Annotated in this window: 50 protein-coding genes, 1 pseudogene and 1 riboswitch (1 of these 52 running past the window's edge); of the genes and pseudogenes, 27 read left to right on the top strand and 24 right to left on the bottom strand. The window is 72.1% G+C overall.

What is annotated here, in order from left to right; genetic code table 11:
- Both ACIPK3_RS07990 and ACIPK3_RS07985 read right to left on the bottom strand, forming a co-directional pair.
- Positions 1 to 441, bottom strand: the 5' portion of a protein-coding gene (locus tag ACIPK3_RS07990; RefSeq protein WP_402567273.1) for a hypothetical protein. The gene continues 117 nt to the left of window position 1, outside the view; the window shows 441 of its 558 coding nt (coding positions 1–441); it begins with the start codon at positions 439 to 441; its stop codon lies beyond the left edge, outside the window.
- A 183-nt stretch (positions 442 to 624) separates the two neighbouring features.
- Positions 625 to 1,077 carry a flavodoxin family protein gene (locus ACIPK3_RS07985; RefSeq protein ID WP_402567849.1) on the bottom strand — a complete coding sequence of 151 codons (453 nt, stop codon included), beginning with the start codon at positions 1,075 to 1,077 and terminating at the stop codon, positions 625 to 627.
- Positions 1,078 to 1,139: 62 nt separating this feature from the next.
- On the opposite strand from ACIPK3_RS07985, the gene ACIPK3_RS07980 reads away from it, so the two are divergent.
- A complete protein-coding gene (locus ACIPK3_RS07980) occupies positions 1,140 to 1,817 on the top strand; it encodes a lipoprotein (protein ID WP_402567271.1) in 678 nt (225 codons plus the stop codon).
- Positions 1,818 to 1,825: 8 nt separating this feature from the next.
- On the opposite strand, the gene ACIPK3_RS07975 is transcribed toward ACIPK3_RS07980, so the two are convergent.
- Positions 1,826 to 3,841: a DUF1996 domain-containing protein gene (locus ACIPK3_RS07975; protein WP_402567847.1), complete on the bottom strand. Its 2,016-nt coding sequence runs from the start codon at positions 3,839 to 3,841 to the stop codon at positions 1,826 to 1,828.
- 345 nt (positions 3,842 to 4,186) lie between these two features.
- A riboswitch (cyclic di-AMP (ydaO/yuaA leader) is annotated at positions 4,187 to 4,364 on the top strand.
- Positions 4,365 to 4,372: 8 nt separating this feature from the next.
- Between ACIPK3_RS07975 and ACIPK3_RS07970 the strand changes: the two genes are divergently transcribed.
- The 5 genes from ACIPK3_RS07970 (at position 4,373) to ACIPK3_RS07950 (ending at position 11,797) form a co-directional block, all read left to right on the top strand.
- A complete protein-coding gene (locus tag ACIPK3_RS07970) occupies positions 4,373 to 5,812 on the top strand; it encodes an NlpC/P60 family protein (RefSeq protein ID WP_402567269.1) in 1,440 nt (479 codons plus the stop codon).
- Positions 5,813 to 5,968: 156 nt separating this feature from the next.
- The gene (locus ACIPK3_RS07965) at positions 5,969 to 7,348 is read left to right on the top strand and encodes an FAD-dependent oxidoreductase (RefSeq protein ID WP_402567268.1); all 1,380 of its coding nucleotides are present in this window, start codon (positions 5,969 to 5,971) and stop codon (positions 7,346 to 7,348) included.
- Between the two features lie 225 nt (positions 7,349 to 7,573).
- Positions 7,574 to 8,827 (top strand): hypothetical protein, encoded by a 1,254-nt coding sequence (locus ACIPK3_RS07960; protein ID WP_402567846.1) that lies wholly within the window; start codon positions 7,574 to 7,576, stop codon positions 8,825 to 8,827.
- Between the two features lie 84 nt (positions 8,828 to 8,911).
- Positions 8,912 to 9,232: a YkvA family protein gene (locus tag ACIPK3_RS07955; protein WP_402567266.1), complete on the top strand. Its 321-nt coding sequence runs from the start codon at positions 8,912 to 8,914 to the stop codon at positions 9,230 to 9,232.
- A gap of 51 nt (positions 9,233 to 9,283) precedes the next feature.
- Positions 9,284 to 11,797, top strand: coding sequence for a SpoIIE family protein phosphatase (locus tag ACIPK3_RS07950; RefSeq protein WP_402567845.1), 2,514 nt, complete (start codon positions 9,284 to 9,286; stop codon positions 11,795 to 11,797).
- A 20-nt stretch (positions 11,798 to 11,817) separates the two neighbouring features.
- Here the strand turns inward: ACIPK3_RS07950 and ACIPK3_RS07945 are convergent, their stop codons facing one another.
- Complete coding sequence (locus ACIPK3_RS07945) at positions 11,818 to 13,650, bottom strand: glycoside hydrolase family 15 protein (protein WP_402567265.1); 1,833 nt, start codon at positions 13,648 to 13,650, stop codon at positions 11,818 to 11,820.
- A 167-nt stretch (positions 13,651 to 13,817) separates the two neighbouring features.
- Between ACIPK3_RS07945 and ACIPK3_RS07940 the strand changes: the two genes are divergently transcribed.
- The gene (locus ACIPK3_RS07940) at positions 13,818 to 14,021 is read left to right on the top strand and encodes a hypothetical protein (protein WP_402567263.1); all 204 of its coding nucleotides are present in this window, start codon (positions 13,818 to 13,820) and stop codon (positions 14,019 to 14,021) included.
- Positions 14,022 to 14,033: 12 nt separating this feature from the next.
- Here the strand turns inward: ACIPK3_RS07940 and ACIPK3_RS07935 are convergent, their stop codons facing one another.
- The 4 genes from ACIPK3_RS07935 to ACIPK3_RS07920 form a co-directional block, all read right to left on the bottom strand.
- Complete coding sequence (locus tag ACIPK3_RS07935) at positions 14,034 to 16,355, bottom strand: SpoIIE family protein phosphatase (RefSeq protein ID WP_402567843.1); 2,322 nt, start codon at positions 16,353 to 16,355, stop codon at positions 14,034 to 14,036.
- Positions 16,356 to 16,527: 172 nt separating this feature from the next.
- On the bottom strand, positions 16,528 to 16,908 hold the full coding sequence (locus tag ACIPK3_RS07930) for a hypothetical protein (protein ID WP_402567261.1): 381 nt from the start codon (positions 16,906 to 16,908) through the stop codon (positions 16,528 to 16,530).
- Between the two features lie 311 nt (positions 16,909 to 17,219).
- Positions 17,220 to 18,164 (bottom strand): MurR/RpiR family transcriptional regulator, encoded by a 945-nt coding sequence (locus ACIPK3_RS07925; protein WP_402567259.1) that lies wholly within the window; start codon positions 18,162 to 18,164, stop codon positions 17,220 to 17,222.
- Positions 18,165 to 18,214: 50 nt separating this feature from the next.
- Positions 18,215 to 19,942: a phospholipid carrier-dependent glycosyltransferase gene (locus tag ACIPK3_RS07920; RefSeq protein ID WP_402567258.1), complete on the bottom strand. Its 1,728-nt coding sequence runs from the start codon at positions 19,940 to 19,942 to the stop codon at positions 18,215 to 18,217.
- 139 nt (positions 19,943 to 20,081) lie between these two features.
- On the opposite strand from ACIPK3_RS07920, the gene sthA reads away from it, so the two are divergent.
- The gene (gene sthA / locus ACIPK3_RS07915; RefSeq protein ID WP_402567841.1) at positions 20,082 to 21,470 is read left to right on the top strand and encodes a Si-specific NAD(P)(+) transhydrogenase; all 1,389 of its coding nucleotides are present in this window, start codon (positions 20,082 to 20,084) and stop codon (positions 21,468 to 21,470) included.
- A gap of 34 nt (positions 21,471 to 21,504) precedes the next feature.
- On the opposite strand, the gene ACIPK3_RS07910 is transcribed toward sthA, so the two are convergent.
- The 3 genes from ACIPK3_RS07910 to ACIPK3_RS07900 all read right to left on the bottom strand — a co-directional run bounded on the left by ACIPK3_RS07910 (position 21,505) and on the right by ACIPK3_RS07900 (position 25,700).
- The gene (locus tag ACIPK3_RS07910) at positions 21,505 to 22,488 is read right to left on the bottom strand and encodes a YbhN family protein (RefSeq protein ID WP_402567256.1); all 984 of its coding nucleotides are present in this window, start codon (positions 22,486 to 22,488) and stop codon (positions 21,505 to 21,507) included.
- A 138-nt stretch (positions 22,489 to 22,626) separates the two neighbouring features.
- Complete coding sequence (locus ACIPK3_RS07905) at positions 22,627 to 24,969, bottom strand: glycoside hydrolase family 65 protein (protein WP_402567254.1); 2,343 nt, start codon at positions 24,967 to 24,969, stop codon at positions 22,627 to 22,629.
- Positions 24,966 to 25,700 carry an HAD family hydrolase gene (locus ACIPK3_RS07900; protein ID WP_402567252.1) on the bottom strand — a complete coding sequence of 245 codons (735 nt, stop codon included), beginning with the start codon at positions 25,698 to 25,700 and terminating at the stop codon, positions 24,966 to 24,968. The genes ACIPK3_RS07905 and ACIPK3_RS07900 overlap by 4 nt, the downstream gene beginning before the upstream one ends.
- A gap of 92 nt (positions 25,701 to 25,792) precedes the next feature.
- Here ACIPK3_RS07900 and ACIPK3_RS07895 point away from each other — a divergent pair, with 92 nt between their 5' ends.
- Complete coding sequence (locus ACIPK3_RS07895) at positions 25,793 to 26,434, top strand: nucleoside/nucleotide kinase family protein (RefSeq protein WP_402567251.1); 642 nt, start codon at positions 25,793 to 25,795, stop codon at positions 26,432 to 26,434.
- Between the two features lie 9 nt (positions 26,435 to 26,443).
- Here ACIPK3_RS07895 and ACIPK3_RS07890 read toward each other — a convergent pair whose 3' ends face one another.
- Complete coding sequence (locus ACIPK3_RS07890; RefSeq protein WP_402567249.1) at positions 26,444 to 27,331, bottom strand: hypothetical protein; 888 nt, start codon at positions 27,329 to 27,331, stop codon at positions 26,444 to 26,446.
- Positions 27,332 to 27,430: 99 nt separating this feature from the next.
- Between ACIPK3_RS07890 and ACIPK3_RS07885 the strand changes: the two genes are divergently transcribed.
- From ACIPK3_RS07885 to ACIPK3_RS07875, 3 genes are all read left to right on the top strand, one after another.
- Complete coding sequence (locus ACIPK3_RS07885; RefSeq protein WP_402567247.1) at positions 27,431 to 28,255, top strand: TetR family transcriptional regulator; 825 nt, start codon at positions 27,431 to 27,433, stop codon at positions 28,253 to 28,255.
- A 111-nt stretch (positions 28,256 to 28,366) separates the two neighbouring features.
- A complete protein-coding gene (locus tag ACIPK3_RS07880) occupies positions 28,367 to 28,777 on the top strand; it encodes a Zn-ribbon domain-containing OB-fold protein (protein WP_402567246.1) in 411 nt (136 codons plus the stop codon).
- Positions 28,778 to 28,958: 181 nt separating this feature from the next.
- Positions 28,959 to 31,745 carry a hypothetical protein gene (locus ACIPK3_RS07875; RefSeq protein ID WP_402567244.1) on the top strand — a complete coding sequence of 929 codons (2,787 nt, stop codon included), beginning with the start codon at positions 28,959 to 28,961 and terminating at the stop codon, positions 31,743 to 31,745.
- 39 nt (positions 31,746 to 31,784) lie between these two features.
- Here ACIPK3_RS07875 and ACIPK3_RS07870 read toward each other — a convergent pair whose 3' ends face one another.
- Both ACIPK3_RS07870 and ACIPK3_RS07865 read right to left on the bottom strand, forming a co-directional pair.
- Positions 31,785 to 32,171, bottom strand: coding sequence for a PPOX class F420-dependent oxidoreductase (locus ACIPK3_RS07870; RefSeq protein WP_402567243.1), 387 nt, complete (start codon positions 32,169 to 32,171; stop codon positions 31,785 to 31,787).
- Between the two features lie 49 nt (positions 32,172 to 32,220).
- Entirely contained in the window at positions 32,221 to 33,399 is a 1,179-nt protein-coding gene (locus ACIPK3_RS07865; protein WP_402567241.1) for a MalY/PatB family protein, read from the bottom strand.
- Positions 33,400 to 33,424: 25 nt separating this feature from the next.
- Here ACIPK3_RS07865 and ACIPK3_RS07860 point away from each other — a divergent pair, with 25 nt between their 5' ends.
- The 3 genes from ACIPK3_RS07860 (at position 33,425) to ACIPK3_RS07850 (ending at position 36,863) form a co-directional block, all read left to right on the top strand.
- Positions 33,425 to 34,471, top strand: a complete 1,047-nt coding sequence (locus ACIPK3_RS07860; RefSeq protein WP_402567239.1) for a hypothetical protein — start codon at positions 33,425 to 33,427, stop codon at positions 34,469 to 34,471.
- Between the two features lie 100 nt (positions 34,472 to 34,571).
- On the top strand, positions 34,572 to 35,396 hold the full coding sequence (locus ACIPK3_RS07855; RefSeq protein WP_402567237.1) for an SAM-dependent methyltransferase: 825 nt from the start codon (positions 34,572 to 34,574) through the stop codon (positions 35,394 to 35,396).
- Between the two features lie 123 nt (positions 35,397 to 35,519).
- The gene (locus tag ACIPK3_RS07850) at positions 35,520 to 36,863 is read left to right on the top strand and encodes a S1 family peptidase (protein WP_402567236.1); all 1,344 of its coding nucleotides are present in this window, start codon (positions 35,520 to 35,522) and stop codon (positions 36,861 to 36,863) included.
- 28 nt (positions 36,864 to 36,891) lie between these two features.
- Here ACIPK3_RS07850 and ACIPK3_RS07845 read toward each other — a convergent pair whose 3' ends face one another.
- Complete coding sequence (locus ACIPK3_RS07845; protein WP_402567875.1) at positions 36,892 to 37,050, bottom strand: hypothetical protein; 159 nt, start codon at positions 37,048 to 37,050, stop codon at positions 36,892 to 36,894.
- Between the two features lie 199 nt (positions 37,051 to 37,249).
- Complete coding sequence (locus ACIPK3_RS07840) at positions 37,250 to 37,948, bottom strand: L,D-transpeptidase family protein (protein WP_402567234.1); 699 nt, start codon at positions 37,946 to 37,948, stop codon at positions 37,250 to 37,252.
- Positions 37,949 to 38,097: 149 nt separating this feature from the next.
- On the opposite strand from ACIPK3_RS07840, the gene ACIPK3_RS07835 reads away from it, so the two are divergent.
- On the top strand, positions 38,098 to 38,625 hold the full coding sequence (locus ACIPK3_RS07835) for a hypothetical protein (protein ID WP_402567233.1): 528 nt from the start codon (positions 38,098 to 38,100) through the stop codon (positions 38,623 to 38,625).
- Between the two features lie 29 nt (positions 38,626 to 38,654).
- On the opposite strand, the gene ACIPK3_RS07830 is transcribed toward ACIPK3_RS07835, so the two are convergent.
- Genes ACIPK3_RS07830 through ACIPK3_RS07820 form a run of 3 tightly spaced genes read right to left on the bottom strand, consistent with a single transcriptional unit; the run spans position 38,655 to position 40,724 of the window.
- Positions 38,655 to 39,284: an MBL fold metallo-hydrolase gene (locus ACIPK3_RS07830; protein ID WP_402567232.1), complete on the bottom strand. Its 630-nt coding sequence runs from the start codon at positions 39,282 to 39,284 to the stop codon at positions 38,655 to 38,657.
- Complete coding sequence (locus tag ACIPK3_RS07825) at positions 39,284 to 40,369, bottom strand: S-(hydroxymethyl)mycothiol dehydrogenase (protein WP_402567230.1); 1,086 nt, start codon at positions 40,367 to 40,369, stop codon at positions 39,284 to 39,286. Before ACIPK3_RS07825 ends, ACIPK3_RS07830 begins: the two co-directional genes overlap by 1 nt.
- Before the next feature lie 52 nt (positions 40,370 to 40,421).
- On the bottom strand, positions 40,422 to 40,724 hold the full coding sequence (locus ACIPK3_RS07820; RefSeq protein ID WP_402567229.1) for a hypothetical protein: 303 nt from the start codon (positions 40,722 to 40,724) through the stop codon (positions 40,422 to 40,424).
- A 186-nt stretch (positions 40,725 to 40,910) separates the two neighbouring features.
- Here ACIPK3_RS07820 and ACIPK3_RS07815 point away from each other — a divergent pair, with 186 nt between their 5' ends.
- Together ACIPK3_RS07815 and ACIPK3_RS07810 are read left to right on the top strand one after the other, a co-directional pair.
- Positions 40,911 to 41,273, top strand: coding sequence for a nuclear transport factor 2 family protein (locus ACIPK3_RS07815; protein WP_402567228.1), 363 nt, complete (start codon positions 40,911 to 40,913; stop codon positions 41,271 to 41,273).
- Entirely contained in the window at positions 41,261 to 41,506 is a 246-nt protein-coding gene (locus ACIPK3_RS07810; protein WP_402567226.1) for a hypothetical protein, read from the top strand. The genes ACIPK3_RS07815 and ACIPK3_RS07810 overlap by 13 nt, the downstream gene beginning before the upstream one ends.
- Before the next feature lie 16 nt (positions 41,507 to 41,522).
- Here ACIPK3_RS07810 and ACIPK3_RS07805 read toward each other — a convergent pair whose 3' ends face one another.
- Both ACIPK3_RS07805 and ACIPK3_RS07800 read right to left on the bottom strand, forming a co-directional pair.
- On the bottom strand, positions 41,523 to 42,527 hold the full coding sequence (locus ACIPK3_RS07805) for a CU044_5270 family protein (protein WP_402567225.1): 1,005 nt from the start codon (positions 42,525 to 42,527) through the stop codon (positions 41,523 to 41,525).
- Positions 42,520 to 43,083 (bottom strand): RNA polymerase sigma factor, encoded by a 564-nt coding sequence (locus ACIPK3_RS07800; RefSeq protein WP_402567224.1) that lies wholly within the window; start codon positions 43,081 to 43,083, stop codon positions 42,520 to 42,522. Before ACIPK3_RS07800 ends, ACIPK3_RS07805 begins: the two co-directional genes overlap by 8 nt.
- Positions 43,084 to 43,190: 107 nt before the next feature.
- Between ACIPK3_RS07800 and ctaD the strand changes: the two genes are divergently transcribed.
- From ctaD to ACIPK3_RS07775, 5 genes and pseudogenes are all read left to right on the top strand, one after another.
- Complete coding sequence (ctaD, locus tag ACIPK3_RS07795; RefSeq protein ID WP_402567222.1) at positions 43,191 to 44,828, top strand: cytochrome c oxidase subunit I; 1,638 nt, start codon at positions 43,191 to 43,193, stop codon at positions 44,826 to 44,828.
- 5 nt (positions 44,829 to 44,833) lie between these two features.
- Positions 44,834 to 45,175: a hypothetical protein gene (locus tag ACIPK3_RS07790; RefSeq protein WP_402567839.1), complete on the top strand. Its 342-nt coding sequence runs from the start codon at positions 44,834 to 44,836 to the stop codon at positions 45,173 to 45,175.
- A 71-nt stretch (positions 45,176 to 45,246) separates the two neighbouring features.
- On the top strand, positions 45,247 to 46,365 hold the full coding sequence (locus ACIPK3_RS07785) for an XdhC family protein (RefSeq protein ID WP_402567221.1): 1,119 nt from the start codon (positions 45,247 to 45,249) through the stop codon (positions 46,363 to 46,365).
- Between the two features lie 46 nt (positions 46,366 to 46,411).
- Positions 46,412 to 46,858 (top strand): MarR family winged helix-turn-helix transcriptional regulator, encoded by a 447-nt coding sequence (locus ACIPK3_RS07780; RefSeq protein ID WP_402567219.1) that lies wholly within the window; start codon positions 46,412 to 46,414, stop codon positions 46,856 to 46,858.
- A 29-nt stretch (positions 46,859 to 46,887) separates the two neighbouring features.
- A pseudogene (locus ACIPK3_RS07775) lies at positions 46,888 to 47,477 on the top strand (isochorismatase family protein).
- 88 nt (positions 47,478 to 47,565) lie between these two features.
- Here ACIPK3_RS07775 and rfbD read toward each other — a convergent pair.
- Both rfbD and ACIPK3_RS07765 read right to left on the bottom strand, forming a co-directional pair.
- Positions 47,566 to 48,465 (bottom strand): dTDP-4-dehydrorhamnose reductase, encoded by a 900-nt coding sequence (gene rfbD, locus ACIPK3_RS07770; protein WP_402567837.1) that lies wholly within the window; start codon positions 48,463 to 48,465, stop codon positions 47,566 to 47,568.
- Positions 48,466 to 48,595: 130 nt separating this feature from the next.
- Complete coding sequence (locus tag ACIPK3_RS07765) at positions 48,596 to 48,877, bottom strand: hypothetical protein (RefSeq protein WP_402567217.1); 282 nt, start codon at positions 48,875 to 48,877, stop codon at positions 48,596 to 48,598.
- 263 nt (positions 48,878 to 49,140) lie between these two features.
- Here ACIPK3_RS07765 and lanKC point away from each other — a divergent pair, with 263 nt between their 5' ends.
- The 4 genes from lanKC (at position 49,141) to ACIPK3_RS07745 (ending at position 55,617) form a co-directional block, all read left to right on the top strand.
- Complete coding sequence (gene lanKC, locus ACIPK3_RS07760; protein WP_402567216.1) at positions 49,141 to 51,753, top strand: class III lanthionine synthetase LanKC; 2,613 nt, start codon at positions 49,141 to 49,143, stop codon at positions 51,751 to 51,753.
- Positions 51,754 to 51,819: 66 nt separating this feature from the next.
- Positions 51,820 to 51,936 carry a SapB/AmfS family lanthipeptide gene (locus ACIPK3_RS07755; protein ID WP_402567214.1) on the top strand — a complete coding sequence of 39 codons (117 nt, stop codon included), beginning with the start codon at positions 51,820 to 51,822 and terminating at the stop codon, positions 51,934 to 51,936.
- Between the two features lie 97 nt (positions 51,937 to 52,033).
- Positions 52,034 to 53,782 (top strand): ABC transporter transmembrane domain-containing protein, encoded by a 1,749-nt coding sequence (locus ACIPK3_RS07750; protein WP_402567212.1) that lies wholly within the window; start codon positions 52,034 to 52,036, stop codon positions 53,780 to 53,782.
- An 8-nt stretch (positions 53,783 to 53,790) separates the two neighbouring features.
- On the top strand, positions 53,791 to 55,617 hold the full coding sequence (locus ACIPK3_RS07745) for an ATP-binding cassette domain-containing protein (RefSeq protein WP_402567835.1): 1,827 nt from the start codon (positions 53,791 to 53,793) through the stop codon (positions 55,615 to 55,617).
- Here the strand turns inward: ACIPK3_RS07745 and ACIPK3_RS07740 are convergent.
- The gene (locus ACIPK3_RS07740) at positions 55,594 to 56,202 is read right to left on the bottom strand and encodes a response regulator transcription factor (protein ID WP_402567210.1); all 609 of its coding nucleotides are present in this window, start codon (positions 56,200 to 56,202) and stop codon (positions 55,594 to 55,596) included. The genes ACIPK3_RS07745 and ACIPK3_RS07740 overlap by 24 nt on opposite strands.
- Positions 56,203 to 56,229 lie beyond the last annotated feature (27 nt).

The raw sequence follows: 56,229 nt of genomic DNA, 5'->3' as shown, positions 1-56,229 counted from the left end.
ACCCGTGTGCATGCCGCCGTTGGGCTTGTCGGAGTCGTCGTCCCACGAGCTGTTGCCCTTGCCCGAGGAGGAGTCGTTCTTGTAGGTCTCGGGGTCGTACTTGCTGTTGTTGTTGCTGTTGTTGTTACTGCTGTTGTTGGAGTTGTTATTGCTGTTGCTGTTATTGCTGTTGTTGTCCGTGCTCCAGTCGTCGCTCACCGTCAGAGCGGCAAGCGCACCGCCACCCGTGTGCATGCCGCCACGCGGCTCGTCGCGGCCGCCTCCGGAATCGCTGTCGTTCTTGCTGTGCGAATCACCGTTCGCCTTGTTCTCCTTGTTCTCCTTGCTGTACGAGGAGTCGTCGCGGCTGTCTTCGCTTCCCGAGGCATGAGCGCCGGGCGTGGCGATCACGAACGCGGCGGCCGCGGCCACCGAGGCGAGGATCAAGCGGGCAGAACGCATCTGGAAGTCCTTCCGCCGTGGCCGGGCGGCCGATACTCCATCAGCGGGGATCACCCGGCCTCGACATGAACCACCGTCAGTCAGGCCTCCCGCGCGCACCATCCGGACCGCCCAGCCGGGTTACCAACACACCCCGGGCGGCCCCTTCCGCACCCGGTTCCACGGCTCGAATGGCGTAAGGCCTCAGCCCATCAGGCCCGCGGCGACCGTCGCGCCCAGTTCCCAGCACTTCTCGATGTCGGGCTTGCCGGGCTCGCCGGTCACCGTCACCGGATCGGCGGCGCGGCGCCAGCCGAGGCCGGTGGTGACCGACTCGATCCCGCGCACCGCGCCCGTGACGTCGTTCCCACCGTGCACGTAGTAGCCGAACGGCCTGCCCCGGGTCTCGTCCAGGCACGGGTAGTAGACCCGGTCGAAGAAGTGTTTGAGGGCTCCGGACATGTAGCCGAGGTTCGCGGGGGTGCCGAGCAGATAGCCGTCGGCGGCGAGCACGTCGGAGGCGGTCGCGGCCAGCGCCGCCCGGCGTACGACCCGGACGCCCTCGATGTCCGGTGTCGTCGCCCCGGACAGCACCGCCTCCAGCATCGCCTGGCAGTTCGGCGAGGGCGTGTGATGGACGATCAGCAGGGTGGCCACGACCAGCAGCCTAGCCACCCTCGGATACATTGTCCGACCTGGATCGATGAGGGGGGACCGAGGTGCGGATCACCAAGGGCACCGCGCGGGCCGGACTGGCACCGGTGCTGCTGCTCGCGGGAGCGCTGAGCGGATGCGCGGAGCCGGCGGACGGAGACGCCAAGCCGTCGGCGACGGCTTCGGCGACGGCCGGGGGGTCGAGGGGTACGGACACCGAGGCGACCGAGGTCGCGAAGAGCGGCGGCACGATCGGCGCCGCGCATTCGGCCTGTGAGCTGCCGGTCGCCTTCGGCACCGCGGAGGGCTGGAAGGCGAAGGCCGTCCGAGCGGGCAAGGCCGGCTCGGACGGCGACCTCGCCGACGCGCTGCTGCGTCAGGGCCCGGTCACCCTGGCGTGTGAGATCGACGCCAAGCCCGCCGGGAACATCGGGTTCCTGCGCGCGTGGACGGGGTCACCGGGCGGCGCGGACGCCCGCGGGGTGCTGCGGGCGTTCGTGGCCGCCGAGAAGAACACGAAGGAGGCGAGGTACCGCCCGTTCACGGCGGGCGGCCTCTCGGGGGTCGAGGTGGACTACCTCTACACGACCAAGCTCCTGGACGAGACGAAGAAGGAGAGCGCCTTCGCCGTCGTCACCCCGGACGGGCCGGTCGTGGTGCATCTCGGCGGCATGGACACGGAGGAGCACGAGGCCATGCTCCCGGCCTACGAACTGGCCAAGCGCACGTTGCGCTTGGCCTGATCCGTACGTCAGGCGGAGCCGCGTCCCATACGACGCAGCACCACGAAGCCGGCGATCACCAGGAGCCCGCCGAGCGCCGCGGGCCACAGGTTCGCGCCCGTCTCCGCAAGTCCGCCCCCGGTCGCCTGGGGTTCGGTCTGCACGGCGGCGGCCGAAGGAGCGTTCGCCGCCGTGGACGGGATCCGGGCGGGCTCGCCGATCTCGGCGGGCTGGGTCCGGGTCTTCGTCTCGGGCTTGGTCTCGGGCTTGGCCTGCTCGGCGTAGACCTGGGGCTGCTCCGTGGCGGGGGCGTTCACCGAACCGCCCTTCGCCGGCTCGTTGACCGGCGCGTCCGGCGTGTCGGCCGGGGGCTGCTCGGTCGCGGTGTCGCCGCCATTGCCGTCACCGGCGCCGTTGTTGTCGCCGCCGGCGTTACCGCCATTACCGGCGTTGTCGTTGCCGCCATTACCGGCGTTGTCGTTACCGGCGTTGTCGTTGCCGCCGTTGCCGGCGTTGTCGTTGCCGCCGTTGCCGGCGTTGTCGTTGCCGCCGTTACCGGCGTTCCCGTTGTCGCCTGACCCCGCTCCGGCACCGCAGGTGCGGCCGGAGTTGATGCAGTCGACCATCTGGTTCATGAGGTTTTCGTCGAAGACGTTGATGAAGTCGCCGTGGTCGGTGACCGGCTTGTGCAGCTGCTCGGGGAAGGAGTCCACGGCGAACAGCGGAACCGTCTTGCCGCCGTCCTGGAGGCTCGGCGCCTTGACGTCGTAGACGATGCGCTGCACGAGCTGCGGGATGGGCTGGAAGCCGCCCGGGCAGTTGCCCTCGCCGTCGGCGAACGCGACATGGGTGCGGTGGTTGGCGCTGTCGATGTTCCGGCCGTCCCAGCAACTCTGGAACTTGAACGAGCGCACGACGTCACTGCCGTCCGGGCAGATCGGGTACTTGTCCTTCAGCTGCCGGTCCTCGAAGCCGGTGCAGCTCCAGGACGCGTTGGCGTTGGCCGGGCCGTTCACGAACGACTTGGCGTCACCGGTGATGATGCGCAGCAGCCGGGGCATGGCGGTGACCTTGCCACGCGGGTTGCCCTCGAAGGTCAGCGTGACCTGCTTGGGCGTGACGATCTCGCCGGCGTTGCCCTCGGTGCCGCCGCCGGGGGCGCCGGCGTCGCGCTCCTGCTTGCCGTTCTGCAGGCGCAGCACGGGCCAGTAGTACGTCGACTTGTCACCCTGGTCGGCACAGGTGGTCTTGCCGTTGGCCAGGTCGTCGTCGCTGGCGAACGCGTTGTTGGCCTGGTTGCCGACGTAGTCGTGGAAGTGGTGGGCGCCGTTGGAGACGCCGGGGGCCACGATCACGTTGTCGGAGTTGAACAGGCCGTTCGCGTTGACGCCACAGCTGCTGCTGAAGCTGCCCTGGGAGGCGCCGGCCTGCGGGGCGGGGGCCTGTGCGTTGGGCTGGACGGAGTTGATGTCCGCGTAGTCCGCGGCCACCGGGCCGTTACCGGCCTGCCCGCCGTTGTTCTGGCCTTGACCGCCCTGGTCCTGGCCACCCTGGTTCTGCCCCTGGTCCTGGCCGCCCTGGTTCTGGCCCTGGTCCTGAGCGCCGCCGCCCTGGTTCTGGTCGCCGTTCTGCTGGTTCTGGTTGCCGGACGGCTGGAGCGTGCACGCCGCCTGGTCGTCCAGCCCCTCGGGGCGGTCGCCCGCCTGGTCGATGGCGTCCCCGATGCGGTCGATCGTCTCGGACCGCTTCTCCTTCAGCGGGTTCATGACACTGTCGTCGGCGGACCACGACTCCTGCCGCTGCTCCTGCGCGGACTGCTGGAGTTGCTGGTATGCCGCGGCGATCTGCTGGTCGAGCTGGGCGAGTTGCCGGTCCACCTCCGTCCTGGCCCCTTCCGGTACCTGGGTCAGCCGGTTCCCCACGTCCGGGCAGTTGATCGTCCAGGCTCCCCCGGAGAGGACCCGGTTGCCGTTCGACTGGTCCGAGCCGCTCTCACTGGCGGAGGCGTAGATGTTGGCCGCGATCAGCCCTCCTCCGCCCAGCATCAGCGCGACCGCTGCGAATGTCGCGCGTCGTGCGCCTGTCGGCCGCCTGCGCGTGTTGCGTCCCACGAAGTACCCCTGCGTCTCATCGGATCCGGGTGGCATGGAAATCCTCAGAAATCCTTAACCGCCTCATACGGATCCCCGGGCACAGGTGTTCAGCCGTCGCACGGATTCACCTCGACCGAACGGAAATCCGCTCCTGTGCGTCACCTCGACACCGAACCTCCGGGCGAACATCACAAATACGTATCGGACATATCGCGCTTCAACCTTCACACGAGGTCCACAAGTTGGCTAGGTTGACGCCCAGGCCTCACGGCATCCCCCGGCGAACCCCGCCGAACCGCGTGGCCTCCGCCGAGTCCGGTGCCCCATCCAGGCGACCGGAGCCGGGGACCCAACCGACATTGGGGTGAATCGGCTCGACCGCCCGCCCGGGCGAGGGCCGTAGGGCACGCCTTCCGAAACGAAACGACCGCCCGAACCCGACAGCTAACTCGGTAGGCGGAGCACGGAAGGAGTACGTCTCCCATGGCGCCGGACAGCCGCGACGAGGTTCGCCAGCGGATCAACACCCTTTACGACCGGGCCGAGAACGCCACGGGGAACTTCAACGCCACCCGTGCCATGTCGGCCGGGTCGCGGACCCGAGGGGTACCGCTGCGCAAGCCGGCGGGAGCGGGGGCCGATCCCGGTGTCGACGCCATGACCCGCCAGTGGTTCGACACCGCGCGCGGGAAACGGGGCCCGTCCGTCCCCGCCGCGCTCCCCGCGGACCGGATGCCTCGGCAACGCACGTCCGGGAGCCGTTCCACGGCAGCGTCGGGCGGCGCCCTCCCGGGAGCCGAACCGGAACTCACCGACCGCGCCCTCCGGGACCTCGGGCTTGCGCCGGAACTGCCGGAACTGACCGCGGGAGCACCCGGGCGCGCCGTGGCCGAGTTGCCCGGGGGTCGGGCGACAGCCGAGTTGCCGAGCGGCCGAGCGATCGCCGAGTTGCCCGGCAGTCCTGCCGCCGCGCTGCCCGCCGTGCCCGAACCCCGGCGGGAGCCGACCCGCGTCCGCCCCTCCCCGGCGGCGGCCAAGGCAGAGAACCAGCGGAAACTCGCGGCCGCCAGTGACGTGCTGTCGCGTCACGCCCTGCGGCACCCCGCTCCGATCGCCGCGATCGAGGCTCCGCCGGTGCGGGAGTCCTGGTTCCCGGCACAGCAGTCGAGCACGCCGGACACGTTCGCCTCCGGCGGTGTCCCGGCCATCGCTCCGCCGAGCCCCGCGAACGTCCCCGACCCGCTCACGGACCCCCTGACCGACACCGGCCCCCTCACCTTCGCCACCAACCCGAGCCCCTTCACCGACACCGGCGCCCTGCCCGTCGTCCCCCTCACCGACACCGGAACGTACGCCCCTGTCACGGGCCCGGTCCCAAGTCTCTACCCCGACACCGCCGTCTACACCCCCGTCGCGACCCCCGACCCCCTCACGGACCCCCTGACCGACACCGGCCCCCTCACCTTCGCCACCAACCCGAGCCCCTTCACCGACACCGGCGCCCTGCCCGTCGTCCCCGTCACCGGGACGTACGCCCCCGCGGCCGTGCCGCAGTCGACATTCGCCGGGAAGGCCACGAAGGCGCTCGAGTTCGCCCGGGCGCAGATCGGAAAGCCCTGTCTCTGGGGTGCGACCGGGCCGGACTCGTACGACTGCTCCAGCCTGACCCAGGCCGCCTGGAAGGTCGCCGGTGTCGCGCTGCCGCGTTCGGCGGCGGACCAGGCCGGTGCGGGCACACCCGTCTCGACGGCCGAGATCCAGGCCGGTGACCTCATCGTGTTCTTCGACAACGCGACCCACGTCGGCATCTCCACCGGCAACGGCATGATGGTCCACGCGCCGGGCCCGGGAGCGTTCATCCGGGAGGAGTCGATCTACGGCGCCGGGGAGTCGGCGATCCGCGCGGTGGTGCGGCCCGCATGACCCCGTGACTCCCGGGACACGTGAGCCCTTCGGGGCGCGGACCCTCATAAGGTGGGCTTATGAGGTCATAGAGTGGACCCGCATACAAAGTTAGGTCTGCCTTAGTTTAGGCTTCCACTTCGAGACGCTTGTTGATCTCTCGAAGGGAACCTGATCATGCCGCGCCCCCTGCGGGTAGCCATCGTCGGAGCCGGCCCCGCCGGGATCTACGCCGCCGACGCCCTGCTCAAGTCCGAGGTGGCCGCCGCACCCGGTGTGTCCATCGACCTCTTCGAGCGGATGCCCGCCCCCTTCGGCCTGATCCGCTACGGCGTGGCCCCCGACCACCCGCGCATCAAGGGCATCATCACGGCGCTCCATCAGGTGCTCGACAAGCCGCAGATCCGTCTCTTCGGCAATGTCGACTACCCCACCGACATCAACCTGGACGATCTGCGTGCGTTCTACGACGCGGTGATCTTCTCGACCGGCGCGACGGCGGACCGCGACCTGTCCATACCCGGCGTGGACCTCGACGGCTCGTACGGCGCCGCCGACTTCGTCTCCTGGTACGACGGCCACCCGGACGTGCCCCGCACCTGGCCCCTGGAGGCGGAGAAGGTGGCGGTGCTCGGCGTCGGCAACGTCGCCCTCGACGTGGCGCGCGTTCTCGCCAAGACCGCGGACGAGCTGCTGCCCACCGAGATCCCGCCGAACGTCTACGACGGTCTCAAGGCGAACAAGGCGCTGGAGATCCACGTCTTCGGCCGCCGCGGGCCCGCGCAGGCGAAGTTCAGCCCGCTGGAGCTCCGGGAGCTGGACCACTCCCCCACCATCGAGGTCATCGTCGACCCCGAGGACATCGACTACGACGCGGGCTCGATCGAGACCCGGCGCGGCAACAAGCAGGCCGACATGGTCGCCAAGACCCTGGAGAACTGGGCGATCCGCGACACCGGCGACCGGCCGCACAAGCTGTTCCTGCACTTCTTCGAGTCACCGGCCGAGATCCTCGGCGAGGACGGCAAGGTCGTCGGCCTGCGCACCGAGCGCACCGCCCTCGACGGCACCGGCAACGTCAAGGGCACCGGCGAGTTCAAGGACTGGGACGTCACTGCGGTGTACCGCGCCGTCGGATACCTGTCCGAGAAGCTCCCCAAGCTGCCGTGGGACCTCGGCTCGGGCACGGTCCCGGACGAGGGCGGCCGTGTCATCGAGGAGGGCGGCGCGCACCTTCAGTCGACGTATGTCACCGGCTGGATCCGGCGCGGCCCGGTCGGTCTGATCGGCCACACCAAGGGCGACGCCAACGAGACGGTGTCCAACCTGCTGGACGACTTCGCGAACAGCCGTCTGCACACCCCCGGCTCGCCCGAGCCGGAGGCCGTGGACACCTTCCTCGCCGAGCGGAACGTGCGTTACACCACGTGGGAGGGCTGGTACCGGCTCGACGCCGCGGAGCGGGCACTCGGCGAGCCGCAGGGCCGCGAGCGCGTGAAGCTCGTCGAGCGCGAGGACATGCTGCGGGAGAGCGGGGCACAGCTCAGCGGTGACTGAGAACGGGGCCCTCCCCGGAGCGGATGGTGGGCGGGCCCCGCTCACCGGATGATTGTCGCGGTCCGGGCAGGGCAGCGGTACGAGTGCGCGGCGTACGACTTGCGTGCGCCGCGCGCGCCCCGTGTGCGCCGTTTGCCTCACAGGCCGACAGCCCCGGCCGACATGCCTCGATCGCCGACGGCGATACTGGAGGCCGCGCTCACCGACCTCGTCCCAGATTGGCTCATGTCGAACTCCGCCACCGACAGTCCCCTGGCCCCCAGCACGGTGTGGGCCGCCCGCGGCCGCCGCACCGGCCCCGCACCCGAGGAGGTGCTCCGGCAGAACCTGCGCCGGCTCAAGGACAGCGAGACCCTCGACGACTTCGCCGAACTCCCGGTGTCCGAGCAGACACCGGAACGGGTCTTCGAGGCCCGCTGGCGGGTCGCCGTATCCGGCGACGTCACGGTACGGGCGCGGCTGACACTCCTACCCGTGCGGGACCGTGCGCGGGAGTGGGAATGGACGCTCGTGGCCGAGGCCGAGAGCCCCTGGGACGAGAACTGGCCCTCCCCCGTCACGATGTTCTGGCCCGAGGAGCCCCGTGAGGGCAGAACCGACGGCGAGCCCGGCGAACCCGACGAGGCGGGTCCCCACTGGGACCTTCACCACGGCGCGCCCGGACTTCGGCTGCGCGCGGTCAACGCTCTTCCGTCCGAGGACAAGGCGATGCGCCGGGTCATCCGGAACGCGGCACGTGAGGCCTGGGAGATCAACCTCGTCGTGCACGAGGCCATGACCCCGGACGAGGCCGGCCGGCAGCCGCTGGCCCGGCTGCTGCCGCCGGGCCTGCGGGACCGGGTGGTGGAGCACCGGGCCGCTCCGGAACAGCTGCGGGCGGTGAACTGGGCCCTGCGCGAACTGGGGGTGTGGGTGCCCCGCGGCGGAGCCGTGATCGTGCCCCCTGACCCCGCCCCGGCGGGCTACGACGGCCCGGAGTACTCGGTGCGCAGCATCTTCCTGGACGGCTCCGAGCCCACGGAGCTCATCGACGTACTGCGGCGTTGTGCGGCGCTGCCGAAGCCGATGCCGCGGAGCCTCGACCAGGCCGTGACCGCGCTGCGCGAGCGGTGGACCCTGCTGACCCTCCAGGAGCAGCTGGCCCGCGAACGCGAGCTGGTGGCCGAGTACTCGGCGGCGCTGGAGGCGATGACCAAGTCCCGGGACCTGTACCGGGAAGCCGCCGAGCAGGCACACGCGGCCCTGGCCGCCTACCGCGACACCCCGGCCACATCCACCGCCGTCCCCGGCGCCCCGGCGGCCTCCCCCTTCCAGCAGCTGACCCGGGCCTTCGGGCGGTTCAAGGGCGGGGCCAAGGGAGCGCGCCCGGCCGCGCCGGCCCCGAACGACCCGGCGTACGACGGGCACGAGGAGCACGTGGGCCACGAGGGCCACGAGGGAGAGGACACCGCCGAAGAGGCCGCCGACCGGACGTCGTAGCCACCAAAAGGCGATACGGCGGCCCGGTCCGGGGAAGACGAGACGGCAGGACGGGTCGGCTCCGCCCCGAGGTCTGGAGGCCGCATGGATTCCCTGCACGCTCCGACGGTGCTCGTGGCAGCCGGTGTGGCCGCGGCGGCCCTGCTCGCCGTGGCCGTCGTCCTGCTGGTACGGCTGACGCGCGCCAGGCGTACGCTGCGGCGGGCCGGGCTGCCCACGGGACCTCGCTGGGTCTTCTGGGGCGCCGTCCTCTATCTGGTACTGCCCACGGACCTGCTGCCCGACCCGGTGTACCTGGACGACATCGGCGTCCTGCTCCTGGCCCTGCGGTCGCTGCGCACGGCTCGCACGCTGCCCGCGGACGGCTCCCGGGCCCATCCGGGGTGCGATCCGCCGCTGTCGTGACGCATTCTTGCTGTGTCACCCACCAGGGCGATGCGGGACGAGGTAGAGCGGATGGACGGGAGCGGGAAACAGGCAGGCCAGGGGCGCGGAACGTCGAGCAGGGCACTGTCCGCGCTGCTGGTCGACGCCTCCACCCGGGCGCTCAGCGCGGCGGACGGCCGCGTCGGAGGCGTGTACCTGCGCTCCGCCACCCCCGGCATGCTGCGGCTCGCGGTGCTCGCGGGACTGCCCGGCCCACTGTTCCGGCCCTGGTGGCGGCTGCATGTGAACCGCCCGTTCCCCGTCGCTGACGCCTACCGGCAGGGTGTCCCGGTGGTCCTGTCCAACGCGGCCGAGATGATGCGCCGCTATCCCCAGTTCGCGGCCGGTCTGCCGTTCCAGTTCGGCTCGGTCTATGTGCCGGTGCCGGGTGAGCGGGCGCCGTACGGCGTGCTCACGGTGCTGCGTCCGGCGGCGCCCGACGCGGTGGACGAGGTGCCCGGCCGTGATCTGCTGACCCGGGTCGCGGAGGAGCTGGGCGACCGGATGCGCGCCCTGGCCGAGGGGGACGAGGGCGCTGTGGTGTGGGACGCCGACCCGGTGTGCGTACGACCGCCCGCGTGTCACCCGGCCGTGCGGCGCATGGGCCGGTTCACCTGGGACCCGGCCAGCTCTGCGGTGATCGCGGACGACCGACTGCACGACCTGCTGGGAGTGCGGCCCGGAGACCTCGCCGGTACCGCGCAGGGGCTCGCGGACGCCGTCGCGCCCGCCGACGCCCACCGGCTGCTCGGCGCGCTGCACGACGCGGCCGCGGGGAGAGCGCCGTCAGCTCCCCTGCATGTGCGGGCCGGGGACGGCACCCCGTGCCTGCTGGAGCTGTGGCCGCCCGTGGACAGCACCTGCCGGGTGAGCGGCATCATCCTGGACATGGGTCCGGCACGCGCCGACGGTGCGGCCGACCTGCTCCCGCAGGGCGTGTTCTGCCTGGACCGCACGGGCGTGATCGTGTACGCCAACGCGGCCGCGGCACGGCTGCTGGACCCGGAGCACACCGGGCTGCTGGGCCGCCCGCTCTCGGAGGCGGTGCCGTGGCTGAACCAGCCCTCGTACGAGGACCACCTCCGCGGGGCGCTGCTGTCGCCGGAGCCGGTGCAGTTCCACGCGCGACCCGCCGCGGACAAGGCGACCGAGTGGCTCGCGCTGTCCCTGCATCCCGGCCCGGACACCGTCGCCTGCACCGTCGTACCGGTGAGCCGGGTGGACAGGCCGGTCGGCCCGGCGCCCGCCGCGCCGGACACCGCCGCGGAACCCACGGCCGGGGGCCGGATACCCGTCGGTCCCTCCATAGCGCCGCTGTACCGGCCGATCGCCCTGGCCATCGCTCTGACCGACGCGGTCACCGCGCGCCAGGTGTCGGCGGTGGTCACCCAGGAGCTGCTCCCCGCCTTCGACGGCCGCCGCCTCGCCATCTATCTACTCCAGGACCGGCACTTCTACCTCGCCTGGGAGACCGGCTTCCCGCAGGGTTTCCTCGCGCCCTTCGACGGCGTCGGCCTGGACGCCCACCTGCCGGGCGTGGAGACGCTCACCACAGGCCGTGCGCTGTTCTTCGAGTCCATGCAGCAGATGTCCGCGGCCTATCCGGGGATGCCGGTGGACGCCATCGAGGGCGCCCGCGTCTTCCTGCCGCTGATCGCCTCGGGGCGGCCGGTCGGCTCGTGCATTCTCGGCTTCGACCACTCCCGCGGCTTCGGCACCGACGAACGGGCCCTGCTCACCGCGCTCGGCGGCCTGATCGCGCACGCGATGGAGAAGGCGCAGCGCTACGACAGCGAGGCCGCCCTCGCCCGCGGCCTCCAGCAGGCGCTGCTGCCCCGGCGGCTGTCCAGCCATCCGCTGGTGGAGACCGCCGGCCGCTATCTGCCCGGCACCCAGGGCATGGACGTGGGCGGTGACTGGTACGACGTCGTCGAGGCCGGAGACGGTCTGGCGCTGGTCATCGGCGACGTCCAGGGGCACGGCGTCCAGGCGGCGGCCACCATGGGTCAGCTGCGCAGCGCCGTACGGGCGTTCGCGCTCGGTGACCGTACCCCGGACGAGGTGATGAGCGGGACGAACCGCCTGCTGATCGACCTCGATCCGGGACAGTTCGCCAGCTGCTGCTATGTGCGGCTGGACCCGGTGACCGGACTGGCCCGGGTCGCGCGCGCCGGTCACCTGCCGCCGCTGTTGCGGTCCCCGGACGGCCACACCCGGGTCGTGCAGATTCCCGGCGGTGTGGTCCTCGGGGTGGACCCGCACGCGGAGTATCCGGTGGCGCGGCTGCGGCTGGAGCCCGGTGCGGTCCTCGCCCTGTACACGGACGGGCTCGTGGAGCGGCCGGGCACGGACATCGACGACGGCATCGCCGCGCTGAGCGTGGCCCTGGAGCAGGCCGGGCCGGTGGCCGCCGGGCCCGGCGGGCGTTCGCTGGCGGGGGTCGCGGACCGGCTCACCGCCATGGCCCGGCACACCGCCGAGCGGCCCGACGACATGGCGCTGCTGCTGGCCGCCCGGCGCGAGGCGGCCGAGCGGCGCTACTGACCTGGCACGCCGCCGGCCCGTCAGCCGAGCGCGCGGTCCAGGTTGAACGCCGCGCTGATGAGCGAGAGATGGGTGAACGCCTGCGGGAAGTTGCCCTGTTGTTCGCCGGTGCGGCCGATCTCCTCGGCGAACAGGCCGAGATGGTTGGCGTAGGTGAGCATCTTCTCGAAGGCCAGCCGTGCCTCGTCCACCCGTCCGGCGCGCACGAGTGCCTCGACGTACCAGAACGAGCAGATCGAGAACGTGCCCTCGTCGCCGCGCAGCCCGTCGGGGCTGGCCTGCGGGTCGTAGCGGTAGACGAGCGAGTCGGACACCAGGTCCTCGGTGAGGGCGTCCAGGGTGGACAGCCACTTGGGGTCGGTGGGTGCGATGAACTTCGCGAGCGGCATCATCAGCACGGACGCGTCGAGCACGTCGCCGTCCTCGTGCTGGACGAAGGCGTTGCGGGTGGGAGACCAGCCGTGGTCCATGATCCGCCGGTAGATGGTGTCGCGGCACTGCCGCCAGCGGCGGTGGTCGGCGGGCAGGCCGCGCCGGTTGGCGAGGCGGATGGCGCGTTCGATCGCCACCCAGCACATCAGGCGCGAGTACAGGAAGTTCTTGCGGCCGCCGCGGGTCTCCCAGACGCCCTCGTCGGGCTGGTCCCAGTTGGCGCAGACCCACTCGACCAGGCGGCAGACGTCGTCCCACTGCCCGCTGGAGATCGGCTCGGCCCACTTGTCGTAGAGGTAGACGGAGTCGATGAGGGCGCCGTAGATGTCGAGCTGGAGCTGGTCGGCGGCGGCGTTGCCGACCCGTACCGGCGCGGAGCCCTGGTGGCCCTCCAGATGGTCCAGCTCGCGTTCGGGCAGGTCGGAGCGGCCGTCGATGCCGTACATGATCTGGAGCGGGCCGATGGCCGCGCCGTCGCCGTGGCTGATGTTGGTGGACAGGAAGTTCATGAACTCGCGGGCCTCGTCGCTGAAGCCCAGCCGCAGCAGGGCGTAGACGCAGAACGCGGCGTCCCGGATCCACAGGTAGCGGTAGTCCCAGTTGCGTTCGCCGCCTAGCTGCTCGGGGAGGCTGGTGGTGGGCGCGGCGACGATGGCGCCGGTCGGCGCGTAGGTGAGGAGTTTCAGGGTGAGGGCGGAGCGGTGCACCATCTCCCGCCAGCGCCCGCGGTAGCGGGACTGGTGCAGCCAGCGCCGCCAGTAGGCGACCGTGTCCTGGAACTGGCTCTCCGCCTCGGTTCGGGCGCAGCCGCGCGGTGGCACCGTGTCGCCGACCCGGTCGAGGGCGAACACCTCGGCCTCGCCCTCGGAGAGCTTGAAGTCGGCGTGCGCGTCGAGCCCGTCGCTCTCCAGGGCCACCGTGGAGGTGAGGGAGAGGGCCATGTCCGGGGAGGCGAAGACGGCGGTGTCGCCGAGCATGCTCAGAGTGTGCGGGGCGAGGCCGTAGTCGAAACGCGGGGCCACGAGGACACGGAAGGGGACGGTGCCCCGCACGCACACCACCCGTCGGATCAGCCGGTGCCGGTCGGCCTCCACGGACTCTCCGGGTACGGGCATGAAGTCCTGGACCTCGCCGACGCCCTCCTCGGTGAAGAACCGGGTGATCAGCACGTTGGTGTCGGGGAAGTAGAACTGCTTGGTGCGGGCCGGTACGTCGGCGGCGAGCTCGAAGCGGCCGCCGCGCTCGGCGTCCAGGATCGCCGCGAAGACGCTCGGGGAGTCGAAGCGCGGGCAGCAGTACCAGTCGATGGTGCCGTTGCTGCCCACCAGTGCCACGGTGCGCAGGTCGCCGATCAGTCCGTGCTCGGCGATCGGCAGATAGCGGGCGCTCCCGGCCATGTCCTCGTACGACGTCTCGGTCATCGCGGCAGCCTCCCGGGTCCGGGCGTGCGGGCTGCTAACAGCTTAGAAGCCGAAGGCGCGGTCGGCTCTTCCGGATGCAGGGCGGGCGTGGGCGGTGAATGGTGAGAGTGGGCCCGGTCCCGTGGCACCGGCACCGGTGCGGCGGCCGGACCGGAGGAGGAGGCATCATGTCGACGTCAGAACCCGAAGCGTCCCGGTCGGCCGAGGACCGCGTGACCCCGGACGCCCTGCTCCACACCTGTCCCGGCAGCGGTGTGGCGCCGGAGGACCTGGTGCTCGCCACCGGCCGCGACATCACTCCCGCAAGTCTCGAATGGGCACGGCGCAAGCTGGAGGAGGGTCCGTCCGCCATCGAGAAGCTGCTGCCCTGAAGGACGCCGCGCTCACTCTCCGTCACCCTCGGAGTCCGGCACCCGGATGTCGAGGACGCAGACGTCGTCGCGCCGCTCTCCCTCGAGCAGCGTGGCGAGCAGCGCCTCCAGGGAGTCCGGTCCCCTGGGGGCGAGCGCGGCGGCCGCGAGCCGGGCGAGGCCCGTGTCCAGTCCCTCGCCGGGCCGCTCGACCAGACCGTCGGTGAACATCAGCAGCCGGTCCCCCGGCTCCAGCAGGCACTCCGCGGACTCGAAGACCGGGGTGCCGCCCGCCCCGAGCAGGACGCCGTCCGGGCGGTCGAGGTACCGTGCCTGGCCTCCACGCAGCAGCAGCAGCGGCAGATGTCCTGCCTGGGCCCACTCCAGCCGACGTCCCCGGGGCTCGTACCGGCCGACGAGCATGGTGGCGGTGGCGTTGCTGTCCCGGGACTGGAGCAGCAGGGTGTTGAGCCGCGCGAGCACCCCGGTCAGCGAGGAGCCGGTGCTGACCATCCCCTTGGTGGTGAATCGGAGCTGGGCCATGGTGGCGACGGCGTCGATGCCGTGGCCCGCCACGTCCCCGATCACGAACAGGGCTTCCTCGTCGGGGAGTTCGACGGCGCTGAACCAGTCGCCGCCGACGTGGATCTCCGACTGGGCGGGCAGGTAGGCGACTTCGATCCGCAGGCCGGCCAGCCGCACGGGGTTCTTCGGCAGGGGCAGCAGGGCGTGCTGGAGCCGGATGGTCATCGCCCGCTCGGCCTGGAGGACGCCCCGCTGGAGCAGCATGGTCCGCTCGCTCTCGGCCAGGGCCAGCTCCGCGGTGCGCAGCGCGGTGAGGTCCTGCACGAAGCCGTGCACCTCCGCGGGTGTGCCCTCCGGATCCGTCACGGCCTCGGCGACGGCCCGCAGATGCCGGACGTCGGATCCGCACCTGATCCGGAACGGCACGTCGAACGGCTGTCCCGTACCGAGCAGTTCGGTGACCGCGTGGGACAACGCGGGCGCGTCCTCGGGCAGTACGAGGTCCGGCAGCTGCCGCAGCCGCACCGGGCCCCGGGCGGGGTCCCGGTTCAGCAGGGGGTAGACCTGGGGCGACCAGGTCACCTCGTGGGTGACGAGGTTCCAGTTCGCCCAGCCGAGGTTGCCGAGCCGTTGCACGTCCGCCAGCCGCTGCTCCTGGCGGACCGAGGGATTGTGCCGGATCCAGCTGACCAGCAGTCGTTCGCCCAGCGGGGTCGCCCGTACCGAGTAGGTCGCCGTCTCCGGCACCCCGTCCACGATCTCGTGGTAGGCGAACGGCTCGCCCTGGTAGGGCTCGCCGTCGTTGAGCGCCGCCAGGTAGCCCTGCCACAGGGGCTCGCCCGCGACCGACGGATAGCACTCGAGTATGCGCATGCCGACCATTTCGCGGCCGGTGCGGCCGAGGATGTCGACCGCGTCCGGGGTCGCGGCGTCGATCCGGTAGTCCTCGACCTCTCCCGACGTGGCACGCAGCGGGGTGAGCAGCACCGCCGCGCCGGACAGCACGTCGAACACCGCCCGGACGGCGTCGGGGACACCGCCGAGGGCGTTGTCCGGTGCCGCGTCGAGGGCGCGCAGCCGGCCCGCGCACAACCGGGCGACGGCCCGCAGGAGTCTGCGCTGGCGGGCGGTGAACCGGTCGGGATGCCGGCGCAGTACGCCGAGCGCCACGCTCGCCCCCGGCACCGGCAGCCAGGCGCGGGTGAGCCACCGCTCGGTGGCGTCCCCGATCAGCACATAGCGGTCGCGGTCGGCGGCGAAGTCCTCCAGCCAGCGCGGTTCGCCGACGCGCAGCACGTCCAGCGCGACGACTCCGCTGAGCGGCGGTACCCGGCTCCACTGGGCCGCGAGGGTCTCGCCCACGCCGGCGTGCCCGATGAGTTCGAGGCCGCCGTCGGGCCGCAGTCCGTAGAGCATCACGGCGTCGGCGCCCACGTCGGCGGCGAGGTGTTCCAGCAGCCGTTCGGCGAGTTCCTGGCGTGTGCCGACCCGGACCAGTGCCGTGCCGAGCCGGGCGAGCACCTCGGGGTCGTCGTCGACGCCGGTCACCGGGTCCCAGGAGGCGGCCTCGAGGGTCCGCGGGGGCACGGACCGCACGGCAGGGGTGTGGAGGGTGTCGGCGGCGGGGGTGTCGGCGGCCCGGTCCGGGGGCGGTGCGAGGGCGCCGAGGGTGAGCCAGCATTCCTCGATGAGCGTACGGTTCCCGGCCTTGGCGCGTTCGGCGAGTTCCTGGTGCGCGGCGTCCGGGGCGCATCCCGTGACGGCCATGAGTGCGCCCTTGGCCCGCTCCAGCACGGCCGAGGTCGCCGCGAGGTCGCGCAGCCGGTCCATCTCCGCGCGCTGTCTGGCCACGACCTTGGACAGCGCCGCCAGGTCGGGGACGGTGCCGCGCTGAGCGGGTGATGCGGGCTCGCTCGTCACGCGATGAGCATCGCACAGACGCGCGCGTGGGATCACACCCGTGCGGGCACCGGATTCTCCGGCCCGCGCCGGTCCGGCCGGATCAGCGTCCGGAGCCGCGGCCGGCCAGCGCCTCGCTGACCGCCCGGACGCTGCGGGCGATGTGCTGGAGCTGGAGGACCTCGGCCGCGTAGAGCTTGATGGTGTGCTCGATGACCGACTCGGGCAGCCCCAGCATCGGCAGCTCGGCCCGTGCGGTCTGGAGTGCCGTGCGGGCCACCCGGACCTCGTGCTGCACCTGTATCTGGGCGTGCCGGGCGAGCAGGACGGGGTGGCGGATCAGCGCCGGATAGCTGGCGTAGCGGGCCGGTACCAGTTCACGGAGCCATTTGGCCGCCGAACGCTCCCAGTCGTAGCTGCCGGGCGTCTTCACCTGGCAGGGCCAGTCCTGGCTGATGCGCGTGGTCGTCAGGGTCATGATCATCGCTTCCGGGTGTGCGGTGTGCGGCGTCGTGAGGGGTGGTCCGACGGTTGGGGGGCGGCCCCGGCCTAGGGGATGGCCGGGGCCGCCGCCACGGGCGCGCCGTGCGGGCGACGCCCGATCGGACGTCTCACGCACCGACGTGGGTAGGCGACGGCGACGGGAACACGTCCGAGCTGTGCGATCCGTGAGCAGTATTTATATATGCCGTCTGCTTGGCAAGACGCATGAAAACATTCATGCGTAGAAAGCTGTGAATGGTCCCGGTGATCCCGGTGGTCCGTTTACGCGGCTCCGTGTCCGGAAGGTACGGCTCAGTCCTTGAGGAAGAACTGGTGCTGCTCGGCGACCTGCTCGTACTCCTCCAGCCGGGCCTGGGTCCGCTCCGGGTCGGCGTCGGTCATGGCCTGGAGCAGCGCGGCGGACATCACCCCGGGCGCCGCGTAGGAGTCGAAGACCAGGCGGGCGCCCGGCCCGGTGGCGAAGGTGACGTCGGCTTCGTCGGCCAGCGGGCCGAGCGCCAGGTCGGTGATCAGGGCGACCTTGAGTCCCGCGCCGCGCGCGACCCGGATCGCGGTCAGCGTCTCCTGGGCGTGCCGGGGCATGCCGAACGCCAGCACCCAGGTGCCGCCGGCCTCGCGGGACTGGAGCAGCGCGTCGTAGGCGACACTGCCGCCGCGGGTCACCGGGCGCACGTCGGGGTGGATGCGGCGGGCGGCGTAGGCGAAGTACTCGGCGAGCGAGGCGGAGATGCGCAGTCCGAGCACGGTCAGCGGGGTCGAGCCCGACAGTTCACGGCCGAGCCAGATCACGCGGTCAGGGTCGGCGAGGTCGCGCCGGAGGTTCTCCAGGTTCTGGATCTCGGCGTCCACTGCGGCCTGGAGTTCGTTGCTGCGGTCCTCGGTGGCCGCGCTCGGGCCGCCGGCGAGGGCCCGCAGCGCGATCGCCTGGAGCTTCTCCCGCAGCGCGGGGTACCCGCTGAAGCCGACCGCGGCGGCGAACCGGGTCACCGACGGCTGGCTGACCCCGACCCGCTCGGCGAGATCGGTGATCGAGAGGAACGCCGCCTCGGTGATGTTCTCGATCAGGTACTGGGCGATCCGGCGCTGTCCGGGCGACAGCCGCGGCCCGTCGAACAGCTCCCTGAGCTGAGAGGTCGGCGCGGCCGCCTCCGGCACGGATTTGCCCGAGGTGATCGCGGACGCCTGTGCGCGTGCCTGCTGCGGCGATGGCGCCGCGGCGCCTCCTTTGTCTCCCACGAACACTCAACATAGCTCACTGACCACGCTCATCAGGGGGTTCGCGGTGATCACCGTCGATAGATCGTGATCGAATGACCGACGTCGTCGATCGGCCGGCTGGTCCTGATCAGCTCGGCGAGACTCCCCCGCGCCTTGGCGGCCGACGAGTCCGACACGACCAGCAGTCCGCGCACCTCGCCCGGCGGGACCCCACGGGGGTCGGAGCCGTGGACGCCGTAGTAGGAGGGAACGCCGCTGCCCTTGTACACGAGCCAGACCCGCTCGCCCGGGTACCGCCGCTTCAGCCGGTCGGCGAGCCTGCCGAGGTCCTGGCCCCAGTCGACATTGGAGTCGTGCAACCTGAGACGGGTCTGCTCCGGTCCGCCGAACGCCTCGTTGGAGTACGGCAGGTAATACGGGTACGTCCGCAGCGAACTGACGGCGACGAACATCACCAGCGCCCCGGTCACCCACGGCGCCCAGCGCCGCCGTACCGCGAGCACACCGCCCGCGGCCACCGCCAGGAACACCGGCATGAACAGTGCGTACCGGGTACCGAAGTCCCGTGACCCGGTCATCGCCGCCGCCAGCAGCACGGCGGGCGGGAGCAGCACGTACGGCGCGGCCGGCCGCAGCCGCCGTACCGCGACGAGTACCACCGCGCCCCCGGCCCACAGCGCGAGCGTGCCGAGCGGGGTCTTCACCAGCAGCGCGACCGGCAGGTAGTACCAGAGGGAGCCGGTGTACACGCGGCCGAACAGATACCCCTGCCACGGGTAGTCCTCGAAGGCGAACTGGACCCGCATCCCGGCCCGGAACGCATCCGGAAACGGCAGCAGTTCGACCAGCAGGCCGTGTATCCCTCCGACGTCGGGCACGGCCTCGGCCGGGGTGAACCGCAGCCGCGGGTCGACCGCGAGGTACGCCGCCCATACGACGGCGACCGCCACCAGCACCACCGCCACCGCCGCACCCGCCGCTTCACGGCGCGCCGCCGACCGGCCGCGGGACCTCCGGGCGTGCCACACGGACCAGGCGGCCAGCAGCATAAGCACCGGGACCGCGGGCAGCGCGCTCATCCTGGTCGCCACCGCCGCCCCCAGCGCCGCCCCGGCGAGTGGCACGTACAGCGCCGGCCTTCGCCTGGCCCGCCACACCAGCCAGACCGACGTGAGGACGAACCCCGTCGCCGGCATGTCCAGCGTGGCCAGCGAACCGTGGGCGATGACGTCCGGTGAGAATGCGTACAGGGCCAGCGCCGCCACCCCGGCCGCCGTACCGGCCAGCTCGCGGGCGAAGGCGAGGACGACCAGCCCGAACAGCAGCGTCAGCGCGATCACCGGCAGCCGGGCCCACAGCATCAGCCGCCACGGGTCGTTCCCGGACTCGTACAGCAGATGGCGTCCGATCCGGCCCTGGTCGCCGGTGAACGCGGCGTCGTAGTGGGGGTCGGCGACCGCCACACCGGCCATGACGACCAGTTTGCCGAGCGGCGGGTGTTCGGGGTTGTAGCGCAGTCGGTGCTCGCGCAGGTAGTCGGTGGCCGTGGCGACGTACACCGGCTCGTCGATCGTGGGCGTCTGGCGCGCCGCCGAGTTCACCATCGCCACGGCCATCTGACCGAGCAGCAGCAGCACGAGGAGCGGCACGAGCAGGCGCCGGTACCGCAGCGGTCCGGCAGGTGCGGCGGACCCGGGAGGCGCCGATGCCGCGGGTGCGGGTGCGACAGGTACGGCAGGTGCGGCAGGTGCGGCAGGTGCGGCACTCAGGACTGATCGCTGTTCCCGCGCCGTCATCCGTCTCAGCACCTCACGAGTCGTACCGGCAGACCGTCCGCCGTGCCCTGCGGTACGGGCGGAAGGCGGCGCCGGTTCACCCTTTCGGAGAGTGCCCGTGGGCTGACACACTCCGGGGGTGCCCGACTTCGACTTCGACATGCTCGTCATCGGATCCGGACCCGGGGGGCAGAAGGCGGCCATCGCCGCCGCCAAACTCGGTCGCCGGGCCGCCGTCATCGACCGCCCCGACATGGTCGGCGGCGTCTCCATCCACACCGGCACCATCCCCTCCAAGACACTGCGCGAGGCGGTGCTGTACCTCTCGGGTCTCACCCAGCGCGACCTGTACGGGCAGAGCTACCGGTTGAAGGAGGACATCACCGTCTCGGACCTGACCTCGCGCACCCAGCACGTGGTCGGCCGGGAGGTCGACGTCATCCGCAGTCAGCTGTCGCGCAACCACGTGTCCCTCTTCACCGGAACCGGCCGCTTCACCGACCCGCACACCGTCGTGCTGCGCGACGCGAGCGGCCACGAAAGGCTGTTGACCGCGGCGAACATCGTCATAGCCACCGGCACCCGGCCCGCCCGACCCGAGACGGTCGAGTTCGACGGGCGGACGATCATGGACTCGGACAACGTGCTCGCGCTGGAACGGGTGCCGCTGTCCATGGTCATCGTCGGCGCCGGGGTCATCGGCATGGAGTACGCCTCCATGTTCGCCGCGCTGGGCAGCAAGGTGACTGTCGTGGAACGGCGTCCGGCGATGCTGGACATGTGCGACGTCGAGGTCGTCGAGTCGCTCAAGTACCACCTGCGGGACCTCGCGGTCACCTTCCGGTTCGGGGAGACGGTCGCCGCCGTCGAGCGTCATGCGCGTGGCACCCTGACCGTCCTGGAGAGCGGGAAGAAGATCCCCGCCGACGCGGTGATGTACTCCGCGGGCCGCCAGGGCCTCACCGACGAACTCGACCTGGCCGAGGCCGGTCTGTCCGCGGACGCGCGCGGCCGGATCACGGTGGACGAGCACTACCGCACGGAGGTGCCGCACATCTACGCGGTCGGTGACGTCATCGGCTTCCCCGCGCTCGCCGCGACCTCGATGGAGCAGGGCCGGGCGGCCGCTTACCACGCCTGCGGGGAACCGGTCGCGCGCATGCACAACCTCCAGCCGATCGGTATCTACACCATTCCGGAGATCAGCTTCGTCGGCCGGACCGAGGACCAGCTCACCGAGGAGTGCGTGCCGTTCGAGGTGGGCATCGCACGCTACCGGGAACTGGCCCGGGGCCAGATCATCGGCGACTCCCACGGCATGCTGAAACTGCTGGTCTCTCCCGAGGACCGCACCCTGCTGGGTGTGCACTGCTTCGGTACGGGAGCGACCGAACTCATCCACATCGGTCAGTCGGTGATGGGCTGCGGCGGCACGGTCGACTATCTGGTCGACGCGGTGTTCAACTACCCGACGCTGGCGGAGTCGTACAAGGTCGCCGCCCTGGACGCCACCAACAAGCTGCGGCAGATCGACCGGCTGGAGGACTGAGGGTCATGTGCCCCGCGGCGAGGCCCCTGGCGGTTCACAGTGCCTTGCGGCGGATCAGCACCCCGAGCACCAGCAGACCCGGGAGCAGGGGCAGCCACACCGCCAGCAGCCGGTAGCCGAGCACCACCGATGCCGCCGTGGCGGACGGCGCTCCGGAGGCGGTGAGGGCGAAGGCCAGTGCCGCGTCCAGGGAGCCCAGGCCGCCGGGGGTGGGCAGCAGGGCGGCGGCACTGCTCGCCGCGAGGTACAGCAGCGCCACCCGCACCGGCGGCAGGGGCAGCCCCACGGCGCGGGTGACCGCGATCAGGGCCAGGGAGTGCAGTGCGGCGAAGGCCAGCGAGCCGCCCCACAGAGCCGCCGCCCGGCGTGGGTCGGCGTGCACGGCGCGGATGTCGGCGCGCACGGCCGTGAGGGCGCACCGGCACCGGGGCCACAGCGGGCTGCGCAGCAGGACGGCCACGAGCACGGCCACCGCCGGTACGGCGAGGAGCGCGGCCGCCGGAATGTGCGGCATCCGCAGCAGGCCGGGGCAGACCGGGGCGAGCGCCGCTATCAGCACGCCGCGCACCACCACGCCCGCGGTGGCCTTCACCGCGAGGGCGCTGGCCGCCCGGGACGCCGGCAGCCCGCAGCGCATCAGGAAGCGCAGGTTCACCGCGCCCGCCCCGAGCCCCGCGGGCAGCACATGGTTGGCGGCGGACGCGGCGAACTGCGCGGCGAGCAGGCGCCCGCCGGGCAGCCGGGCGGCCACCGCACCCTGCTGGGCGAGGGCCGAGGCCGCCCAGGTCGCGACCACCGCCACCGCGGCGACCAGCAGCCAGCCCGGGTCCGCGACCGCCAGCCGTACGGCACCGGTGTGCACCGTCGGCCAGTGCCGTACGGCCAGACAGACCGCGCACACCAGGACGGCGAGGCAGCACACGGCCTGCCAGTGCGCCCGGCGACGGACGGCGGCCCGGACGGTGTCAACGGTGTCCAAGGGGACCGCGGTGTCCGCGGTGTTCACGCTGTCGGCCATCGTCCGCCCCTCCACGCCGCCACCCCTCCAACCTTCTGCCCGCCGCCCCCGCATCGAGAACACGGCAAAACTAGCCCGTATCGGAGGTGTCCACCGCATAGGTACGGCCATGCGAAGGACGCTACTCACACCGTGAGGTCAACCGCCGTTGGGCGCGCGGTGCGGTGGCTGCTCGGGGGACGGGCGGGGAACCTGCGCGGGCACCGACCGTACCGCCGGCCCGTCGGCGGACAGGGTGAGTGACTCGCCGTGGTGACGGATCGTCAACGGTGTGCCGTCCAGCAGCGTGTACACGGCCTTGTCGGCCTCGATCTCCACCCGCAGCCGACGGCCCCGGTACTCCAGCCGGAAGGCCAGTCGCCGCAGCCGCTCCGGCAGCCGTGGGGCGAACCGCAGGGTGTCCGGGGAACGGCGCATCCCGCCGAAGCCGGCGACCAGCACCATCCAGGTGCCCGCCAGCGAGGCGATGTGCAGGCCGTCCCGGGTGTTGTGCTCCAGGTCGGCGAGGTCCATCAGGGCGGCCTCGGCCGCGTAGTCGTAGGCGAGCCGCAGATGGCCCGCGCGAGCCGCCACCACCCCCTGGCAGCACGCGGACAGGGACGAGTCCCGTACGGTCAGCGGCTCGTAGTAGGCGAAGTTGCGGGCGATGTGGTCCTCGTCGAAGTACCCGTCGCAGGTGTACATGGCCAGCACCAGGTCCGCCTGCTTGACCACCTGCTTGCGATAGAGGTCGAAGTAGGGGAAGTGCAGCAGGAGCGGGTACTGGTCGGGGCGGGTGCCCGCGAAGTCCCAGCGCTGGTAGCGGGTGAACCCGGCGTGCTGCTCGTGGACACCGAGTTCGTGGTTGTAGGGGACGTGCACGGCCCCGGCGGCGTCGCGCCAGGCGGCGCTCTCCTCCTCGTCCACGCCGAGCCGGTCCGCCTCGCCCGGGTACCGTGCGACGACGTCGGCCGCCGCGAGCAGGTTCGCCCGTGCCATCAGGTTGGTGTACGTGTTGTCGTCGGCGACCGCGCTGTACTCGTCGGGGCCGGTGACGCCGTCGATGTGGAAGACGCCGTGGTGGTCGTGGTGGCCGAGCGACCGCCACAGACGGGCCGTCTCGACCAGCAGTTCCACACCGGCCTCCCGCTCGAAGGCCGTGTCGCCCGTCGCCTCGACGTAACGGACGACGGCGTCGGCTATGCCGGCGTTCACGTGGAAGGCGGCGGTGCCGGCCGGCCAGTACGCCGACCCCTCCGAACCCTCGATGGTGCGCCAGGGGAACGCGGCCCCCTCCAGGCCGAGTTGGGCCGCGCGTTCCCGGGCCACGGGCAGGGTGCGGTGGCGCCAGCGCAGGGCCTGCGCGACCGTCGCCGGAGCGGTGTGGGTGAGGACGGGCAGCACGAACATCTCGGCGTCCCAGAAGGTGTGCCCGTCGTATCCGGAGCCGGTCAGTCCCTTCGCGGGGATCGCCCGCTCCTCGGCCCGCGCCCCGGCCTGGAGGACGTGGAACAGGGCGAAGCGGACGGCCTGCTGGATCTCCTCGTCGCCGTCCACCTCGACGTCCGCGCGGTCCCAGAAGTCGTCCAGATGCGCGCGCTGCGCGTCGAGCAGCCCGGACCAGCCGTCGTGCGCGGCGGCGGCCAGTGCCGCGTCCACCTGGTCGGCCATCGCGGGCAGCGAGCGGGCGCCGGACCAGCCGTGCGCGACGAGCTTCTCCACGCGCAGCCGCTGCCCCGGCTCCAGGACGGAGGTCACGGTCAGCCGGGCCACGTCCGTGTCGCTCTCGGCGCGCGTGGTGGTCCGCTCGGGGCCGGTGACGGTGTGGTCGGCGGCCACCGCCACCCGCAGCCCGCTGCGCCGGGTGCGGTGCACCAGGCGCAGCCGCAGGCCCGAGGCGAAGTCGTCCTCCTGTTCCAGCGGCGAGTGCAGCGCGGCCGCCGTGCGCGGGTCGCCGTCCGAGGCGGGCAGTTGCTCGTTGGCGACCAGTTCCGACTGGATCACCACCCGGGACGTGCTGTCGACGGCCTCCACCTCGTACGCCACGGCCGCCACCGCCCGCTGGGCCAGCGACACGAGCCGCGTCGACCGCACCCGGACCGTCGAACCCGCGGGCGAGGTCCACTCGCAGGTCCGCTCCAGTACGCCCCGGCGCAGGTCGAGGACGCGTTCGTGGGCGACGAGACGGCCGTAGCGCAGGTCGAACGGTTCGTCGTCCACGAGCAGCCGAAGAATCTTGCCGTTGGTGACGTTGATGACCGTCTGGCCCGATTCCGGATACCCGTAGCCCGCCTCGGCGTACGGCAGCGGGTGCAGTTCGTGCACACCGTTGAGATAGCTGCCGGGCAGGCCGTGCGGCTCGCCCTCGTCCAGGTTGCCGCGCCAGCCGACATGACCGTTGGACAGGGCGAACACCGACTCGCTCTGGGCCAGCACATCGAGGTGGAGTTCCGTCTCGCGCACCGCCCACGGCTCGACCGTGTACGCCCGGTGGGTGATCACCGCTCGCCTCCCAGCTCGGCGAGGTCGGCCACGACGACGTCGGCGCCGTGCGCGTACAGCGCGTCGGACTGCCCGGTGCGGTCGACGCCGACCACATGGCCGAACCGGCCCGCGCGACCCGCCTCGACACCAGCGAGCGCGTCCTCGAACACCGCGGCCCGTGCGGCCGGGACGCCGAGGTCGCGGGCGGCGGCCAGATAGGTGTCCGGGCTCGGCTTGCCGGGCAGCCGCCGTTCGCTTGCCACGAGCCCGTCGATCCGCACGTCGAAGAGGTGTTCGGCGTCGATGGAGCGCAGTACGTCGCGGCAGTTGGCGCTGGCCGAGACGATCGCGGTGCGCAGTCCCCGGGCACGGACCGCCTCGATGTAGCGCAGGGTTCCGTCGTAGGCCTCGACGCCGTCGCTGCGGATCCTCGCCAGGAGCAGTTCGTTCTTGCGGTTGCCGAGGCCGTGGACGGTGCGGTTGCCCGGCGGGTCGTCGGGGTCGCCCTCGGGCAGTTCGATGCCACGGGAGCCGAGGAAGGCGCGGACCCCGTCGGCGCGCGGGCGTCCGTCCACGTATTCGTCGTAGTCCGCGACCGGGTCGAAGGGGCGGCCGCCGCCGCGGTCCGCAAGGAACGCGTCGAACGCCTCCTTCCAGGCGGCCGCGTGCACGACGGCCGTCTTGGTGACGACTCCGTCGAGATCGAAGAGACAGGCCAGAATGGTGTCGGGCAGACCGAACTCCGTCATGTCGAGCCTCTTCCCCGAGCGGCGCGGACTACCGGGTGTCGAAGGCCACACGTCGGGAACGGTGGCCGGCCGCCGGTGCGACACTCTCCCGCGTGCCCCTGACTTTCGACGACCTGCTGCGCCGCGCCCGCTCCCTCGCCGAGCACCGGCCGCGTGCGCTGCTCGGTATCGCCGGCGGCCCCGGCGCGGGAAAGACGACCCTCGCGGAACGCCTGGTGGGCGAGCTGAACGCCACCGGCGGTCCCTTCGCCGCGCATGTCCCCATGGACGGCTTCCATCTCGCCGACGCCGAACTGGACCGGCTGGGGCTGCGGGACCGCAAGGGCGCGCCCGCCACCTTCGACGCCGGGGGCTATGCGGCACTGCTGCGCCGGCTCCGCGAGGAGCGCGGCGAGGTGGTCTACGCGCCGGCGTTCGAGCGGATTCTGGAACAGCCGCTCGCGGGCGCCGTCGCGGTGCCGCCGTCGGCCCGGCTGGTCGTGACCGAGGGCAACTACCTGCTGCTGGAGACGGGTTCCTGGGCACGGGTACGGCCCTGTCTGGACGAGGTGTGGTTCTGCGAGCTGGACGAGACGGAACGGATCCGTCGGCTCGTCGCCCGCCACGAGGAGTTCGGCAAGCCGCACGCGGCCGCCGTGGCCTGGGTGCTGGGCACCGACCAGCGCAACGCCGACCTCGTCGCGACGACCCGGGACCGGGCCGACCTGGTGGTCCCGGCGGCCGTGCTCTCCTAGTGGCCTGAGTCAGAGGTTCGTCGTTGTTTTGGTGTGAACCGTCGCGGACGCGGGGCCGCGGACGCCGGTCAGGAACCGGTGCACGGACTCCGTCATGGCGACGACGAACGCGTCCCTGGTCTCGGGGGTGAGGGCGTCCAGGGAAAGGTACGGGTTCAGGTCCTCGAGCTCGACCAGCAGGAGGCGCCCGTCGGGGGCGCGGCAGGCGTCGACGCGCTGGATGCCGTGCTCGATGGCGTTCCAGTCGATGAAGCGGCGGGCGAACTCCAGGTCGTCGGCGGTCGGGTCGTACCGCTCCAGCCGCCAGCGCCGCGCGGGGTCGGGCGCGTGCAGGGCGTACTGGAAGTCGTGGTCGACGAAGTAGAAGGACACCTCGTAGGCCAAGTCGACGTACGGCTGAACGAGCACGGTCCGGTCTGCCAGGTCCGGCAGCCGGTCGGCAAGGACGATCTCCAGGCCGATGGAGTCGGCGCCCAGCCTGGGCTTGACGACGTAGCGCTCGGCGGCGGGCAGCCGGTGCAGGTCCTCGGCGCGGTCCACGGTGGGGATGACAGGGAAGCCCGCCTCGGTCAGATCGATCAGGTACTGCTTCCCGGCCATGTCCGCCCGGCCGGTGAGCTGGTTGTAGACGCGTGCTCCGGTGGCGAGCGCGTGGTCACGGAAGGCCCGGTACGCCTCCTGGTGGGCCAGGACCGGCCCGCTGTTGCGGACGACGACGGCATCGAAGCCGTCCATGAGCGCGGCGGCGGCCGTGGGAGGGCACAGGGCGAGGTCGAAGTGGGCGGCGAGCCGGGAGGTGAGGAAGATGTCCTCGTCGCAGTAGCGGCGCCCGCGGGCCTGGTACGCGAGGTCGGTGACGTAGAGCAGGCGGGGGCGGGCGGGGCGACCGGCGGACATAGGGGACTCCTCGGGCGGCAGGACCACAGAAAGCACTCAGTTCCCTCGTCAGTATGCACTGAGTGCCATATCCCCCGACTGAATGCTACGTTCCCGTCCATGAGCTCCAGCAGCGCGGCACCGCCCGCGAAGCCGCCCATGCGGGACGCCCTGGTCGCGGCGGCCTTCCAGCTGTTTTTGGAACACGGCTACGAGCAGACCACCGTCGACGACATCGTGGCGCTCGCCGGGGTGGGGCGGCGTTCGTTCTTCCGTTACTTCCCCTCGAAGGAAGACGTGGTCTTCCCCGACCACGAGCGCTGTCTCGCCGACATGACGGCGTTCCTGGCGGCCGACGGCAGGGACCGGCACAGGGGCGGAGACGGAAACAGGGGCGGGGACGGGGAGCTCGATCCGGTGCGGCGGGTGTGCGACGCGGCCCGGCTGGTGCTGCGCATGTACGCCGAGAACCCCACCTTCTCGGTGCAGCGCTACCGGCTCACCCGCCAGGTGCCGGGGCTGCGGGCGTACGAGCTGTCCGTGGTGTGGCGCTACGAGCGGGCGCTCGCGGACTACCTGCGCGGGCGGTTCGCCGGACGCGCCGACGGAAACCTCAGGGCCGACGTGATCGCGGCCGCGGTGGTCGCGGCGCACAACAACGCGCTCCGCTCCTGGCTGCGTTCGGACGGCGAGGGCGACGCCGGGACCACGGTGGACCACGCGCTCGGGTTCGTACAGGCCGCCTTCGGACAGTCCGCCTTCGGGCAGCCCGTCGCAGGGTCCGGCGTACCGGAACGCGTGGAACAGCCCGTCAGGGCGGCGGGATCCACCGATGCCGACAGCGATACCGATGAGGTGATGGTGCTCGTCTGCCGGCGTGGGACTCCGCTGTGGCGCATGGTCCAGGAGATCGAGTCCACCCTCGGCCGTGAGGCCGTCGGCTGAAATTCTGGGTACGGAGTGCCTTTACGAGTGGCACTGAGTGCCATACCCTATGGGCGTGCACGGTTCACGCCGGCACGCGGGATTCCGGCCCACCGCAGGGAGTTGACCAGCGTGTACCACCACTCAGGGAGCGCCGTTCGTCCGGCGGCCGGCTCCGCGACGGGTCTCCTCGACCCCGCCCCCGCCGGGGACACGATCGTCTACCAGCGCTGCACCTGGTGCGGCACCGCCATGTACCAGCGGCTGCTGTGCCCGGTGTGCCAGGGCAGCGAGCTGCGCACCGAGCAGAGCGAGGGCACCGGCACGGTCCGGCACTCGACCGTGGTGCACCGCAACACACCCGCCGCGCGCAATGTGTCGCTGATCGAGATGGCCGAGGGATTCGTCATCAGGGGACGTGTCATGGGCCCGCCGGTGGGCATCCACAGCGGGGACCGGGTGCGGCTGTCCACGGCGCAGGACCCGGTGCGCGGCGAGCCCGTCTTCCAGCTGCTCGACGAGCCGTACCGCGCCTGGACCTGACCGCCGGTCGGTGATCGGCCGATGACCCGCCCGGTTTCGGCCGACCTGCCGGACCAGGGCATCCTCACAGGCAACCCACAACTTCCCCTTCCCGTCCTCCGGGGCGCGAGGGACCCCCGGGACGTCCGGGGTGTCCCGGTTCGCGGTCCCTGGAGTTCCAGGAGTTCAAGGAGGGGAAACAGTGGTCCGTGCCCGGCGAATATGGGTCACCGCCGCCGCGTTGCTCGCGGTGGCCGCGGGATCCTCGGGATGGTCGGCCCAGGCTCAGCCACCACCCGGCACACCGGCGGCCGCCGCTCCGTCCGACGGAAGCCTGCCACCCGGTTGGCGGATCGCCGGGAAGCCCACGGCACCCGAGTTGGTGTGGCGGTCCGCCGCGCCGGTGCCCATGGGGAACGCGCGCGTCGAGTTCCGCACCGGTGAGCGGCTGCTGGGAGTCCCGGCGGCACAGCGGGACCGGCACACGTTCCGTCTCGGCCTCGACGGCGTCCGGCCCGCCGACCTGAATGGCCTCGAAGTCTGGTCCGGCGGACGCAGACTGGACGCCTCACCCGGCACCGCCCACGGTGACCGCAGCGGTGCGAGCAGTCTGGTGCGGCCGGCCGCGCGGCCCCCCGCCCCGCTGCCCGCGGGCCCCGTGGACCCCGGCAGGCCGGGCGCCCACCGGACGGTGACCGGTGAGTACACCCTCAAGTCCGTACGTCTGCCCGGGTTCTCCGCGCCGGTCGAGATGCGCGCCGTGGTGGTCGCGCCCACCACGGCGACCGGCCGCCGCCCGCTCGCGCTGTTCCTGCACGGCCGTCACTACACCTGTTACACCCCCGGGGGCGGTGACGAAGGCACCGGCGACTGGCCCTGCAAGGCGGGAAGCAAGCCGGTGCCCAGCCATCGCGGCTATCTGCGCGACCAGCGGCTGCTGGCCTCGCAGGGCTATGTGACCGTGTCGATCTCGGCCAACGGCATCAACGGCCAGGACTCCGTGGAGGACGGCGGGGCGCAGGCCCGCTCGTCCCTGGTACGGCTCCACCTCGCGCACTGGGCCGACTGGGCCGCACACCCCGAGACGGCACCGGCGGTGGTCCGGCGCGCGCCGCGCGCCGACCTGTCCCGGGTGCTGCTCGTCGGACACTCCCGGGGCGGCGAGGGCGTGAACCGGGCCGCGCTGGACAGCCTGTACCCGCCGCCCGCCGACCAGGACGGCTACCACGGGCCGGTGCGGTGGCACATCCGCGGCACCGTGCTCATCGGTCCGACGGCCTTCGGCCAGAACCCGGTGGCGGACGTGCCGTCGCTGTCGATCCTGCCGGGCTGCGACGGAGACGTCTCCGACCTCCAGGGTGAGGTGTACGTCGACGGCACACGTGCGGTCGGCCGCGGCACCGCCCTGCACAGCGCCGTCTATGTCATCGGCGCCAACCACAACTTCTTCAACACCGAGTGGACCCCGGGGCAGGCGCAGGCTCCCGCCGAGGACGACTTCTGGAGCGACCCGGACCAGCGGGACCCGGTGTGCGACAAGCGGGCCGCCACCCGGCTGACCGCCGACCTGCAGCACAGGGCGGGCTCCACGTATATCGCGGCCGCCGCCCGGCTGTTCGTCGCCGGTGACGACCGGGTTCGCCCGCTGCTCGACGGCTCGGGACGGCGGGCCCCGTCGGCGGATCCCGCCCGGGTTCTCGGCCACGCGGTCGGCGGCAACCGCGGTGCCGGGTTCCTGCCGGACGGCGGGGTCACGGTGACCGGCGGACGGCTGTGCTCCGCGGTGGACCCGAACCCGTCGGCCGCCTGTCTGGGCGAGGGCGTCAAGGGCAGTTCACCGCACTTCGCCACATGGGAGACCGGCAAGGAGAGCGGGCGGCACGCGGTCGCGCTGCGCTGGACCTCCGCCGGTCACACCGTGCGCGTGCGGTCGGCACGGCCGGTCTCGCTGCGCGGCGCCCAGGCCCTGGCCCTGCGGGTGTTCGTGCCCCCGAACTCCACCGGAACCCAGCTGGACGTGTCGGTCACCGACACCTCCGGCCACCGGGCGAACCTCGGCCGGGTACGCGTGGACGGACTGCCGGGCAGCGAACGGACCTCGTCGTACTGGGCGCGCGAACTGCGCGTACCGCTGACCGCCACCGGCCGCGCCCGGCTCGACCTGCGCCACATCAGATCCCTGGAACTGACCCCGCGTTCGCGGTCGGGTCATGCCTGGCTCATGGACGCCTGGGGCTGGCGGCCCGGCACCGCCACGGTACGGGCGGCAGCGCTCCCGCGCGTCGACGTCGGCCGCACCACGGTGAACGAGGGCGACTCGGGTGTCCGTACCTACCGGGTGCCGGTCCGGGTGTCCGGGCACGGCAGCGGCCAGGTGCGCGTGTACGTCGTCGACCCGGCCACCGGGGAGACGAAGGACCGGCTCGTCACCGTGCGGCCGGGCGGCTCCGGGATCGATGTGCCGGTCCGGGTCAGGGGCAACAAGCGATACGGCACCGACATGTCGTACGACATCCTGGTCAAGGCGGTCCACGGCGCCGTGGTCGGCTCCTACCGGGGCGGGATCACCGTGCACGACGACGATCCGGCGCCGACGGTCACCGTGACCCCGACGGCCGGCCGGGTGACCGAGGGCGCGGCGCTCAAGTGGCGGCTGACGCTGTCCGCGACCGCCGACACCGATGTCCAGATGACGTTCGCGGCGGTCCCGGTCACCGGGCCGGAGCTGTCCACCAAGGACGTGGACGCACGCTGGTTCCGGGACACCACCGGTGACTCGCCCGACCCGGAGCGTCCGCTGTCCAAGGAGCGCCTCCTCCTGTGGGCGGTCGTGCCGGCCGGCCGGACGGGCGTGGACGTCACCGTGCCGACGGCTCGGGACCGGACCGCCGAGCCCGAGGAGTCGCTGCGCCTTCAGCGGATCGACGACTCCGACGTACCGGTGCCGGGTGGGCCGGTGCTCGACGGCACGGTCCTGAACGCGTCGTAGCGGGCAGGCCCCTGACGTCCTGACGGAGCCGCGGTGCTCTCAGGGCGTCAGGGTGACCCGGATCCCGACGGTGCCTTCTCGTCCGTTGCGCAGCCGGCTTCCGAGCAGGGTGAGGCGGCCGAGAACGCCGTACTTGCGGGCGACCAGGCCGCGATAGCGGTCGGTGGTGGCCTCGTCGGTGATCCGGGCGGTGCCCGGGACCTGGTCGCCGGTCGGATTGCCGCGTACGTCGCACGGTCCGACCAGGACGTCCGAGCGCCTGCGGATCCGCTTCACCTTCCAGGACTTCGCGGCCGTCCAGACGCCCAGCGCGTCCCCGTCCCGTACCACCCACACCGGCGTGGCCACCGTGGTGCCGTCCTTGCGATAACTGGTGACCAGCAGGTACTTGCCCGATCCGAGCCGGTCCAGCGACGTGTCATCCATGCCCGCAGTCTAGGTCGCGGACACGAGCGGGGGCCGCCGCCGGGACGGTTCACCTCAGGGAGGCGGCCATCCTGTGCACCCCCTCCGTGATCACCTCCGGCGAGGCGGCCAGGTTCAGCCGTGCTCGTCCGGCGCCCCCGGTACCGAAGGGGATCCCGGAGTTGAGGGCCACCCGGCCGCGCTCCAGGAAGACGTCGGCCGGGTCGTCTTCGAGGCCGAGGCCACGACAGTCGAGCCAGGCGAGGAAAGTGGCCGGGGAAGGGCGGTACCGCACGGCGGGCAGGTGCTCGGCCAGCAGGTCGGCGAGCAGTCGCCGGTTCTCGTCCAGTCCGGCCAGCAGGGCGTCCAGCCAGTCCCCCGCGTCGGCCAGGGCGGCGGTGTGGGCGATGACGCCGAGGTGACTCGGCCCATGACTGACCTCCTCGGGCAACCGGGCCAGGTCGGCGGCGGCGCCGGGTCCCGCGACGGCCAGCGCGGCCTTCAGTCCCGCCAGGTTCCATCCCTTCGACGCCGACATCAGCGACAGTCCGCGCTCGGCGCCCGGCACGCTCAGATACGGCACGAAGGCGGTCCCGGCGGCGACCAGCGGGGCGTGGATCTCGTCGGCCACGACCCGTACGCCGTAGCGTTCGGCGAGGTTCGCCACGGCGGCCAGTTCACCGGCGGTGTGCACGGTGCCGGTCGGGTTGTGCGGGCTGCACAGCAGATGGGCGACCCGCCCGCCCGCGGCGACGGCCTGCCGGAACGTCCGCTCCAGGCCGTCGAGGTCGAGACGGCCGTCCGTGCCCAGCGGCGACTCCAGCACCCGTCGGTCCATGTGCGCGATGAACTGGTAGAACGGCGGATACACCGGCGAGTTGACGATCACCGGATCGCCGGACCCGGTCACCAGCTTGAGCATCTCCACCACGCCCAGCATCACGTCCGGCACGATGGCGGTGCGTTCCACGGCGAGCCCCGTCCAGCCCCAGCGCCGGGCGGCGAACGCGGCCAGCGCCTCGGCGTAGCCGGTGCCCGCCGGATAGCCTGTGTCGCCCAACTCCAGGGCGTCGGTGAGCGCGCGCACCACAGGGGCGGCGAGCGGCACGTCCATCTCGGCCACCCACAGCGGCAGCACGTCTTCCGGATAGGTGCGCCACTTCATGCTGGTACGGCGGCGGAGGCGGTCGAGGGTCAGTGCGCGCAGCGGGTTCGGTTCACCTGTCGTCTCGTGCGGGATGCTGGTCATGGGGCTCAAGATAGGGGGCTGTGCGGTGAGCCGGAATCGGGCGGACGGGGTACGCGAGGCGAAACGGATGCCGGACGGTGGGGTGGCGGAGGTCGCCTGCGACGAGTCGGGGTCGGACGGCGAGAACCTCCTGGGCGGCAACACGGACGTCTTCGCGCACGCGAGCGTGCTGCTGCCGATGGCTGACGCCGAGGCGTGCGTGCGGGAGATCCGCGACCGGATCCGCTCCCCGGCGCAGGAGTACAAGGCCAACCATCTGCTGCGGGAGAAGCACCGGGCGGTGCTGGAATGGCTGCTGGACCCGGCCGGGCCGGTCCATGGCCGGGCCCACGCACATCTCACCGAGAAGGCGTACCTCGTCGTGCAGCGGACCGTCGGGCTGCTGCTCGACGACCCGGCGGACGCCGTACCGCTGACCGGGCAGGGGGCGGCGGTCTTCGGGGATACCCGATGGCGGGAGTTCCTGACGGCCGCGAACCGGCTGCTCCGTACGAAGGACGGCACGGCTGACGACGAGGTGTCACCGGTGGCCGCGTTCTTCCGGACCGTCGAGGACCTGTGCCGGACGGATCCCGGGACGGACGCGGGTGACGTCCTGCGGCGGATCGCCGGGGCCCGGCCCCGCGCGGACGCCTACCGGACGCGGGTCGCGACCGGGCCGGTGCTGGTGCCCCTGCTCAACCCCCTGCTGCCGGCCGTGGTGCGGACCGCCTCGCACTGGAGCGCCCGCCTCGGCACGGTCATGCTGGTGCACGACCGGCAGAACATGCTGACCCCGGAGCGGATCGCGTGGATCGAGGCGGCGGCGCGGCGGGAGGGCGTGGCGCTGGGCGGGCTGCGACTGGTGCATTCGCGGCTGGACGCGCGCGTGCAGATCGCCGACTTCCTCGCCGGAATCGCCCGCAAGATCGCCTCCGACGAGCTGGGCGGACGCGGCGACCCGGTACTCACCGCCCTGCTGCGCCCGTATGTGGGCCCGGAGTCGGTCTGGGGCGACGGGCGCAGCTGGTCCCGGCTGGCCCCCGGCACGGAAATGCCCGGACCGGCCGCCGTGATCAACTCGGGCGTCTAGATTGCCTGTTGAACCTGCGATCGCAGCACCTGCATCCGTATCACCATCATCACCATCCATCTCCACCCCCATCCGCATCCGTCCCCCAGGAGCTGACCCAGTGACCGACAACCCGGCAGTGACGAACGACGTCGCGGCGTCCCTGCGCGCCCGTATCGACACCTCCCGGCCGCACACGGCCCGCATCTGGAACTACTGGCTCGGCGGCAAGGACAACTACGAGGTGGACCGCGCGGCGGGCGACCAGATACGCCAACTGCACCCGGGCATAGGCGAGTACGCCCGCGCGGACCGGCTGTTCCTGGGCCGGGCCGTGCGTCACCTGGTCGGTGAGGTCGGCATACGCCAGTTCCTGGACATCGGCACCGGTCTGCCCACCGCCGACAACACCCACGAGGTCGCCCAGGGGCTCGCGCCCGAGTCCCGGATCGTCTACGTCGACAACGACCCGCTGGTGCTCGCCCACGCCCGCGCCCTGCTCACCAGCACGCCGGAGGGCCGTACCGACTACCTGGACGAGGATCTTCGCAACGTCGACGCGATCCTCGGCCACGCGGCCGAGTCACTGGACTTCGGCGAACCGGTGGCACTGATGCTGCTCGGCGTGGTGATCTTCGTCGCCGACGACGAGGACCCGTACCGGCTGGTGCGAGAGCTGATGGACAGGCTGCCGGCCGGCAGCCACCTCGTGCTGTCGCACACCGTCACCACGCCCTCGATGCCGGACGTCGACGAGGCGGTCAAGTTCTGGAACGAGAACGGCACGCCCCGGCTCACCCAGCGCACCCCCGAGGACGTCGCCCGTTTCTTCGACGGTCTCGACCTGCTGGAGCCCGGCGTGGTGTCCTGCTCGCGCTGGCGTCCGGGGGACGGCGCCGAGCCGGAGGAGGTGGCCATGTTCGGCGGGGTGGCCCGCAAGCGCTGAGCCCCGGGAAGATCGGCGGCACGGTGAACGCCGGCGCGCCGGGCCGCGTATGAAGGAAGGGCACTCGACCACGGGAGGGCCCCGCGGCGTTGAGGCCGCGCGTTCGGGGTTCGGGAGCCATGCATGAGGCACGCACGACGACGGGTCGTCCGGCGGGTGACACAGCTGGCGGCGGTCGGCGGACTCCTCCTGGGAGGCGCGATGGTCACCACGGCCATGGCGAGCGAGACTCCCGGCAGATCCGCCGTGCCGTTCAGTTCGCCGCGAGCGGCCGGTGACACCGGCGCGGCCCTGGTGTCCGGTCTGGGCAGCGGCCGTACGGCGGGCAGCTGGGTCGGTACCGACGGGCGCCCGGTGGTCGCGGTGACCGACGAGCGGGCCGCGGCGGCGGTGCGGCGGGCCGGGGCCGAGGCGAAGCTCGTGCGGCACAGCATGAACGAGCTCAAGTCGGCCACCGCCGCGCTGCGTTCGGCCCCCCGGGTGGCGGGCACGGCGTGGGCGGTGGACTACCGCACCAACCGGGTCATGGTGGAGGGCGATCGGACCGTGTCCGCGGCCGACTGGTCCCGGATGAGCCAAGTCGCGTCTCATGCGGGCGACTTCGTGCAGATGCGGCGCTCCGGGGGCAGGTTCACCACGCGCCTGAACGCGGCGCAGCCGATCCTGTCGACGAGCGGTCGCTGTTCTGCGGGCTTCAACGTCACCAACGGACAGCGCGACTTCATCCTGACCGCGGGACACTGCGGTCCGGCGGGCACCACCTGGTTCGCGGACAACCAGGGCAACCAGCGGCTGGGCAGCACGGCCCTCACCAACTTCCCCGGCAGTGACTTCTCCCTCGTGCAGTACGAGTCCGGCAAGGCCGGTGACGGGGCCGCCGTGATCGCCGTCGGCGGCGGGAAGGGTGTGCTGATCACGGGGGCGGCGGATCCGAAGGTCGGGCAGCGGGTGTTCCGCAGCGGCAGCACCAGCGGGCTGCACGACGGTCAGGTGACCGGGCTGGACGCGACGGTGAACTATCCCGAGGGCACGGTGACCGGGCTCATCCAGACCGATGTGTGCGCCGAGCCGGGCGACAGCGGCGGACCGCTGTTCTCGGACGGCATCGCGCTGGGGGTGACCTCGGGCGGCAGCGGGGACTGCGCCACGGGCGGTACGACGTTCTTCCAGCCGGTGACGAAGGCGATGTCCGCGCTCGGCGTCCAGCTGATCGTGGCACCCCGGAAGGCGGGCGCCGGACAGGGGGCCGTCGCGCCGAGCGCGGCCGCGCCCGGCTCCTCCGCGCCGGTCACCGGCACCACGGGGGACGGGACGACGTTGCTGTCCCGGGTCACCGACACCCATAACCTCGGCCCCGGGCTGCTGGTCATCGCGGGCAGTCTGATCGCTCTGGTGGCGACGCGGTACATCCGGACGGAACAGGACCGCAGGGCCTACCAGCGTTACTACTCGGCCACGTGGAGTTGACCCTGCGGTCTCCGGGACGGCCTCGGGGCTACTGCGGGGCCGCCGCGGCCCACTCCAGGACGAGCCGCTGGTACTCCTCGCGCTGCTCGCCGGTCAGTGTCCCGCCCGACCGGAGCCACAGGGCCCGGATCTGTTCGTTGACCTCCGCGGCCGATCGCTCGGAGGCGGTTTCAACAGTGGTGGACATGCCGTGAAGCATATGCGGGTCGGCGTGAAGGCCTCGTGAGCAAGTACGAGCGATACGGACATTCCGGACCGTGTTACTCATCACGTCCATCTGTCAAGAGCCGAAGGGCAGTTCACCTGTGGGCGAACCGGCGACGGCCGCGGGGGCGGCCCGGCGGAGCGAGGTCCGCTCGACTCCGCCGGACACGGCCCTGGGCCCGTCATGTGCCCGGCTTGCTGCCGTAGACGAAGACGTCGTCGCCGGTCTTCAGCAGTGACCAGTACTTCTTGGCGTCCTTGCTGGTCATGTTCACGCAGCCGTGCGAGCCCGGCGGGTTCCACATGCTGACACCGACCGAATGGAAGGCCTGACCGCCGTCGAAGAACTGGCTGTACGGCATGCTCACGTGGTACTCGCTGGACACGTGGTCCTTGTCGCGCCACGAGATCTTCTTCAGGCCGGTGCGGGTCTCGAACTTGTCGCGGCCGGTACGCACCGGCACCGGACCATGGACCAGCTTCTTGCCGTCCTGGATCCAGCTCAGCTGGAGCGTCAGGTTCACGCAGGCGATGCGGCCCTTGTTCACCGGGCACTCGCCGTCCTTGTTCGGGTTGTGCCCGACGGCCTTCTGCTTGTTCATGAGATCCATCACGCCCCAGGTGGCGGAGCCCGCGTAGCCGGCGGCCGGCGTGATGCCGTGCTTGCCCTGGAAGGCACGGATCGCCTTGCAGTCGGCGCTGGACTGCTTCCCGTCGACCGGACGGCCGAGGAACTTCTCCACCTTTTTCTGGTACGGCCCGGCCTGCGTGGTGCAGCTCGTGGCCGCCTGGGCGGGTGCCGTGGTGAGCGCGATTGTGATCGGCGCCACCAGCCCGGTGATGCCGAGCGCGATGACACTTCGTCTGCGTATGTCCCCCATGCTGGGTGATTACCTTTCGCGTCGTTGTGGTCTCTGACGTCTAGACCAGTCCGAGACACTACCGGTTGCCCGAGACGTCCGTCTTGTGCCAGAACGGTGAAGTTCTTCACGCCGGCTTCCCGGGCAGCTGCCACGGATAGCGTGTGTACATGTCATCGTTCGTGCAGCAGCTTCCCGCCCTCATCGGCGCCGTGATCGGTGCGCTCGGCTCGTTCCTGGTGGTGGTCCGGGGTGATCAGGTCCGGTTCCGGCGGGAGCGGGCGGCCCGCTGGGAGGAGCGGCGGTTCACGATCTACGCCGACTACGCGCGGACGCTGAAGGCCTCGGTCACGCTGACGTACCGGCTCGCCGCGCACTACGGCAATGACCCGCACCCGCATCCCCTGACGCCCGAGGAGTCGGGGCCGCTGCTGACCGAGGCGGCCACGGCCCGGGATCCGGCCGGTGAGGCACTGATCCTGCTGGGCAGCCCGGCCGTGGTGGAGAAGGCCCGGGTGTGGGTCGTGACCGTGCTGGAGATGGAGCGGTTCCTGCGGGAGGAACGGCGTGATCCCGAGGCCTGGCAGGCACTGCTGGCACGGCAGCGCACCGGCCGCGAGGGCTACTACGCGGCCGTGCGCGAGGATCTGGCACTGCCGCCCGGCCACTCCGCACGCTGGTCGCTGCCCCAGCCGTGAACAGGTGCCGGACGGCCGGAGCCGCCCGCTCAGTGCCCCCGGGCGATCCACTCCTCCAGATGGGAGGCCTCCGCGCCGATGGTGGTGGAGTCGCCGTGGCCGGTGAGGACCTTGGTCTCGGGCGGCAGGGTGAGGAGCCGGGTGCGGATCGACTCGATGATCAACGGGAAGCTGGAGTAGGAGCGGCCGGTGGCGCCGGGTCCGCCCTTGAAGAGGGTGTCGCCGGTGAAGACGGTGCCCAGGCCGGGTTCGTACAGGCAGACGGCGCCGGGGGCGTGGCCGGGCGTGTGCAGCACCCTCAGGTCGGCACCGGCGGTCTCGATCACCTGGCCGTCGGCCAGATGCTCGTCGGGCTCCCGGTCCGGGTGGGTCGCCTTCCACAGCGCCAGGTCGTCGGGGTGGAGCCAGATCGTCGCCCCGGTGAGGTCCGCGAGGGCGGGGGCGGCGTTGACGTGGTCGTTGTGGGCGTGCGTGCAGAGGATCGCGGTCACCCGGCGGCCCTCGACGGCCTCGGCGATGGCCGTGGCGTCGTGCGCCGGGTCGATGACGACGACCTCGCGCTCGTCACCGATGATCCACACGTTGTTGTCCACGTCCCAGGTGCCGCCGTCGAGCGTGAACTGTCCGGAGGTGACGAGGCGTTCGATGCGGGTGGTCATCAGAACACCACCACCGAGCGCAGGACGTCGCCCTGGTGCATCCGGTCGAACGCCTTCTCCACGTCGTCCAGTCCGATCCGTTCGGTCACGAACGCCTCCAGGTCCAGGCGGCCCTGCACATGCAGGTCGATGAGCATCGGGAAGTCCCGGCTGGGCAGGCAGTCGCCGTACCAGGAGGACTTCAGGGCGCCGCCGCGTCCGAAGACGTCGAGGAGCGGCAGTTCCAGCTTCATCTCCGGGGTGGGCACGCCCACCAGGACGACCGTGCCGGCCAGGTCGCGGGCGTAGAACGCCTGCTTGTACGTCTCGGGGCGGCCGACCGCCTCGATCACCACGTCGGCGCCGAAGCCGCCGGTCAGCTCGCGGATCGCCTCGACGGCGTCGCTCTTGGTGGAGTCGATCGCGTGGGTGGCTCCCATGGCGAGGGCCTTGTCCAGCTTGCGGGCGTCGACGTCCACCGCGATGATCTTCGCCGCGCCGGCGAGCCGCGATCCGGCGATCGCCGCGTCACCGACGCCGCCGCAGCCGATGACCGCGACGCTGTCGCCCCGGCCGACGTTGCCGGTGTTGATGGCGGCGCCGATGCCGGCCATCACACCGCAGCCGAGGAGCCCGGCCACGGCCGCGGAGACGGCCGGGTCGACCTTGGTGCACTGTCCGGCCGCGACCAGGGTCTTCTCGGCGAACGCGCCGATGCCGAGCGCCGGGGACAGCTCGGTGCCGTCGACAAGGGTCATCTTCTGGGTGGCGTTGTGGGTGTTGAAGCAGTACCAGGGCCGGCCGCGCAGACAGGCCCGGCACTGGCCGCACACGGCACGCCAGTTGAGGATCACGAAGTCACCGGGCGCGACCTCGGTGACCCCCTCTCCCACCGACTCCACCACACCGGCCGCCTCATGGCCGAGCAGGAAGGGGAACTCGTCATTGATGCCACCCTGCTTGTAGTGCAGGTCGGTGTGGCAGACACCGCAGGCCTGGACACGTACGACGGCCTCGCCGGGCCCGGGATCCGGTACCACGATGGTCTCCACCCGGACCGGTTCGTTCTTGCCCGGTGCGATCACGCCGCGTACTTCCTGCGCCATGGCCTGGCCCCTTCCGTCGACTCGTTACGCGTTCCCCGACCCTACGCGTTCGTCACTGCACGGCGGGCAACAGGCCGGTCACCGGGGCGACCAGGTCGGTGACTTGGTGGAGCTGGTTCAGCTGGTTGAGGTCGTTCAGCCCGTTCGTGGAGTGCAGTTGCTCGGCGACCCGCGGGAGCTTTCCCTGGTACTCCGCCGGGATCTCGCTGGTGGCGAGTGCGTCGAGCATGGCCACCGGCTCGACCTTGCCGGTGTTCTGTGCGGTGGCTTCGGCGGCGTTCGCCAGCGGTGCGGCCAGGCCCGTGACGCCCACGGCGAGACCGATGGCGGCGACGATACGTCGTGTTGAGATCATGCTCTGAGCAACGTGCTCGGACTCGTGCGGACACGGCCACCCGGCCCCGCTCACCCGTCAGGCGGACCGTCGCGCGGCTGCGCTTGCCGCGGCCGCCGGTGCGGAGGAGCCTCGAAGAAGGGGTCCGCCCGGTCCGGTCTCTTCGATCCGCTCTCCTCGGTCCGCGGGCTCCTGAAGGAGGTCACCATGGGCACGACGGGCTCCGGCTTCGACGCCGACACCTTGCGCAGGGGCATAGAGGGCAACACCGGGAACATCCTTCTGTCGCTCTACGCGGACGACGCGGAGATCCGCATCGTCGACCGCAACACCCAGCCCAGCCACCCCAAGGTCCTGCACGGCCGGCCCGACATCGCCGAGATGCTCGACGACGTCTACGGCCGCGACATGACGCACAAGCTGGACCGGTGCATCATCCAGGGCGACCACGCCGCCTTCACCGAGTCCTGCGAGTACGCGGACGGCGTCCGGGTCATGTCCGAGTCGATGATCACGCTGCGGGACGGGAAGATCACCGAGCAGATCATGATCCAGGCATGGGACGAGTGACGAGAAGAGTCGCGTCGGTCCAGGTCACCTCCCGGCTGACCTGGACCTTCTCGGTGCGGGCGGTGCTCGGCCGGGCACGTGGGCCGCGTCCACGGCGGGCGCTGCCGGTCGCCGCGGCGAACCGGTTGGCCTCCGCGGCCCTGCTCCGGTCGGTGATGCGGGCAGCGGGCGCCCGACCGCACCCGGTGGCTCGGCGCGCGGTGCGGGTATGGCGTCCGCGGCGGGGGCGGTGAGCCGTACCCGGTGCGGTCAGCGCATCCACACGCCGTACGACATGACGTCCCCGGCCTTCACACCGAACTGAGGGTCGGGCTTGGTGAAGGTGTACTCCACCCCGAGCGGAGTGCCGGAGGTCGGGTCCAGGATGAGCATCTGGCGGGTGTACTCCCCCGTGCAGACGTACGCCTGGCCGGTCCTCCCGAGCCTGTCCGTCACCTGACCGACGGGCCTCAGGTCCTTGCGCTCCGCGAGCACCTGGAGCAGTGCCGCCGTCTCGCGGGCGCCGAGCGTCCAGGTGTCCAGCGTGGTGATGACGGCGTCGATGAGCGTGGGAGTGCTGGGAGGGCCGTCGGGCGCTGTGCGGGCGAGAGGGTGGGCCGTCTCCTTCAGATAGGCGAGCAGTCCCTTCGCGTCGTGCGGGGGCGGTGCCTGGGGCGGGGCGTCGCTCCAGCTCGGCGGGTAGGTCGTCCGGCTGATCACGTGCCCGTCCTCGACCAGGTGCGGCTCGTCGCCCTCGTCGCTGAGCACCGGGCGGCCGGGGTGGCGCGGGTCGGTCGCCACGACGAGCTCCGTGTGGCTGTCGTCGGCGTTCCAGCGCACCACCGTTTCGTGCGGGAGGGTGACCGGCGGCGCCTTGTCGCTCATGCCGAGGCTCCACGACTGGGTGTGCGTGCCCTTGCGGAGCTTCGGTTCGCCGTCCGTCGCGGCCGCCCGGGCCAGCTCCGCCACCTCGGCCAGCGGCACCGGCACCGACCGGGCGTGCACGGCCAGCGGGCGTGGGGCGGCGATCGCGGGGGTGCTTCCGGGGCCGCCGAGCAGCGCGGTCAGGGACAGCGCGGCGACCACCGCGGTGGCGGCCAGCCCCCAGATCAGCCGGACCGGCCGGCGGCGGGCGGTGCGCGTGTGCGGGTGTTCGTCGTGCAGGAGGCGGTTGAGCCGCCGTTCGGCGTGGTGGTCCAGCGGCCCGTCGGCGTAGCGGCCGCCTTCGGCCGGGACCGGGTTGGCGGTGCGCAGGAGTTCGAGTTCGTCAGCCATGGCGGTGTTCCTTCCCGGGGGTCGTGTCGGCGGCGGGGGCGTAGGCGTGAGCGGGCGGCTGTATGTGGTCTATCTCGGCCCTCAGCCGCCGCCGGGCGCGGTGCAGCCGCATCGCGGCCGCGCGACTGCCGCAGCCGAGGGCTACGGCGATCTCGTCGACGCCGAGTTCCTCCCAGGCCGTCAGGCGCAGTACCTCCCGGTCGGCCGGGGAGAGCCGGGCCAGCGCGTCGTGCACCCAGGCTCCGGGGCCCTCGGCGTCGGGGCTTTCCATGATGTGCCGCCCGTGCGCGGCGTCGTCGTTGCCCAACCGGTCCACCAGTCTGCGCCGTCGCCCATAGCCGCGTACCGCGTTGGCCAGGCAGTTGCGTGCCACGCCGTACAACCAGGGCAGCGGGGTCGGCGGCAGGTCGTCCCGGCGGCGCCAGGCCACCGTGAACACGTCCGCCACCACTTCCTCCACCTCGCCGCTCCGCCCGTCCAGTCGCCGCGCGACATAGCGGCTGACCGCCCAGTAGTGCTCGCGATAGGCAGCGGCGAAGATCTCGTCGTTGCTCATGTTCTGTTGGTGTCCGGCAGTCCAGGAATCGTCACAGGTGTTCTTCGTGATTGTCGTCGCGTCGTACGAGTGTGACGTGCGGGGTGGGTCGTGGACACAGGCGGGGTGTGAAGAGCTTCCACACCAAGATCGTCAAATGGCTGACGACCACGGACCACAAGACCATCGGCACGCTGTACCTGACGACGGCGTTCGGCTTCTTCTGCCTCGGTGGTGTCCTGGCGCTGCTGATGCGCGCCGAGCTGGCCCGTCCCGGCATGCAGATCATGTCGAACGAGCAGTTCAACCAGGCGTTCACGATGCACGGCACGATCATGCTGCTGATGTTCGCGACGCCGCTGTTCGCCGGGTTCGCGAACTGGATCATGCCGCTCCAGATCGGCGCGCCGGACGTCGCGTTCCCGCGGCTGAACATGTTGGCCTACTGGCTCTACCTGTTCGGGTCGACCATCGCGGTGGGCGGCTTTCTGACTCCCGAGGGCGCGGCGGACTTCGGCTGGTTCGCCTACGCGCCGCTGTCGGACGCGGTCCGCTCGCCGGGCATCGGCGCCGACATGTGGATCATGGGTCTGGCCTTCTCCGGCTTCGGCACCATCCTCGGCGCGGTCAACTTCATCACCACGATCATTTGCATGCGTGCCCCGGGCATGACCATGTTCCGCATGCCGATCTTCGTGTGGAACGTGCTGCTGACCGCCGTCCTGGTCCTGCTCGCCTTCCCGGTCCTCGCGGCCGCGCTGTTCGCCCTGGAGGCGGACCGGAAGTTCGGTGCCCACGTCTTCGACGCCGCCAACGGCGGCGCACTGCTGTGGCAACACCTCTTCTGGTTCTTCGGCCATCCAGAGGTGTACATCATCGCGCTGCCGTTCTTCGGCATCATCTCCGAGGTCATCCCGGTCTTCTCCCGCAAGCCGATGTTCGGCTACATGGGCCTGGTCGCGGCGACCATCTCGATCGCCGGCCTGTCCGTGACGGTGTGGGCGCACCACATGTATGTCACCGGCGGAGTGCTGCTGCCGTTCTTCTCCTTCATGACGTTCCTCATCGCCGTCCCGACCGGTGTGAAGTTCTTCAACTGGATCGGCACGATGTGGAAGGGCTCGCTGTCCTTCGAGACCCCGATGCTGTGGGTGATGGGCTTCCTCGTCACATTCGTCTTCGGCGGACTGACCGGCGTCATGCTCGCCTCGCCGCCGATCGACTTCCATGTGTCCGACTCGTACTTCGTGGTGGCGCACTTCCACTACGTGGTGTTCGGCACCGTCGTGTTCGCGATGTTCTCCGGCTTCCACTTCTGGTGGCCGAAGATGACGGGCAAGATGCTGGACGAGCGCCTCGGCAAGATCACTTTCTGGACGCTGTTCATCGGCTTCCACGGCACCTTCCTGGTCCAGCACTGGCTGGGCGCCGAGGGCATGCAGCGCCGGATCCCGGACTATCTGGCGGCCGAGGGTCTCACCACGCTCAACACGGTCTCGACGATCTTCTCGTTCCTGCTGGGCGCGTCCCTGCTGCCCTTCTTCTACAACGTCTGGAAGACGGCCAAGTACGGCGAGCCGGTCGGCGTCGACGACCCGTGGGGCTACGGCCGCTCGCTCGAGTGGGCGACGTCCTGCCCGCCGCCGCGTCACAACTTCGTCACCCTGCCGCGGATCCGCAGCGAGTCCCCGGCCTTCGACCTGCATCACCCCGAGGTCTCCGGGGCCGGGGTCCCGCTTCCGGCGAAGGAGCTGACCGCGCCGTGACCGCGATGGACGAGCGCCCGCAGGACGTGCGGGCCCTGGTCAGCGAGATCGAAGGGCATCTGCTGCTGGCCGCGGCCCGGGAGGAGGGCCGGACCGCGGCCGCCCGGCTGACCGGACGGCTGTACTGGCTGACGGACACCCAGCGCGAGGACCTCGAGGGCCAGTTCGTGAGCGAGTACCTGGCCCTCGCCCGTACGTCCTGGCGGCGCACGGCGGAGCGGGGCGAGGAGTTGCGGCGCGAGTACGAGACCGCCTACCGGGTGCTGCGGCAGCGCCTGCTGGCCGGCTTCCTGTTCTGTTGCGCCCTGCTGGTGGGCACGGGGCTGCTGGTGCTGTCCGCGACCTGAGGAGCGTGGCGCTCCGGGGCCCGCGGGGGCGGGGATGCGACGCTGGCACGGGCCGACCGGAGGAGCGGATCGTGCGTGAGATTCTGCCGGTGCTGAGCCGTTGGTACTCGGAGCGGCTGCCGTTCGGTCTGGCCACGGTCGTCGCGGTCAGCCGGAGCACTCCGCGCGGTCCGGGGGCCGCGATGGCCGTCGGGCCGGACGACGAGGTCGTGGGGAGCGTGTCCGGGGGCTGTGTGGAGGGAGCGGTGTTCGAGCTGGCGCGGGAGGTGGTGGCGAGCGGCACGGCCCGGCTGGAGACCTTCGGTTACAGCGACGAGGACGCGTTCGCGGTCGGCCTCACCTGCGGCGGCGAGATCACCGTGCTGGTACGGCCCGTCACTCCCGAGTCGGATCCGGTGTTCGGCGCGGTCGCGGCGTCGGTGGCCCGGCACGAGCCGGTGACGCTGGCCACGGTGGCCGACGGTCCGGCACCGCGCGGGGCCACGCTCGCCGTCTGGCCCGATTCGGCGGCCGGCACGCTCGGCGCGAGCGGCCTGGACGCGGCGGTGACCGACGACGCGCGCGGCGAGCTCGCCCTGGGCGCAACCGGCCTGCGGCACTACGGGCCGGACGGCGAGCGGCGCGAGGACGACGTGACGGTGTTCCTGCACTCCTTCGCGCCGCCTCCACGGATGCTGGTGTTCGGCGCGATCGACTATGCGGCGGCGGTGGCCCGTATCGGCGACTTCCTCGGCTACCGGGTGACCGTGTGCGACGCCCGCGCCGTCTTCGCCACACCGAAGCGCTTCCCGGCCGGGGTGGAGGTGGTCGTGGACTGGCCGCACCGCTACCTGCGGGGCACCGACACCGACGAGCGCACCGTGATCTGCGTCCTCACTCACGACCCGAAGTTCGACGTTCCGCTGCTGGAGGAGGCGCTGCGGCGGCCGGCCACCTATATCGGGGCGATGGGCAGCAGGCGCACCCACGACGAGCGGCGGGCTCGGCTGACCGCGTCGGGGCTCACCGAGGCCGAACTGTCCCGCCTGCGCTCACCGGTCGGCCTCGACCTCGGTGCCCGTACCCCCGAGGAGGTCGCGGTGTCCGTGGCCGCCGAGATCATCGCACTCCGCTGGGGCGGCACCGGCACGCCCCTGAGCGTGACCACCGGCGCCATCCATCCGACGGGACACTTCGACAGCCCAGGCTGAACAGTCCGGCCTGGACAGCTACGGCTGATGGCTCTACGGTGTCCGCATGCCACAGGTCTCCGACTCCGCCGCCCGCGCCGCCCGCGACCTGCGTGTGGTGTTCAGCCGTCTGCGGCGCCGCATCCGGGAGGTGGCGCGGGACGCGGACGAGGGTGTGCTCACCCCGTCCCAGGAGTCGGCCCTCGCCCTGGTCGGCAAGCACGGAGCCGCCACCGCGAGCGCCCTGGCGTCGGCGGAGGGGGTGCGGCCGCAGTCGATGGCCACCACGCTCGCCGCCCTCGACCGGCACGGCCTGATCCGCCGCACCCCTGACCCCGACGACGGCCGACGGCAGCTGGTCACGCTGACCGAGGACGGCCGGGCGCGCGTCGCGGACAACCGGCAGGCGCGCGAGGAGTGGCTGGCCCTTGCCTTCGAGGACCGGTTCACCGAACAGGAACGGCAGACGGTCCTGGAGGCACTGCGGCTCATGGAACGGCTGTCCCACCTCTGACCCGCCCCGCTGAAAGGCACGAACGACCCATGTCACTCACCGCCCTCGACCCGCGCACGCCCTCGTCGTCGTCGATCTCCAGCACGGCATCGTCGGCCTCCCGCCCGAGCCGTACCCCGGAGCGGAGGTGGTGGCCCGCAGCGCCGAACTCGCCGACGCCTTCCGGGCCCGCGACCTGCCCGTGGTACTGGTCCGGGTCTCCTTCGCCGCCGACGGGGGCGACGCCGTACCCGGCCGCACCGAGCGCGGCCCCGGCGGACACGCGTTCCCGGCGGGCTGGGACGTCCTCGTGGACGAACCGGCCGGGCAGCCGGGCGACATCGTGGTCACCAAGCACAACTGGAGCGCCTTCCACGGCACCGACCTCGACGTCCAGCTGCGCCGCCGCTCGGTCACCCAGATCGTGCTGACCGGCATCGCCACCAGCATCGGCGTGGATTCCACCGCCCGTGACGCCTACGCGCACGGTTTCCACGTCGCCCTCGCCACCGACGCCATGGCCGACCGCGACGGCGAGGCGCACCGCGGCAGCGTCGAGCGGATCTTCCCGAAGCTCGGGGAGACCGGCACGACCGCCGAGATCCTCGAACTCCTGGCAAAGACCCACGAAGCACGCTGACTTGCTCGGTCCCCGTCTGTCGGATCACACACATCCTCAGCGGGGGCGCGCTGGCAGCACCATGGGCCCGTTGCCGCCCGTTGCCGGTTCAGCACGGCCGTGTTGGTCGCCGGGCCATCTCCTCGCGGATGCGGGGCAGGGCCTCGCGCAGGGCGGACCGCCAGTGTCTCGGCGGTGCCAGGCCGGTCTCCCGCCAGCGCTCGTGGCCGAGGGCGCTGTAGGCGGGGCGGGGTGCGGGGCGCGGGAACGCGGCGCTGCTGGTGGGCCGTACCCGGTCGGGGTCGGCCCCGGCCAACAGGAAGACCTCCCGTGCCAGTTCGTACCAGCTGGCCTCGCCGGAACCGGTGGCGTGGAAGACGCCGTGCGCCTGTTCGTCGCGGCGGAGCCGGGTGCCGAGGTCGGCGAGCCGGGCGGCGACGTCCGCGCTCCAGGTCGGCTGGCCGCGCTGGTCGGCGACGACGTCCAGGGTGTCCCGGCGGGCTTCGAGCTCCAGCATCGTTCGCACGAAGCTGCGGCCGTGCACCCCGTACAGCCAGGCCGTGCGCACCACCGCGCCCGCTCCCGGAAGCTCCTCGAGGACCGCGCGCTCGCCCGCCAGCTTGGTACGGCCATAGGCGGTGCGCGGGGCGGGCGGGTGGTCCTCCGGGTACGGGGTGGTGCGGGCGGCGCCGTCGAAGACGTAGTCGGTGGACACATGGACCAGCCGAACGCCGTGCTCCGCGCAGGCACGGGCGAGGTTCCGGGCCCCGTCACCGTTGATCCTGAGCGCCGACGCCTCGTCGGTCTCGGCGTCGTCGACGGCCGTGTAGGCGGCGCAGTTGACGACCACCTCCGGCCGGTACCGGGCGAACGCCCGCCGTACGGCCCCGGGTTCGCCGACGTCCAGAGCCGCCCGGGCCAGGCCGATCACGTCCGCACCCCGCCCGCGCAGCTCACCGACCGTGTCCCGGCCGAGCATTCCCGCGGCCCCGGTGACCAGCCACCTCAGTTGTTTCGCCGAAGTCCGAGTGATCGGCGTGATCGGCCTCATCCACGTCACCCTAGCCGTGGACGTGCCGATACGGCCGCGTCCTGCCCCCACTGCTGAACGCGGGAACGGAGCGGACGGTGCGGACGGTTCAGGTGTCCTCCGGTGCCGGTACCGCCGCCACCCGCTCCACCTCCGCCTCGACCTCGGCCCGCGGGCGGCCCTCGTCCTTCGCGTACTCACTGAGCGCGGTCTGCACATCCCGGGCCAGGTCACGCCAGGCCCGCAGGGCGGTCTCGTACGTCTCCTTGCGGGCGCCGGTCAGTTGCGCCTCGGCCGGCGGACCGTAGGCCTCGCGCAGTTCGCGGACCTGTTCCTCGGCCATGTCGGCCGCGCGCTGTTTCGCCACGAGTTCTTCGAAGGTGTGTGACACGGGAGGACCCTAGGCCCGGCGGCGGCCGGGCGCGCCCGCGACCTGCCGGTCGGGGGCCGCACCCACACCCGAGTGGCGGGTCGGCGGCGCTCCGGCGCTCGAAAAGCTCCGTATGCCCCTCCGGTGATATCGAACACCTCTTTACGTATGAGTTCCGCACGGTGAGGTCGTGACATCCGCGACTGCCCGTGGCCCCCGGCCGACTGGGAAGGTCTGTTCGCGGCCACAGCGGGGGTCGGTGAGCGGATGGCGAAGGGGGAGGCATGGACAAGCGGTACGAGGTGTACGCGCTCGCCGACGAGCACTTCTACGAAACGCCCGACCGGCTCTCGGCGGACGGGGCGGAGGCGCCGTTGTACGGCGCGGCGCGGCACCCGGTACCGAAGGGCTGGCACGCGGGGCGCACCGGCGACTGGCTGGTGCTGACACCGGTGGACGAGGCGGGGGCGCCGCTGCCCGGACCGGCCCAGGGGTGGAAGATCCACGCCTCGGCGACGGCGGCGGACGCGGAGCGGATCGCGGCGATCGTGTGGGACTACTGCCTGGCCCGCCGCATCCCCTTCAAGTTCGTGCCGGGACCGCATCTGCTGCACCTGCGCAACGCCAAGTACGCGGGCCGCGACACCAGTGGCAAGTTCGTCACGATCTACCCGGCCAACGAGGAGCAGTTGCGGGAGATCCTGACCGAGCTGGGCGCACTGCTCGAAGGCTTCGCGGGGCCGTACATCCTGACCGACCTGCGCTGGGGCGAGGGTCCGCTCTACGTACGGTACGGCGCCATCGCGCGGACCCATGTGGTGGACGAGCGGGGTTCGCTGGTCCTGGCGGTGCGCGACGGCTCGGGCACCCTGGTCCCGGACCGGCGGACGCCCTCCTTCCAGGTGCCGGAGTGGGTGACGCTGCCGAAGTTCCTGGAACCGCATCTCGCGGCCCGCAACACCACCACGGTGGGCGAACTGCCCTACCGCATCGAGAAGGCGTTGCACTTCTCCAACGGCGGCGGCGTGTACCGGGGCACCGACACGCGGGACGGGCGCCAGGTGGTGCTGAAGGAGGCACGGCCGCACGCGGGGCTCGCCGCAGACGGGGCCGACGCGGTGGCCCGTCTCGCACGGGAGAAGGATGCCCTGGAGCGGGTCGCCGGGACCGGTGTCGTACCGGAGGTGCGGGACTGGTTCACCCTGGGCGAGCACAGCTTCCTGGTGATGGACCACCTGGAGGGTCATCCGCTCAACTCCTGCTTCGCGCGGCGGCATCCGCTGCTGGTCCAGGATCCGGACCCGAAGGCGGTCGCCGACTACACCGCGTGGGCGCTGCGCATCCACGCGGCGGTCGAGAAGGCCGTGGCGGCGGTGCACTCGCGCGGGATGGTCTTCAACGACCTGCACGTCTTCAACATCATGGTGGCGCCCGACGAGGAGTCCGTCTTCCTCATCGACTTCGAGGCCGCGGCCCCGGTGGAGGAGAACGGCCGTCAAGTCGTCGCCCACCCGGGCTTCTTCGCCCCGTCCGACCGCAGGGGCACGGACATCGACCGGTACGCGCTGGCCTGTCTGCGCATCGCCCTGTTCCTTCCCGTCACCACGCTCTTCGTGATCGACCGGGGCAAGGCGGCGCACCTTGCGGAGGTCATCGCCGAGCAGTTCCCTGACGTGCCGCGGGCCTTCCTGGACGAGGCGGTCACCGAGATCACCCGAAACGTTCCGGGCTCGACGCGGGACGGGTCCCACCCGGTCCCCTCCCTCGTGGTGCCGGGCGACTGGCCCTACAGCCGGGACTCGATGGTGAAGGCGATCCTCGCCTCCGCGACACCCGAACGCGCCGACCGGCTCTTCCCCGGTGACATCGCGCAGTTCTCCGACGGCGGCGGACTCGGGCTGGCGCACGGCGCCGCCGGGGTGCTGTACGCGCTCGCGGAAACCGGCGGCGGCCGGTACGACGAGGGCGAGCGCTGGCTCCTCGAACACACCGCGCCACCCCCGCCCGGTACCCCGCTCGGCCTGTACGACGGTCTCGCCGGCGTCGCCCACGTCCTCGACCGGCTCGGGCACCGGCAGCGGGCCCTGGACCTGGTCGACGGGATCCTCAGGGAGAACTGGCGCAAGCTCTCCTCCGACCTGCACGGCGGACTCGCCGGCCTGGGCCTCGCCCTGGACGGCCTGGCCCGCACGACCGGCGAGACGGAGCTGCGCGAACGGGCGGCCGAGGCCGCGGACATCCTCGTACGGCGCCTCGCCGAACCACGCCCGGACACCCCCCGGCGACGGGCCGGGCTGTTGCGGGGCGCGAGCGGGCCCGCGCTGTTCCTGATACGGCGGTACGAGGAGACCGGTGAGCCCGAACTGCTGGCGGCCGCCGCCGAGGCGCTCCGCCGCGACCTGGAGTGCTGCGTCGTCCGGGAAGGTGGCGCGCTGGAGGTGGACGAGGGCTGGCGCACCCTGCCGTACCTCGGCGACGGCAGCGCCGGACTCGGCATGGTCCTCGACGACTATCTCGCGCACGCCGCCGACGAGGGCGGGGAGTTCGAGCGGGCCCGCGCGGCCGTGGTCACCGCCGCCACCTCCCGGTTCTACGCGCAGCCCGGTCTGTTCCAGGGCCGCGCCGGGCTGATCCTGCACCTCAGCCGCACCGGCGCGCCGGGAGCCACCCCGGCCCGGCTGGCCGGACAGATCGCGGGGCTCGGCTGGTTCGGCATGTCGTATCAGGGCCAACTCGCCTTCCCCGGACACCAGATGATGCGGCTCTCCATGGACCTCGCCACCGGAACGGCAGGGTGTCTGCTCGCGCTCGCGGCGGCCCTCGACAGTGCCGGCACCGCGCACCTTCCGTTCCTGCCGCCCCTCGGGCGGCCCACACAACGCGGCTCCGCAACCTGACGGAGTCGTGACACGAACCCCGTCCCCACAGACGAGGGATTTCACCCCAGGGAAAGGACAACCCCCATGGCACTTCTCGACCTTCAGACGATGGAGTCCGACGAGAACCACGGCGGCGGCGGCGCCAGCACGGTCAGCCTGCTCTCCTGTGTCTCGGCGACGAGCGTTCTGCTCTGTCTCTGACCGACACCGTGGTCGAAGCCCCGGGCGGCCCTCTCCTCTCCGGAGGGGAGCCGTCCGGGGCTTCCGCCCGCCCGACCGGACGTGAGGCCCGCTGGCGATGACGAACCGTGCCGAGAACCGTGCCGAAGACGGACCCGATCCGGCGGCGGCGCACACCCGTTCCCTGATGCGCGCGGTGACCCGGTACGGCGGTGCCCGCGCGGCCGCCCTGTGCGCCGTGACCATGGCCGCCACCACGGCCGGGCTGCTGCTGCCCGCGACTCTGGGCCGCACCCTGGACCTGTTGCTGGCCCACTCTCCCGCCGGCCGCTGGCTGTGGCTCAGCGCCGCGCTGGTGCTGCTGCTCGCCGTGCTGGACGCCGCCGCGACCGTGCTCGGCGGCACGCTCGACGCACGGTCCACGGCGTGGCTGCGCGACCGGGTCACCGGGCATGTGCTGGCGCTGGGCCCGCGGGCGACGGCACGGTTCGGCTCCGGTGACCTCGTGGCCCGGCTGGTCGGCAGTGCCGCGCAGGCGGGCACCGCGCCCGGCGCCCTGGCGTCGCTGCTCGCCGCGCTCGCCGGGCCCGTCGGGGGTGTGGTGGCACTCGGGCTGATCAACCCCTGGCTGGCGGTCGTACTGCTGGCCGGTGCCCCCGTCCTGGTCCTGCTGCTGCGGGCCCTCGCCCGGGACACCACCGAGTGCGTGACGGACTACCAGCGGGTGCAGGGCCGTATCGCGGGTGCTCTCGCGGAGGCGGTCGGCGGTGTCCGCACCATCCGCGCGGCGGGCACCGAGGCCCGCGAGACGGCACGCGTCCTGCGGCCGCTGCCGGAACTGTCCGCGGCCGGTCACCGCATGTGGCGGGTGCAGGGGCGGGCCGCCGCGCGGGCGGTCGCGACGGCCCCGATGCTGCAACTGGGCGTCGTGGCCGTTGCCGGAGTGCTGCTCACCCGGCACCGGCTGTCCGTCGGCGACGTCCTCGCCGCCTCCCGGTACGCGGTCCTCGCCACCGGGGTCGGAGTGCTGGTCGGACGGATCTCCGCGCTGTCCCGGGCCAGGGCGGCGGCCCGTAGGCTGGGCGAGGTCCAGGCGATGGCGGCGCCCCGCCACGGGAGCGACACACTGCCACCCGGACCCGGCCGCCTGGAGCTGCGCGGGGTGACCGTGCGGCGGGGCGCGCGCACCGTCCTCGACGAGGTCGACCTGCTGGTACCCGGCGGCACCACGCTGGCCGTGGTCGGCCGCTCGGGCACCGGAAAGTCCCTGCTGGCGGCCCTGGCGGGACGGCTGGCCGACCCGGACTCGGGTGAGGTCCTGCTGGACGGCGTGCCGCTGCCCGACCTCGGCCACGACAACCTGCGCGGAGCGGTCACCTACGCCTTCGAACGCCCGGCCCTGCTCGGTACGACGATCGCGGACACGATCGCCTTCGGTGTGACCGCTCCCCCACCCGGCCGGGTCCGGGACGCCGCCCGCAGAGCCCGCGCCGACGACTTCGTGCGCCGACTCCCCGACGGCTACGCCACCCCCGTTGCCCGCGCCCCCCACTCCGGCGGGGAGTCCCAGCGGCTCGGCCTGGCCCGCGCCTTCGCCCACGGCGGGCGCCTGCTCATCCTCGACGACGCCCTGTCCAGTCTCGACACGGTGACGGAACACCACATCGCGCGGGCACTGCTCGCCGACGGCACACACTCCACCCGGCTGCTCATCGCGCACCGCACGGCGACGGCGGCCCGCGCCGACACCGTGGCCTGGCTGGACGGGGGACGGATACGGGCCGTGGGGACACATGAGGAACTGTGGCGGGACGCGGACTACCGCGCGGTCTTCGGGGACGCCGACGCGGCGGGGGTGCGGCGATGACCGGCCTGATGGGACGTGGTGGCCCGGCGGAGCATGGTGGCCCGGCGGAGCATGGTGGCCCGGCGGAGCATGGTGGCCCGGCGGAGCATGGTGGCCGGGCGGGGCGTGGTGGCCGGTGGCGGGTCGTGGGGCGGTTCGTGCGGGAGCGTTGGCGTGTCCTGGTGCGGCTCGGTGCGTGGTCGGTGCTGGAGGCGGGACAGGCCTTTCTCCTCGGATACGCGACGGCTCGCGCCCTGGACGACGGGTTCCTGACGGGACACACCGCGACCGGGCTGTGGTGGCTCGGGGTGGCGGCGGCCGGGTCGGTCGTGGGGGCGTTCGGGACGGGCCGGGTGTACGGCGTGGTCGCCGCGCTGGTCGAGCCGGTGCGGGACCGGCTCGTGGAGCGGGTCGCCGAGCGCGGGGTGCGGGAGGCGGACGGCGGGCTGCTGTCCGGGCTCACCCAGCAGGTGGAGATCGCGCGGGACACCCTCGCCGGTCTGGTGATGGTGTCCCGTTCCTTCGTGTTCACGGCCACCGGCGCGCTCGTGGGCCTGGGCTCGCTGGCCCCGCCGCTGCTGCTGGTGGTGGTGCCGCCACTGGTGGCGGGCCTCGGCCTGTTCGCGGTGACGCTGCGTCCGCTGGCCCGCCGCCAGCAGGCCCTGCTCATCGCCGACGAGGCTCTCGCGGAGGACCTGGGCACGGTCTGCCCGGGACTGCGGGACGTCACGGCGGCCGGGGCCGAGGGCCTCGTCGCCGCCCGTACCGGGGCTCTGGTCGACGCGGAGCTGCGCGCCGCCCGGGCCCTGGCCCACTGGGGCGTGCTGCGCGTGGTGTCCCTCACGGTCGGCGGCCAGCTCCCCGGCGTACTGCTCCTCGTCACCGCCCCCTGGCTCCTCTCCCACGGCGTCACGCCCGGCGCCCTGGTCGGTGCCCTCATCTATGTCACGCAGTCGCTCCTGCCGGCGCTCCAGAACCTGGTCCACGGCATGGGCACGAGCGGCAGCCGTCTGACGGTCGTACTGCGCCGCCTGCTTCCGGGGGCGCCCGCACCGGTCGCGGAGCCCGGTCCGACCGGATCGACGGCCCGCACCGCCACGGACGGGACCACCGCCGCCCTCACCCTCTCGTCCGTCTCCTTCGCCTACGGCGGCGCCCGCGAACGGGTGCTGGACCGGCTCGGCCTCAGCGTTCCGCACGGCGGTCATCTGGCCGTCGTGGGGCCGAGCGGTATCGGCAAGTCGACGCTGACGGCCCTGGTCGCCGGTCTGCTGGAGCCCGCCGAGGGGGTGATCCTGGTCTGCGGGCACCCGGTGCCGGCTGCGGAGGCGGCCGCACGCCGGGTGCTGATTCCGCAGGAGGCGTACGTCTTCACCGGCAGCCTCGCCGAGAATCTCGGGTACTTCCGGGAGGATCCGGTGCCGGAGGGCGAGCTGTTCGCGGCCGCCGAGGCCGTGGGGCTCACCCCGCTGCTGGAGACGCTCGGCGGCCCGGCCGCCCAGGTCGACCCGGCCGCCCTGTCCGCGGGCGAACGTCAGCTGATCGCGCTGACCCGGGCCTATCTCTCGCCCGCGCCCCTCGCCCTGCTCGACGAGGCGACCTGCCATCTGGACCCGCAGGCGGAGGCTCGGGCCGAGCGGGCCTTCGCCGCGCGGCCGGGCGGCACCCTCGTGGTCGTCGCCCACCGGATCAGCTCGGCCCGGCGGGCCGACAGGATCCTGGTCATGGACGGGCGGAGCACCGCGTACGGCACCCATGACGAGTTGCTGCGCACCTCAGCGCAGTACCGTGACCTGGTCGGCGGGTGGGCACCGGGGACGGCCGCCGCGCCGTCACAGCCACCCCTCGCCCTGTGAGATGCGGATCGCGTCGATGCGGTTGCGGGCCCCGGTCTTGCGTGTGATCGCCGCCATGTAGTTGCGCACCGTCCCGTGGGACAGGTGCAGGATGCCCGCTATCTCCGCTATGGAGGCGCCCGCCGCCGCGAGCGACAGCACGCTGAGCTCACGCCGCGTCAACGGGATCTGCGTGGCCTTGAGGAAACCGAAGCCCAGCGACTCGTCAACGAATCGTTTTCCCTTCGCGACACGCCGGATCGCGTGCACCAGTCCCTCCGGCGATCCCTTCGTGTCGACATAGCCGAGCGCGCCGGCCTCGACCGCGCGCTTGAGCAGCCCGGGTCTGTTCGCGTTGGCAAGCACGAGCAGGCGTGGTGGCGTCGGGCCCGCGCCGGAGGCGCTCAGCTCGCCGAGCGGCGGCGCGCCGTCGGAGCCCGCGCATTCCAGGTCCGCGGCGCACACGTCGGGCCGTACGGACCGCAGCCGCCGGGACGCGTCGTGCCACGGCGTGTCGTCCACCTCCAGACCGGGCTCGCGGCGAAGCCACTCTGCGAGTACCGACCGCACCAGACACGAGTCGTGGACCAGGAGTAACCGGATCACTGCCGTCCTTTCGGTTTGCCGCACATC

It is taken from the genome of Streptomyces sp. NPDC086787 (assembly GCF_044745865.1).
Lineage (GTDB): Bacteria > Actinomycetota > Actinomycetes > Streptomycetales > Streptomycetaceae > Streptomyces.
This window is presented reverse-complemented; position numbering and strand designations above follow the sequence as displayed.

Coding starts and splice junctions, on each gene's coding strand:
- ACIPK3_RS07970 (WP_402567269.1), top strand. CDS start 4,373: ATGGCGCCGGACAGCCGCGACGAGGTTCGCCAGCGGATCAACACCCTT.
- ACIPK3_RS07800 (WP_402567224.1), bottom strand. CDS start 43,083: ATGAGCAACGACGAGATCTTCGCCGCTGCCTATCGCGAGCACTACTGG.
- ACIPK3_RS07890 (WP_402567249.1), bottom strand. CDS start 27,331: ATGTCCGCCGGTCGCCCCGCCCGCCCCCGCCTGCTCTACGTCACCGAC.
- ACIPK3_RS07815 (WP_402567228.1), top strand. CDS start 40,911: ATGGGCACGACGGGCTCCGGCTTCGACGCCGACACCTTGCGCAGGGGC.
- ACIPK3_RS07780 (WP_402567219.1), top strand. CDS start 46,412: ATGCCACAGGTCTCCGACTCCGCCGCCCGCGCCGCCCGCGACCTGCGT.
- ACIPK3_RS07935 (WP_402567843.1), bottom strand. CDS start 16,355: ATGGACCGGCTGCGCGACCTCGCGGCGACCTCGGCCGTGCTGGAGCGG.
- ACIPK3_RS07865 (WP_402567241.1), bottom strand. CDS start 33,399: ATGACCAGCATCCCGCACGAGACGACAGGTGAACCGAACCCGCTGCGC.
- ACIPK3_RS07810 (WP_402567226.1), top strand. CDS start 41,261: ATGGGACGAGTGACGAGAAGAGTCGCGTCGGTCCAGGTCACCTCCCGG.
- lanKC (WP_402567216.1), top strand. CDS start 49,141: ATGGACAAGCGGTACGAGGTGTACGCGCTCGCCGACGAGCACTTCTAC.
- ACIPK3_RS07940 (WP_402567263.1), top strand. CDS start 13,818: ATGTCGACGTCAGAACCCGAAGCGTCCCGGTCGGCCGAGGACCGCGTG.
- sthA (WP_402567841.1), top strand. CDS start 20,082: ATGCTCGTCATCGGATCCGGACCCGGGGGGCAGAAGGCGGCCATCGCC.
- ACIPK3_RS07960 (WP_402567846.1), top strand. CDS start 7,574: ATGTCGAACTCCGCCACCGACAGTCCCCTGGCCCCCAGCACGGTGTGG.
- ACIPK3_RS07745 (WP_402567835.1), top strand. CDS start 53,791: ATGGGACGTGGTGGCCCGGCGGAGCATGGTGGCCCGGCGGAGCATGGT.
- ACIPK3_RS07975 (WP_402567847.1), bottom strand. CDS start 3,841: ATGCTGGGCGGAGGAGGGCTGATCGCGGCCAACATCTACGCCTCCGCC.
- ACIPK3_RS07910 (WP_402567256.1), bottom strand. CDS start 22,488: ATGGCCGACAGCGTGAACACCGCGGACACCGCGGTCCCCTTGGACACC.
- ACIPK3_RS07945 (WP_402567265.1), bottom strand. CDS start 13,650: ATGACCGAGACGTCGTACGAGGACATGGCCGGGAGCGCCCGCTATCTG.
- ACIPK3_RS07885 (WP_402567247.1), top strand. CDS start 27,431: ATGAGCTCCAGCAGCGCGGCACCGCCCGCGAAGCCGCCCATGCGGGAC.
- ACIPK3_RS07965 (WP_402567268.1), top strand. CDS start 5,969: ATGCCGCGCCCCCTGCGGGTAGCCATCGTCGGAGCCGGCCCCGCCGGG.
- ACIPK3_RS07835 (WP_402567233.1), top strand. CDS start 38,098: ATGTCATCGTTCGTGCAGCAGCTTCCCGCCCTCATCGGCGCCGTGATC.
- ACIPK3_RS07790 (WP_402567839.1), top strand. CDS start 44,834: ATGGACGAGCGCCCGCAGGACGTGCGGGCCCTGGTCAGCGAGATCGAA.
- ACIPK3_RS07955 (WP_402567266.1), top strand. CDS start 8,912: ATGGATTCCCTGCACGCTCCGACGGTGCTCGTGGCAGCCGGTGTGGCC.
- ACIPK3_RS07830 (WP_402567232.1), bottom strand. CDS start 39,284: ATGACCACCCGCATCGAACGCCTCGTCACCTCCGGACAGTTCACGCTC.
- ACIPK3_RS07920 (WP_402567258.1), bottom strand. CDS start 19,942: ATGACGGCGCGGGAACAGCGATCAGTCCTGAGTGCCGCACCTGCCGCA.
- ACIPK3_RS07755 (WP_402567214.1), top strand. CDS start 51,820: ATGGCACTTCTCGACCTTCAGACGATGGAGTCCGACGAGAACCACGGC.
- ACIPK3_RS07750 (WP_402567212.1), top strand. CDS start 52,034: ATGACGAACCGTGCCGAGAACCGTGCCGAAGACGGACCCGATCCGGCG.
- ACIPK3_RS07870 (WP_402567243.1), bottom strand. CDS start 32,171: ATGGATGACACGTCGCTGGACCGGCTCGGATCGGGCAAGTACCTGCTG.
- ACIPK3_RS07850 (WP_402567236.1), top strand. CDS start 35,520: ATGAGGCACGCACGACGACGGGTCGTCCGGCGGGTGACACAGCTGGCG.
- ACIPK3_RS07820 (WP_402567229.1), bottom strand. CDS start 40,724: ATGATCTCAACACGACGTATCGTCGCCGCCATCGGTCTCGCCGTGGGC.
- ACIPK3_RS07900 (WP_402567252.1), bottom strand. CDS start 25,700: ATGACGGAGTTCGGTCTGCCCGACACCATTCTGGCCTGTCTCTTCGAT.
- ACIPK3_RS07805 (WP_402567225.1), bottom strand. CDS start 42,527: ATGGCTGACGAACTCGAACTCCTGCGCACCGCCAACCCGGTCCCGGCC.
- ACIPK3_RS07950 (WP_402567845.1), top strand. CDS start 9,284: ATGGACGGGAGCGGGAAACAGGCAGGCCAGGGGCGCGGAACGTCGAGC.
- ACIPK3_RS07840 (WP_402567234.1), bottom strand. CDS start 37,948: ATGGGGGACATACGCAGACGAAGTGTCATCGCGCTCGGCATCACCGGG.
- ACIPK3_RS07930 (WP_402567261.1), bottom strand. CDS start 16,908: ATGATCATGACCCTGACGACCACGCGCATCAGCCAGGACTGGCCCTGC.
- ACIPK3_RS07845 (WP_402567875.1), bottom strand. CDS start 37,050: ATGTCCACCACTGTTGAAACCGCCTCCGAGCGATCGGCCGCGGAGGTC.
- ACIPK3_RS07825 (WP_402567230.1), bottom strand. CDS start 40,369: ATGGCGCAGGAAGTACGCGGCGTGATCGCACCGGGCAAGAACGAACCG.